At 68.2% G+C, this 56,137-nt stretch carries 52 protein-coding genes and 3 tRNA genes (1 of these 55 cut by a window edge); 17 read left to right on the forward strand and 38 right to left on the reverse strand.

Annotation, left to right across the window (positions count from 1 at the left end):
• Positions 1-123 precede the first annotated feature (123 nt).
• The 11 genes from JC881_RS23945 to trpE form a co-directional block, all read right to left on the reverse strand.
• Positions 124-198: transfer RNA gene (locus JC881_RS23945), tRNA-Thr, on the reverse strand.
• Between the two features lie 41 nt (positions 199-239).
• Positions 240-313, reverse strand: a tRNA-Gly gene (locus JC881_RS23950).
• Between the two features lie 65 nt (positions 314-378).
• A tRNA-Tyr gene (locus JC881_RS23955) sits at positions 379-464 on the reverse strand.
• Between the two features lie 107 nt (positions 465-571).
• On the reverse strand, positions 572-1,279 hold the full coding sequence (locus tag JC881_RS23960) for a uracil-DNA glycosylase (RefSeq protein ID WP_198788224.1): 708 nt from the start codon (positions 1,277-1,279) through the stop codon (positions 572-574).
• Positions 1,276-2,076, reverse strand: coding sequence for an indole-3-glycerol phosphate synthase TrpC (gene trpC / locus JC881_RS23965; protein WP_198788225.1), 801 nt, complete (start codon positions 2,074-2,076; stop codon positions 1,276-1,278). The genes JC881_RS23960 and trpC overlap by 4 nt, the downstream gene beginning before the upstream one ends.
• A gap of 33 nt (positions 2,077-2,109) precedes the next feature.
• Positions 2,110-3,132: an anthranilate phosphoribosyltransferase gene (trpD, locus tag JC881_RS23970; protein ID WP_093443922.1), complete on the reverse strand. Its 1,023-nt coding sequence runs from the start codon at positions 3,130-3,132 to the stop codon at positions 2,110-2,112.
• 28 nt (positions 3,133-3,160) lie between these two features.
• On the reverse strand, positions 3,161-3,823 hold the full coding sequence (locus JC881_RS23975) for a LysE family translocator (protein WP_198788226.1): 663 nt from the start codon (positions 3,821-3,823) through the stop codon (positions 3,161-3,163).
• Positions 3,824-3,839: 16 nt separating this feature from the next.
• Entirely contained in the window at positions 3,840-4,898 is a 1,059-nt protein-coding gene (gene ltaE / locus JC881_RS23980) for a low-specificity L-threonine aldolase (protein WP_198788227.1), read from the reverse strand.
• Between the two features lie 6 nt (positions 4,899-4,904).
• Complete coding sequence (locus tag JC881_RS23985) at positions 4,905-5,489, reverse strand: anthranilate synthase component II (RefSeq protein WP_198788228.1); 585 nt, start codon at positions 5,487-5,489, stop codon at positions 4,905-4,907.
• A complete protein-coding gene (locus JC881_RS23990; RefSeq protein WP_198788229.1) occupies positions 5,486-5,878 on the reverse strand; it encodes a GxxExxY protein in 393 nt (130 codons plus the stop codon). Before JC881_RS23990 ends, JC881_RS23985 begins: the two co-directional genes overlap by 4 nt.
• A complete protein-coding gene (gene trpE, locus JC881_RS23995) occupies positions 5,875-7,377 on the reverse strand; it encodes an anthranilate synthase component I (protein WP_198788230.1) in 1,503 nt (500 codons plus the stop codon). Before trpE ends, JC881_RS23990 begins: the two co-directional genes overlap by 4 nt.
• Before the next feature lie 333 nt (positions 7,378-7,710).
• Between trpE and JC881_RS24000 the strand changes: the two genes are divergently transcribed.
• Positions 7,711-8,313, forward strand: a complete 603-nt coding sequence (locus JC881_RS24000; RefSeq protein WP_198788231.1) for a chalcone isomerase family protein — start codon at positions 7,711-7,713, stop codon at positions 8,311-8,313.
• Between the two features lie 15 nt (positions 8,314-8,328).
• Here the strand turns inward: JC881_RS24000 and JC881_RS24005 are convergent, their stop codons facing one another.
• Positions 8,329-9,039, reverse strand: a complete 711-nt coding sequence (locus tag JC881_RS24005) for a phosphoglycolate phosphatase (protein ID WP_269823208.1) — start codon at positions 9,037-9,039, stop codon at positions 8,329-8,331.
• Between the two features lie 85 nt (positions 9,040-9,124).
• Between JC881_RS24005 and JC881_RS24010 the strand changes: the two genes are divergently transcribed.
• Positions 9,125-10,393: an NUDIX hydrolase gene (locus JC881_RS24010; RefSeq protein WP_198788233.1), complete on the forward strand. Its 1,269-nt coding sequence runs from the start codon at positions 9,125-9,127 to the stop codon at positions 10,391-10,393.
• Here JC881_RS24010 and JC881_RS24015 read toward each other — a convergent pair.
• Positions 10,329-11,732, reverse strand: a complete 1,404-nt coding sequence (locus JC881_RS24015; protein ID WP_198788234.1) for an aminotransferase-like domain-containing protein — start codon at positions 11,730-11,732, stop codon at positions 10,329-10,331. The genes JC881_RS24010 and JC881_RS24015 overlap by 65 nt on opposite strands.
• Before the next feature lie 345 nt (positions 11,733-12,077).
• On the opposite strand from JC881_RS24015, the gene JC881_RS24020 reads away from it, so the two are divergent.
• From JC881_RS24020 to JC881_RS24055, 8 genes are read left to right on the forward strand one after another with little or no spacing between them, the layout of a single operon-like run.
• On the forward strand, positions 12,078-12,560 hold the full coding sequence (locus JC881_RS24020) for an MSMEG_0572/Sll0783 family nitrogen starvation response protein (RefSeq protein ID WP_108142592.1): 483 nt from the start codon (positions 12,078-12,080) through the stop codon (positions 12,558-12,560).
• Between the two features lie 15 nt (positions 12,561-12,575).
• Complete coding sequence (locus JC881_RS24025) at positions 12,576-13,631, forward strand: Nit6803 family nitrilase (RefSeq protein ID WP_198788235.1); 1,056 nt, start codon at positions 12,576-12,578, stop codon at positions 13,629-13,631.
• Positions 13,594-14,676, forward strand: a complete 1,083-nt coding sequence (locus JC881_RS24030; RefSeq protein WP_233102014.1) for an MSMEG_0568 family radical SAM protein — start codon at positions 13,594-13,596, stop codon at positions 14,674-14,676. Before JC881_RS24025 ends, JC881_RS24030 begins: the two co-directional genes overlap by 38 nt.
• 2 nt (positions 14,677-14,678) lie before the next feature.
• Positions 14,679-15,248, forward strand: coding sequence for an MSMEG_0567/Sll0786 family nitrogen starvation N-acetyltransferase (locus JC881_RS24035; protein WP_198788237.1), 570 nt, complete (start codon positions 14,679-14,681; stop codon positions 15,246-15,248).
• On the forward strand, positions 15,245-16,261 hold the full coding sequence (locus JC881_RS24040; RefSeq protein WP_198788238.1) for a sll0787 family AIR synthase-like protein: 1,017 nt from the start codon (positions 15,245-15,247) through the stop codon (positions 16,259-16,261). The genes JC881_RS24035 and JC881_RS24040 overlap by 4 nt, the downstream gene beginning before the upstream one ends.
• The gene (locus JC881_RS24045; RefSeq protein ID WP_198788239.1) at positions 16,254-17,441 is read left to right on the forward strand and encodes an MSMEG_0565 family glycosyltransferase; all 1,188 of its coding nucleotides are present in this window, start codon (positions 16,254-16,256) and stop codon (positions 17,439-17,441) included. The genes JC881_RS24040 and JC881_RS24045 overlap by 8 nt, the downstream gene beginning before the upstream one ends.
• Positions 17,432-17,716, forward strand: a complete 285-nt coding sequence (locus JC881_RS24050) for an MSMEG_0570 family nitrogen starvation response protein (protein WP_198788240.1) — start codon at positions 17,432-17,434, stop codon at positions 17,714-17,716. The genes JC881_RS24045 and JC881_RS24050 overlap by 10 nt, the downstream gene beginning before the upstream one ends.
• 36 nt (positions 17,717-17,752) lie before the next feature.
• Positions 17,753-19,078, forward strand: coding sequence for an MSMEG_0569 family flavin-dependent oxidoreductase (locus JC881_RS24055; RefSeq protein ID WP_198788241.1), 1,326 nt, complete (start codon positions 17,753-17,755; stop codon positions 19,076-19,078).
• 171 nt (positions 19,079-19,249) lie between these two features.
• Here JC881_RS24055 and JC881_RS24060 read toward each other — a convergent pair whose 3' ends face one another.
• Positions 19,250-19,939 (reverse strand): response regulator, encoded by a 690-nt coding sequence (locus JC881_RS24060; RefSeq protein ID WP_198788242.1) that lies wholly within the window; start codon positions 19,937-19,939, stop codon positions 19,250-19,252.
• Positions 19,940-20,184: 245 nt separating this feature from the next.
• On the opposite strand from JC881_RS24060, the gene JC881_RS24065 reads away from it, so the two are divergent.
• Together JC881_RS24065 and JC881_RS24070 are read left to right on the forward strand one after the other, a co-directional pair.
• Positions 20,185-21,519: a DotU family type IV/VI secretion system protein gene (locus tag JC881_RS24065; RefSeq protein WP_198788243.1), complete on the forward strand. Its 1,335-nt coding sequence runs from the start codon at positions 20,185-20,187 to the stop codon at positions 21,517-21,519.
• The gene (locus JC881_RS24070; RefSeq protein WP_198788244.1) at positions 21,516-22,637 is read left to right on the forward strand and encodes a type VI secretion system protein; all 1,122 of its coding nucleotides are present in this window, start codon (positions 21,516-21,518) and stop codon (positions 22,635-22,637) included. Before JC881_RS24065 ends, JC881_RS24070 begins: the two co-directional genes overlap by 4 nt.
• Positions 22,638-22,654: 17 nt before the next feature.
• Here JC881_RS24070 and tssJ read toward each other — a convergent pair whose 3' ends face one another.
• On the reverse strand, positions 22,655-23,176 hold the full coding sequence (gene tssJ, locus JC881_RS24075; RefSeq protein ID WP_198788245.1) for a type VI secretion system lipoprotein TssJ: 522 nt from the start codon (positions 23,174-23,176) through the stop codon (positions 22,655-22,657).
• 71 nt (positions 23,177-23,247) lie between these two features.
• Here tssJ and tssA point away from each other — a divergent pair, with 71 nt between their 5' ends.
• From tssA to JC881_RS24100, 5 genes are all read left to right on the forward strand, one after another.
• Complete coding sequence (gene tssA / locus JC881_RS24080) at positions 23,248-24,276, forward strand: type VI secretion system protein TssA (RefSeq protein ID WP_198788246.1); 1,029 nt, start codon at positions 23,248-23,250, stop codon at positions 24,274-24,276.
• Between the two features lie 73 nt (positions 24,277-24,349).
• The gene (gene tssB / locus JC881_RS24085) at positions 24,350-24,868 is read left to right on the forward strand and encodes a type VI secretion system contractile sheath small subunit (protein WP_198788247.1); all 519 of its coding nucleotides are present in this window, start codon (positions 24,350-24,352) and stop codon (positions 24,866-24,868) included.
• A 51-nt stretch (positions 24,869-24,919) separates the two neighbouring features.
• A complete protein-coding gene (gene tssC, locus JC881_RS24090) occupies positions 24,920-26,413 on the forward strand; it encodes a type VI secretion system contractile sheath large subunit (protein WP_042579877.1) in 1,494 nt (497 codons plus the stop codon).
• Between the two features lie 137 nt (positions 26,414-26,550).
• Entirely contained in the window at positions 26,551-27,033 is a 483-nt protein-coding gene (locus JC881_RS24095) for an Hcp family type VI secretion system effector (RefSeq protein ID WP_198788248.1), read from the forward strand.
• A gap of 75 nt (positions 27,034-27,108) precedes the next feature.
• Positions 27,109-27,669: a hypothetical protein gene (locus tag JC881_RS24100; RefSeq protein ID WP_198788249.1), complete on the forward strand. Its 561-nt coding sequence runs from the start codon at positions 27,109-27,111 to the stop codon at positions 27,667-27,669.
• Positions 27,670-27,748: 79 nt separating this feature from the next.
• On the opposite strand, the gene JC881_RS24105 is transcribed toward JC881_RS24100, so the two are convergent.
• The 23 genes from JC881_RS24105 to JC881_RS24215 form a co-directional block, all read right to left on the reverse strand.
• Positions 27,749-28,588, reverse strand: a complete 840-nt coding sequence (locus JC881_RS24105) for a PP2C family protein-serine/threonine phosphatase (RefSeq protein WP_198788250.1) — start codon at positions 28,586-28,588, stop codon at positions 27,749-27,751.
• A 91-nt stretch (positions 28,589-28,679) separates the two neighbouring features.
• Positions 28,680-30,383, reverse strand: a complete 1,704-nt coding sequence (gene tagH / locus JC881_RS24110; protein WP_198788251.1) for a type VI secretion system-associated FHA domain protein TagH — start codon at positions 30,381-30,383, stop codon at positions 28,680-28,682.
• Between the two features lie 122 nt (positions 30,384-30,505).
• A complete protein-coding gene (locus JC881_RS24115) occupies positions 30,506-30,697 on the reverse strand; it encodes a hypothetical protein (protein ID WP_198788332.1) in 192 nt (63 codons plus the stop codon).
• Positions 30,681-33,044: a TIGR02270 family protein gene (locus tag JC881_RS24120; RefSeq protein ID WP_198788252.1), complete on the reverse strand. Its 2,364-nt coding sequence runs from the start codon at positions 33,042-33,044 to the stop codon at positions 30,681-30,683. Before JC881_RS24120 ends, JC881_RS24115 begins: the two co-directional genes overlap by 17 nt.
• Positions 33,045-33,069: 25 nt before the next feature.
• Positions 33,070-34,149, reverse strand: coding sequence for a DUF2169 family type VI secretion system accessory protein (locus tag JC881_RS24125; protein ID WP_198788253.1), 1,080 nt, complete (start codon positions 34,147-34,149; stop codon positions 33,070-33,072).
• A gap of 14 nt (positions 34,150-34,163) precedes the next feature.
• On the reverse strand, positions 34,164-34,658 hold the full coding sequence (locus JC881_RS24130; RefSeq protein ID WP_198788254.1) for a hypothetical protein: 495 nt from the start codon (positions 34,656-34,658) through the stop codon (positions 34,164-34,166).
• Between the two features lie 61 nt (positions 34,659-34,719).
• Positions 34,720-35,202: a hypothetical protein gene (locus tag JC881_RS24135; RefSeq protein WP_198788255.1), complete on the reverse strand. Its 483-nt coding sequence runs from the start codon at positions 35,200-35,202 to the stop codon at positions 34,720-34,722.
• A gap of 29 nt (positions 35,203-35,231) precedes the next feature.
• Positions 35,232-35,993, reverse strand: coding sequence for a DUF4150 domain-containing protein (locus tag JC881_RS24140; protein WP_198788256.1), 762 nt, complete (start codon positions 35,991-35,993; stop codon positions 35,232-35,234).
• A 29-nt stretch (positions 35,994-36,022) separates the two neighbouring features.
• Positions 36,023-36,514, reverse strand: coding sequence for a DUF6484 domain-containing protein (locus tag JC881_RS24145; protein WP_198788257.1), 492 nt, complete (start codon positions 36,512-36,514; stop codon positions 36,023-36,025).
• 10 nt (positions 36,515-36,524) lie between these two features.
• Positions 36,525-38,936: a type VI secretion system Vgr family protein gene (locus tag JC881_RS24150; protein ID WP_198788258.1), complete on the reverse strand. Its 2,412-nt coding sequence runs from the start codon at positions 38,934-38,936 to the stop codon at positions 36,525-36,527.
• A gap of 84 nt (positions 38,937-39,020) precedes the next feature.
• Positions 39,021-39,416 (reverse strand): DUF4150 domain-containing protein, encoded by a 396-nt coding sequence (locus tag JC881_RS24155; protein ID WP_198788259.1) that lies wholly within the window; start codon positions 39,414-39,416, stop codon positions 39,021-39,023.
• Between the two features lie 25 nt (positions 39,417-39,441).
• Complete coding sequence (locus JC881_RS24160) at positions 39,442-40,104, reverse strand: DUF3540 domain-containing protein (protein WP_198788260.1); 663 nt, start codon at positions 40,102-40,104, stop codon at positions 39,442-39,444.
• Position 40,105: 1 nt separating this feature from the next.
• Positions 40,106-41,176 (reverse strand): pentapeptide repeat-containing protein, encoded by a 1,071-nt coding sequence (locus JC881_RS24165; protein ID WP_198788261.1) that lies wholly within the window; start codon positions 41,174-41,176, stop codon positions 40,106-40,108.
• A complete protein-coding gene (locus JC881_RS24170) occupies positions 41,173-43,866 on the reverse strand; it encodes a DUF2169 family type VI secretion system accessory protein (protein ID WP_198788262.1) in 2,694 nt (897 codons plus the stop codon). Before JC881_RS24170 ends, JC881_RS24165 begins: the two co-directional genes overlap by 4 nt.
• A gap of 6 nt (positions 43,867-43,872) precedes the next feature.
• Entirely contained in the window at positions 43,873-46,242 is a 2,370-nt protein-coding gene (locus JC881_RS24175; RefSeq protein ID WP_233102004.1) for a type VI secretion system tip protein TssI/VgrG, read from the reverse strand.
• Between the two features lie 27 nt (positions 46,243-46,269).
• Complete coding sequence (gene tssH, locus JC881_RS24180; RefSeq protein ID WP_198788263.1) at positions 46,270-48,987, reverse strand: type VI secretion system ATPase TssH; 2,718 nt, start codon at positions 48,985-48,987, stop codon at positions 46,270-46,272.
• Positions 48,988-49,066: 79 nt separating this feature from the next.
• A complete protein-coding gene (locus JC881_RS24185) occupies positions 49,067-50,404 on the reverse strand; it encodes a tetratricopeptide repeat protein (RefSeq protein ID WP_198788264.1) in 1,338 nt (445 codons plus the stop codon).
• Positions 50,401-51,483 (reverse strand): type VI secretion system baseplate subunit TssG, encoded by a 1,083-nt coding sequence (tssG, locus tag JC881_RS24190; RefSeq protein WP_198788265.1) that lies wholly within the window; start codon positions 51,481-51,483, stop codon positions 50,401-50,403. The genes JC881_RS24185 and tssG overlap by 4 nt, the downstream gene beginning before the upstream one ends.
• Positions 51,447-53,339: a type VI secretion system baseplate subunit TssF gene (gene tssF, locus JC881_RS24195; protein ID WP_198788266.1), complete on the reverse strand. Its 1,893-nt coding sequence runs from the start codon at positions 53,337-53,339 to the stop codon at positions 51,447-51,449. Before tssF ends, tssG begins: the two co-directional genes overlap by 37 nt.
• Before the next feature lie 8 nt (positions 53,340-53,347).
• Positions 53,348-53,863: a type VI secretion system baseplate subunit TssE gene (gene tssE / locus JC881_RS24200; protein WP_042582249.1), complete on the reverse strand. Its 516-nt coding sequence runs from the start codon at positions 53,861-53,863 to the stop codon at positions 53,348-53,350.
• A gap of 1 nt (position 53,864) precedes the next feature.
• Positions 53,865-54,710, reverse strand: coding sequence for a type VI secretion system accessory protein TagJ (locus tag JC881_RS24205; protein ID WP_198788267.1), 846 nt, complete (start codon positions 54,708-54,710; stop codon positions 53,865-53,867).
• Position 54,711: 1 nt separating this feature from the next.
• Positions 54,712-55,269, reverse strand: a complete 558-nt coding sequence (locus JC881_RS24210; protein WP_198788268.1) for a hypothetical protein — start codon at positions 55,267-55,269, stop codon at positions 54,712-54,714.
• 48 nt (positions 55,270-55,317) lie between these two features.
• A protein-coding gene (locus JC881_RS24215; protein ID WP_233102005.1) for a caspase family protein crosses the window boundary here: on the reverse strand, positions 55,318-56,137 show its end. Its footprint extends 1,187 nt past the window's final position; only the last 820 of its 2,007 coding nucleotides appear in the window; its start codon lies off the right edge, out of view — the gene reads right to left on this strand; its stop codon occupies positions 55,318-55,320.

The following is a 56,137-nucleotide window of genomic DNA, read 5'->3' on the forward strand; positions in this document are numbered from 1 at the left end:
GTGCCCACGTTCACGTGCGGCTTGGTGCGGGTGAATTTACCTTTTGCCATTTTTCGACTCCGAAAAAAACGATTTCAACGTATGCATATGGGCTGCAAACCTGCCGTTGCAACCCCCAAAAACTGGTGCCCTTTGCGGGAATCGGACCCGCGACCTCCCCCTTACCAAGGGGGTGCTCTACCACTGAGCCAAAAGGGCTTTTTGTCTAACCAATCGCTTCCGGCGTCGAACCGGGTCTCTGGAGCGGGAGACGGGAATCGAACCCGCGTCATCAGCTTGGAAGGCTGGGGTTCTACCATTGAACTACTCCCGCATCGGGGGCACTTCAAGGCACCCAAAGCGCTAGATCCAATCGCTCTTAGAAACCAAATTCATCGCTGGTGGAGAGGGCTGGATTCGAACCAGCGTACTCGTAAGAGGGCAGATTTACAGTCTGCTGCCATTAACCACTCGGCCACCTCTCCGGCGAACCTCGAAATATAGCACGGTTTTGTGACTACACAGAACCCCCAGCACCAAGAAGAAGCGAGAGAACTGCATGAGGCGGGAACCGCCGGGATTATCCGCGAATTCAGCCGCCTCCCTGGTTCGCCTCCCGCCAGGCGCGTGCTTCGCCAAAATGTCCGCATCCGATGAACGGCACGGGCGGGCGCAGGGCCGAAAGCGGCGACGGATGATTCGACATCAGCACCTTGTGGCGCCCAACGTCGATCAACGCGCGCTTACTTTGCGCGTGCGAGCCCCAGAGCATAAAAACAACAGGTTTGGCGCCGTCCGATACATGTCGAATGACCGCATCGGTCAGTACCTCCCAGCCACGGCCCGAATGGCTCGCCGGCTGGGCTTCTTCGACGGTGAGGCAGGTATTGAGCAGCAGTACGCCATGCGTCGCCCACTTCACCAGGCTGCCACCCGGATTCGGAAACTGCGGCGGCAGCGTGCCCAGGTCGCGCTGAAGCTCCTTGAAGATGTTGCGCAGCGACGGCGGCAGCGCGACGCCGGGCGCCACCGAGAACGCGAGCCCTTCGGCCTGCCCGCGCCCGTGGTACGGGTCCTGGCCCAGGATGACCACGCGCACGTCTTCGGGCGGCGTCAGCTCCAGCGCGCGCAGCGGCTGGGGCGGAAAGATCACGGCCCCCGCATCGAGACGCTCCCGGAGAAAGCCACGCAGCTTCGTCCCCACGCCCCCCGCGAAGAATTCATCGATCAGCGGCTGCCAACCCGGCGCCACCGCCCAGTCGGCGGGATCGCTGCTCGACAGCTGATCCTGCGCGCTCATTGGAACAACGCAGCGAGAGCCTCGCCGGGTTCCTTGGCGCGCATGAACGCCTCGCCGACCAGGAATGCATTGACGCCCGCCGCGCGCAGCGTGGCGACGTCTTCGCGCGTGCCGATGCCCGATTCGGTCACCGCCAGGCGATCGGCCGGGAGCTTCGGCAACAAATCGATCGTGGCCTGGATCGACACCTCGAAGTTGCGCAGGTTGCGGTTGTTGACGCCGATGAGCGGCGTCTTGAGCTTGAGCGCGCGATCGAGTTCGGCCGCATCGTGCACCTCCACCAGCACCGCCATGCCGAGCCCGCGCGCGATGGCTTCGTAGTCCTTCATCTGCGCATCGTCCAGGCATGCGGCGATCAGCAAGATTGCATCCGCCCCCATCGCGCGCGACTCGTACACCTGATAGGCGTCGATGATGAAGTCCTTGCGCAGCACCGGCAGGTCGCACGAGGCGCGGGCCTGCTTCAGATAGTCCACGCCGCCCTGGAAGAACTGCTTGTCCGTCAGCACCGAGAGGCACGCCGCGCTGACAACGCCATCGCCCTCCGCGTAGCTCTGCGCGATATCGGCGGGAATGAAGTCTTCGCGCAGCACGCCCTTGCTCGGGCTGGCCTTTTTGACTTCGGCGATCACGGCGGCTTGGCCCGCCGCGATCTTGGCGCGCAGCGCGGCTTCGAAATCGCGCGTGAGCACGCGGCTTTCAGCGTCGAAGCGGACGGCTTCGAGCGGCGCGCGCTTCAGCGCCGCCGCCACTTCCTGGCGCTTGACGGCAACGATCTTGTCGAGGATGTCGGACATGGCTTGTGATGCTTTCGGTTGTCTCTGCAGGGCTCAGACGGTCGCGGAGGCCTTGACCAGCTCGGCGAGCTTGGCCTTCGCCGCGCCCGACGCAATCGCTTCGCGCGAGCGTTCGACGCCCGCCGCCACCGAGTCGACCACGTTGGCCGCGTACAGCGCCGCGCCGGCGTTCAGCAGCACGATGTCGAGCGCGGGGCCCGCCTGATTGTCGAGCACCCCCAGCAGCATCGTCTTCGACTGCTCGGGCGTTTCCACGCGCAGCGCGCGGTTGCTCGACATCGCGAAGCCGAAGTCCTCGGGGTGCAGTTCGTACTCGCGGATTTCGCCGTTCTTCAATTCGCCCACCAGCGTGGCGGCGCCCAGCGAGATCTCGTCCATGCCGTCGCGCCCGTAGACCACCAATGCGTGCTCGGTGCCCAGGCGCTGCAGCGCGCGCACCTGGATGCCCACGAGGTCGGCGTGGAACACGCCCATCAGGATGTTCGGCGCGCCCGCGGGGTTGGTCAGCGGGCCGAGGATGTTGAAGATGGTCTTGATGCCCAGCTCCTTCCTCACCGGGGCGACGTTCTTCATCGCCGGATGGTGGTTCGGCGCGAACATGAAGCCGATGCCGCACTGCTCGATGGAGCGTGCGATCTGCTCGGGCTTCAGGTTGATGTTGATGCCCAGCGACTCCAGCACGTCGGCGCTGCCCGACTTGCTCGACACGCTGCGCCCGCCATGCTTGCTCACCTTCGCGCCGCCCGCGGCCGCGACGAACATCGAGCAGGTCGAGATGTTGAAGGTGTGCGAGCCGTCGCCGCCGGTGCCCACGATGTCCACGAGGTTGGTGGTGTCGGCGACCGGCACCTTGGTCGAGACCTCGCGCATCACCTGCGCGGCGGCGGTGATTTCGCCGATGGTTTCCTTCTTCACGCGCAGGCCCGTGATCAGCGCGGCCATCATCACGGGCGAGCACTCGCCGCTCATGATGAGCCGCACGATGTGCAGCATCTCGTCGTGGAAGACCTCGCGGTGCTCGATGGTGCGCTGCAGCGCTTCCTGGGGAGTGATCATGAGAAGTCTCCTGAGTGTTTGTCTGTCGTCAGTGGCCGGCGCGAAGGGCCGGTGCGTCGGTGAACGCGAGCTTGAGGCCGAAGCCGATGAAGAGAACGCCGGCGGCGCGGTCGAGCCAGTGCATGCCCTTTTGCACCGCGCCGCGGCGCGCCATCCAGCCCGCCGCCACGGCCCATCCCACGTTGACGGGGATGGCGTTGAGGTTGAACAGCACGCCCAGCAGCACGAAGTACAGCGCCTTGTCGTCGGCACCGGGCGCGATGAACTGCGGCACGAAGGCCAGGAAGAACAACGCCACCTTCGGGTTGAGCACGTTCGTCCAGAAGCCGCCGAGGAAGATCGCCTTGAGACCGCGTTCCCCGCCCGCTGCGGCAGCGGCCGCGTCGAGATCGGTGGGCGGCGGCGCGCGCGACAGCACCATGCGCACGCCCAGGTACAGCAGGTAGGCCGCGCCGATGTACTTGAGCACCGTGAAGGCTGCCGCGGACGTGGCCATCAGCGTGCCGACGCCGACCGCCGCCGCGAAGATATGGACGAAGCAGCCCGCGGTAATGCCAAGCCCGGCGACGATGCCCGCGCGCGCACCGGCGCGCAGCGAGTTCGTCACGACATAGAGCACGTCGGGCCCCGGCGTGAGGTTCAGCAGCCAGCCGGCAGCGATGAAAGCGAGCAGATGGGGAAGATCAGGCATCGCGTCCTCGCTGGCCTCAGGGCTTGAAGAACGCGCGGATCGCGGCCACCGCTCGGTCCACACCAGCCGCGTCGACATCCAGGTGCGTCACGAAGCGCAAGCGGTAGAGGCCGGTCGCGAGGATGCCCTGGCTGTTGAGGCTCGCGACCAGTTCCGCCGAACGCGCCTGCGCCGCGCCCGTGAGGTCGACGAACACGATGTTCGTGTCCGGCGCCTCGACCACGAGGCCCTCGATACCCTCGAGCCCCTGCGCGAGGCGCTGGGCCAGCGCGTGGTCGTCGGCCAGACGATCGACGTGGTGATCGAGCGCATGCGACGCAGCCGCAGCCAGCAGGCCCGCCTGGCGCATGCCGCCGCCGGCCATCTTGCGAATGCGGTGGGCACGCGCAATGAACTCGCGCGAACCGACCAGCGCCGAGCCGATCGGCGCGCCCAAGCCCTTGCTGAAGCAGACCGACACGCTGTCGAAGCACTGCGCGATGCGGCGGGCTTCCGCGCGGACGTCGCTGCGCTTGTTCCGCGCGGCCTGCGCCGTCGCGGCATTGAAGAGGCGAGCCCCATCCAGATGCCGCTGCAGCCCCTTGCGCTGCGCCAGATCCGTCGCGGCCTGCACGTACTCGAACGGCAGCAGCTTGCCGCCCAGCGTGTTCTCGAGCGCAAGCAGCCTGGTGCGCGCGAAGTGCGCATCGTCGGGCTTGATCGCCGCCTCGATCTGCGCGAGCGGCAGCGTGCCGTCGGGCGCGTGGTCCAGCGGCTGCGGCTGCACGCTGCCGAACACCGCGGCGCCGCCACCTTCCCAGCGGTAGCAATGCGCCTGCTGGCCGACGATGTACTCGTCGCCGCGACCGCAGTGCGAGAGGATCGCGCAGAGGTTGCTCTGCGTGCCGGTCGGCACGAACATCGCCGCCTCGAAACCCAGCAGCGCGGCGATCTTTTCCTGCAGCGCGTTCACGCTCGGATCGGTGCCGAAGACGTCGTCGCCGAGCGGCGCGGCCATCATGGCCTCGCGCATCGCGGGCGTCGGTTGGGTGACGGTGTCGCTGCGCAGGTCGACGACGGAAGAGCGTTCGGTCATGGCGGGTCAGTCCAGGAAGTTCTTGAGCATGGCGTGGCCGTGCTCGGTGAGGATCGATTCAGGGTGGAACTGCACGCCTTCGATGCGCACGTCGTGCGCGTATCCGGTGTGCCGCACGCCCATGATCTCGCCGTCGTCGGTCCACGCGGTGACAGCCAGGGCCGAAGGGCAGCTCTCGCGCTCGATCGAGAGCGAGTGGTAGCGGTTGACGATGAACTTCTCGGGCAGTCCCGCGAACACGCCTTCGCGCGTGGTCGTGATCTCGCTGGTCTTGCCATGCATGAGCTGCTGCGCGCGCACGATCTTGCCGCCGAACGCCGCGCCGATGGCCTGGTGGCCGAGGCACACACCCAGGATGGGCAGCTTGCCCGCGAAGGCCTCGATGGCGGCCACCGACACGCCCGCCTCGGCGGGAGAACACGGCCCGGGCGACACCACGAGCCGCGTCACGCCCGAGGCGACCAGTTCGCCGATCTGCGCGACGGTGATCTCGTCGTTGCGGTGCACCTGCACATCGGCACCCAGCTCGCCGAAGTATTGGACGATGTTGTAGGTGAAGCTGTCGTAGTTGTCGATCATCAGCAGTTTCATGGCTTGCTCACAATCCGGTGCACGCCCTTCACGACGGGGAACACGTTGAAGTTGATCAAAAGGCCCAGCTTGAGGCCCGAGAGCCGCAGCGCCGCGAGCACCTGCGCGCGGTGCAGGTCGGTCAGCACATCGACCGCCTTGAGCTCGACGATGACCGACTGCTCGATCACGAAGCCCGCGCGGTACACCTCGCCGAGCGAGCGGCCCTTGTAGGTGGCCGCGAGCGCCACGTCGCGCGCAAAGCCGATCTCGCGCTCGGCCAGTTCGATGGCCAGCGCCGCGGCATAGGCGCCTTCATCGAGCCCCGTGCCGAGCACGCGCTGCACCTCGACGGCGGCGCCGATGATCTCGTGCGAAAAATCGTTCTGAATATCGGGTCCAGTGCTCATTCCAGGCCTTCCTCGACCAGTTCGGCCGCGCGCAGGAGTGCGCGCGCCTTGGCCTCTGTTTCTTTCCATTCCAGCTCGGGCACCGAGTCGGCGACCACGCCGGCCGCGGCCTGCACGTGCAGCATCTGGTCCTTCACGATGCCGGTGCGGATCGCAATCGCCACGTCCATGTCGCCCGCATAGCTGATGTAGCCGCAGGCGCCGCCGTAGAGGCCGCGCTTGGTGGGCTCGAGCTGGTCGATGAGCTCCATCGCATGCACCTTGGGCGCGCCGGTCAGCGTGCCGGCCGGGAAGGTGGCCTTGAGCACGTCGATGGCGGTCATGCCGTCTTTCAGCGTGCCCTCGACGTTGCTCACGATGTGCATCACGTGGCTGTAGCGCTCCACCGCGAAGGCCTCGGTCACCTTCACGGTGCCGGTCTTGGCGATGCGGCCGATGTCGTTGCGCGCGAGGTCGATCAGCATCACGTGCTCGGCGCGCTCCTTCGGGTCGCTGATGAGTTCTTCCTCGGCCGCCTTGTCCAGCTCGAGCGAGGCGCCGCGCGGGCGCGTGCCGGCCAGCGGGCGGATGGTGATCTTCTGCTCGCCCTCGCCCGTGTTCTCCTGGCGCACCAGGATCTCGGGCGACGCGCCCACCACATGGAAATCGCCCAGGTGGTAGTAGTACATGTAGGGGGAGGGGTTGAGCGAACGCAGCGCGCGGTACAGCGACAGCGGCGACTCGGTGTAGCGCTTGCTGATGCGCTGGCCCACCTGCACCTGCATGAAGTCGCCGGCGGCGATCATCTCCTTGGCGCGCTCCACGGCAGCCAGGTAATCGGCCTTGGCGAAGCTGCGCTCGGGCGGATGCGCCTGCGTGGGCTTCACGATCGGCGCGCTCACCGAATACTTGAGCTTTTCCTTCAGCTCGCGCAGGCGTCGCTTGGCGTTGGCATAGGCCTCGGGCTGCTTCGGGTCGGCGTAGACGATGAGATAGAGCTTGCCCGAGAGGTTGTCGATGACCGCGAGTTCCTCGCACTGCAAGAGCAGGATGTCGGGGCAGCCGAGCGTGTCGGGGGGGCAGCTCTTCTCGAGCTTGCGCTCGATGTGGCGCACGGTGTCGTAGCCGAAATAGCCCGCGAGGCCACCGCAGAAGCGCGGAAGACCAGGCCGCAGCGCCACCTTGAAGCGCTTCTGGTATTCGGCGATGAAGTCGAGCGGATTGCCGGGGGCGGTTTCGACGACCTGCCCGTCGGTCACCACCTCGGTCACCGCGTCGGCGCCGAAACCGCTCGCGCGCAGCAACGTGCGCGCCGGCAGGCCGATGAAGCTGTAGCGCCCGAAGCGCTCGCCGCCCACGACCGATTCGAGCAGGAAGCTGTGCTTGCCGCCGCCCTGCGAATGGGCGAGCTTCAGGTACAGGGAAAGGGGCGTCTCGAGGTCGGCGAAGGCCTCGGCCATCAGCGGGATGCGGTTGTAGCCCTGGGCGCTGAGGCTCTTGAATTCAAGTTCGGTGATCACGGATTCGTTCTCCAATTGCCGCCCGACGCTCCTTCGGTCGGTGGCAAGGTCATTCACTGGTGGCCCGGAGTCGAGAGGATCGATCCGGCGCCGCGGGCGCACGGCGTGCGCCGTGCAATCAAACAGTCAGCGAAGTATGGCTACGCCAGGGCCAGGCTCCCCGGCTGCCTTCACCTGTTTGAATGATGTGATGAACGAACATGGAAGCGCGAGTTTAGCCCACGAAAAACGCACTTCTGCACGGCAACGCGGGTTTCAGGGTTCCCCCGAAGGTCGAAACGTAAAACAAAAAGATACATTCGCACGACCGTTCGCAAATTCGAGGAGACCCCCTTGCCCGCACTTTCCATCCCGACCGCGCTCTCGCGTCTCGCCCTGCTGGCCTGCCTGACGACGACGGCGCTCGGCGCCTCCGCCGCGCAGGTCGATGTCGCGGGCGTCAAGCTGGAAGACCACCTCGACCTGCGCGGCACGCCGTTGCAGCTGAACGGCGCAGGCGTGCGCTTCAAGGCGATCTTCAAGGTCTACACGGCGGGCCTGTACGTCGGCAAGAAGGTCTCCACCCCCGAAGAGGCGCTGGCCGCCCCCGGTCCCAAGCGCGTGGCCATCACGATGCTGCGCGACATCGACGCCAACGAGTTGGGCAAGCTCTTCACCAAGGGCGTGGAAGAGAACTCGCCCAAGAGCGAAATGGTCAACCTCATCCCCGGCCTCTTGCGCATGGGCCAGATGTTCGCGGACCAGAAGCAGCTCAAGACCGGCGACACCTTCACCATCGACTGGCTGCCCGGCACCGGCACGGTGATCACCGTGCGCGGGGTGCCGCAGCCCGAACCGGTGAAGGAGCCGGCCTTCTTCAATGCGCTCCTGCGCATCTGGCTCGGCCCGAGCCCGGCCGACTGGAAGCTGAAGGACGCGCTGCTCGGCAAGTCCTAGCCGCCTGGCCGGCGTCTACAGGTCGGCCAGCGAATCCACGAACCCGTCCGCATCCACGCCGCGCACCGGCTCGCCGTGGTTGTAGCCGTAGGTCACGAGCACGACCGGGCAGCCGGCCGCCCGTGCAGCACGCGCGTCGTTGCTCGAATCGCCGATCATCAGCGTGCGCGCCGGCACGGTGCCCAGCGCCTCGCAGGTCTTCAGGAGCGGCAGCGGATCGGGCTTCTTGCGCTCGAAGGCATCGCCGCCGAACACCAGCTCGAAGAACCCATCCAACCCCTTCGCGGCCATCAGCGGCCTGGCGAATGAAGTCGGCTTGTTGGTCAGGCACGCCAGCCGCAGGCCCCGCGCGCGCAGCGCCTTCAGCCCCTCGATCACGCCCGGGTACAGCGCCGAGTGCTGCCCGTTGATCGCGAGGTAATGGTGCTGGTAGCGGTCCCAGGCGCGATCGAACAGCGCCTTCGCTTTTTCTTCCGCGCCCGCCGCATCGGCAGCGCCGCCGGAGGTCATCACATGCACGAGCGCCGAATGGATCAGGTGCTCGGAGCCCTTGCCCACCATCCGTTCGATGGCGGCCGCCGGCACCGGTGGCAGGTCCAGATCGCGCAGCATGCGGTTCAGGGATTCGGCGAAATCGCCGAGCGTGTCGACCATGGTGCCGTCGAGGTCGAGGATGGCGGCGTCGAAGCGGGAGAGGTCCGGGAGGTCCGAGCGAAGGGAGTTCAAAACAGGCAGCCTGACGATGTATGGAGCGGAAGCGATGCAGGAAGCCGCGCATTCTGCCTCGTGCGGCAGGACACAATACCGCCGCATGACCGCCTTGACGCCCGCCTCCGCCCCTGCCCCTCGCCCCATCCGCACCGCCGCCACGCTGGTCGTCCTGCGCGACGGCAGCGAAGGCCTCGAAGCCCTGATGCTGCGCCGCGCCGAGAAGGCCAATGACCAGAACAGCGGCGCCAGCGTCTTTCCGGGCGGCGTGCTCGATGCGCACGACCGCCACCTGCATCTGCTGTGCGCGGGCCTGGACGATGCGACGGCCAGCGCGCGCCTGGCGGTGCCCGAGGGCGGGCTCGACTTCTACGCGGCCGCGATCCGCGAGTGCTTCGAGGAAGCCGGCCTTCTCTTCGCGAACGACGCACAGGACCAGCCGGTGCGGCTCGTCGACCTCCCGTCCGGCGACCTCGCCGCGATGCGCGATGCCGCCGAGCAAGGCACCGATGCGCTGCTCGCGATGTGCGGCCAGCGCGGTTGGCGGCTGGCCGGCGACCGCGTCGTCTACTTCGGCCACTGGCTCACGCCGCCCGGCATGCCGCGCCGCTTCGACACGCGCTTCTTCGTCGCGCTGATGCCTGCCGGGCAGGAGGTGCGCCCGGACGGCCGCGAGACCGTCGAGCACATGTGGCTGCGCCCGGCCGATGCGCTGGACCCGGCGCGTGGGTTGAAGCTCATGAACGTGACGCGGCGGGTGCTGCAGCAACTCGATGCGTTCAACCGCGCCGACGAATTCATGGCGCATGCGCGGCAGCTGCGCGAGATTCCGCTGAACATGCCGAGGCTCGCAGACGGCCCCGAGGGCCGCCGCGCAGTGAACATCGAGGAGCCCGCATACGACGAGATCGGCCTTCTCGATCCCGAGGGCTGCGGCGATGCGCGCTATGCGCTCGAAGCGGGCCTCGTCACGCGGCTGTCCGACAGGGTGATTCGCGTGGTGGGCAGCGCCGGCGACAACAGCTACCTCGTCGGCGGATCGGAAGGCTGGGCATCGATCGGCTCCGCGCCGCTCGATGACGCGCTCCGCGCCGCCGCGCCCGGCTCCGTGCGCTGGACCGTCACGGCGCAATCCGACTGGCCCGGCGACGTGCTGGACCTCGGCGGCGCCACGCTTCGGATGCTGAAGCGCAGCGACGCCGCGCCGTCCTTCCTGCTGGTCGAAGAACGCATGCTTTTCACGGCCCCCGAGGTGACGACCACCGGCACGAACGACGCCATCGCATGGATCGCACCGTCACAAGGCTTCATCCACCGCCCGCGCGCAGCGTCGCATGCGGATGCAGCGGGTGCGCCAGCGTATCGGCGATGAGCCGCAACGCCTGATCGCACTGCTCCCGCGACATCGGCCCGCCCAGGCAGATGCGCACCGCGTCCGGCGGGTCGCCGTCCGTCGAAAACGCCGCGCTCGCCACCACGCCCACGTTCTGCGTGCGCAGGTACGAGGCGAACTCCACCGGGCTCCACCCCGGCGTGAGCGGCAGCCACGCATGAAAGCCTTCGGGATGCGCCTGCAGCCCGCTCTCGCCCAGGTGGCGCATCGCGAGCAGCTGCCGCGCGACCGATTCGGCGCGCACGGCCTGCAGCATCGCCTCGGTGGTGCCGTCTTCGACCCAGAGGGTCGTGAGCGCATTGGTGATCGGCGAGGCCATCACGGTGGTGGCGCGCATCGCGCCCGCCAGGCGCTGCGACTGCACCACCGTCGGTGAGCAAACGTAGGCGCTGCGCAGCCCCGCGCCGAAGCATTTGGAAAACCCGCTCACGTAGTAGGTGAGCGCGGGCGCGAGCGTGGCGATGGCGCCCGGTGTCTGGCGCGGCAGCATGCCGTAGGCGTCGTCCTCGATGATCGGAATCGCATAGCGCAGCGCCACGTCGGCGAGCGCTTCGCGCCGCGCGCGCGACACGGTGCCGGCGGTCGGGTTCAGCAGCGTCGGGTTGCAGTACAGCGCCTTGGGCTTGAGCGTCTTGCAGGCATGCTCGAAGGCATCGGCGATCGGGCCGTCGTCGTCCAGCTGCAGCGCATGCAGCTGCACGCCCAGTTGCGCGGCGATCGCTTTCACGCCCGGGTAGGTGAGCGACTCCACGCAGATGAGTTCGCCCGGCCGCGCGAGCTGCGAGAACAGCGCCGTGAGCACGCCGTGGATGCCGGGGCACACGAGGGTGCGGTCCACGCCCGCATGCGGCACGAACGGGCGCAGCCACTGCATCGCCACCTCGCGGTCGTGCGCGGTGCCACCGAAATCCTGGTAGCGCAGCAGGTCGTGGAAGTCGATCTCGGCGAAGGCGCGGCTCGCGCTCTCGTGCAGCCGCGCCATCAGGTGTTCGTCGTCGGGCTCGGGCGGCATGTTCATCGTCATCTCGGCGCCGCTGCCACCGCGCAGGCGCAGGCTCGGGCTGCCCGAGCGGATGAAGGTGCCGGTGCCCGCGCGCGAATCGATGAGCCCGCGCTTGCGCGCCTCGGCGTAGCCGCGCGCCACCGTCGTGTAGTTGAGGTCCAGGTCCGCCGCCAGCTCGCGCAGCGTGGGCAGCCGGTCGCGCACGCCCAGGCGGCCGGTCTTGATGTCGTCGGCGATCAGCTCGGCCAGCAGCAGGTAGGCGGGCCGGTCGCTGTTGCGCAGTTGTTTTCGCCAGTGGGCGGTGATGGTGGTCATCGTGCGGAGTTGATTGCATCCATTGATTGCATCGGGCCACCGATCAACATGCATGAATCGCGCCCGCCTCAGAGGAGCCGGATGCTTCGATCAGGTGCGATCAACCCTATTGATCGGGTGCATTGATCGCATGCCGGATGCGTCGTCCCGGTGCAGAAACCGGTCGCCGGACGCTCCCTGTCTCCGTGTTTGCGGCCGCCCGAAATTTTTTTATCCGCACGCGGCCCGCACCGCTGCGCATTGATCGCGCATTGATCGCACGCCCTGGTCCGCGCGCTGGCACATCGCCTGCAAAGGAAAAGGCACGCAAGACCTGCGTGCCCAACCACCCAACCGGAGTTCCCCATGCCCAAAGTCACCCGCCCCCGCAACGAGAAAGGCGAGTTCCTCGTCGACTACGAAGAGAAGGTGTTCGAAGACGTCAAGGCCGAGCCCGGCGAGAAGGCGCTCGTCACCTTCCACACCGTGGCCTTCGAAGGTTCCATCGGCTTCGTCAACCTGCTGCAGGCCACGCGCCTGAAGCGCAAGGGCTACGACACCTCGGTGCTGCTGTACGGCCCCGGCGTCACGCTGGGCGTGCAGCGCGGCTTTCCGACGCTGGGCGACGAGGCCTTTCCGGGCCACCAGAACTTCAACAAGCAGATCGTCAAGTTCATGGAAGAAGGCGGCAAGGTCTACGCCTGCCGCTTCGCGCTGCAGGCGCTGTACGGCCACGGCGAAGGCGCGCTGATCGAGGGCATCAAGCCGATCAATCCGCTGGACGTGCTGGACATCGTGCTGCTGCACAAGAAGGCCGGCGCAGTCATCCTCGACACCTGGACCCTGTAAGGCAGGACCCGAGCGATGGCTTCCCCACCCCGCATCGTGCGTGCCGCGGCGATCCAGATCGCGCCCGACTTCGAGCGCCCCGACGGCACGCTCGAGCGGGTGTGCAGCGCCATCGACGAGGCCGCGGCGAAGGGCGCGCAGCTGGCGGTCTTTCCCGAGACCTTCGTGCCCTACTACCCGTACTTCAGCTTCGTGCTGCCGCCGGTGCTGCAGGGCGCGCCGCACCTGCAGCTGGTGGAGCGCGCGGTGGTCGTGCCCGGCCCGGTCACGCAGGCCGTGGCCGAGCGGGCCCGCGCGCGCAACATGGTCGTGGTGCTCGGCGTGAACGAGCGCGACCACGGCAGCCTCTACAACACGCAGCTGGTGTTCGATGCCGACGGCACGCTCGCGCTCAAGCGCCGCAAGATCACGCCCACCTACCACGAGCGCATGGTCTGGGGCATGGGCGACGGCGCGGGCCTGAAGGTGGTGGACACCGCCATCGGCCGCGTCGGCGCGCTCGCCTGCTGGGAGCACTACAACCCGCTCGCGCGCTATGCGCTGATGGCGCAGCACGAGGAGATCCACTGCGCGCAGTTCCCCGGCTCGCTGGTCGGGCCGATCTTCGCGGAGCAGATGGAAGTGACCATCCGCCACCACGCGCTCGAATCGGGCTGCTTCGTGGTCAACGCGACCGGCTGGCTCACCGACGAACAGATCCGCGCCGTCACGCCCGACGCCGGCCTGCAGAAGGCGCTGCGCGGCGGCTGCCACACGGCCATCGTCTCGCCCGAGGGCAAGCACCTCGCGCCGCCGCTCACCGAGGGCGAAGGCATGGTCGTCGCCGACATGGACATGGCGCTCATCGCCAAGCGCAAGCGAATGATGGATTCGGTCGGCCACTACGCGCGGCCCGAGTTGCTGTCGCTCGCCATCAACGACCGGCCGGCAGAGACCATGGTGCCGATGCACCTCACGCAACCCCAACACCTTCAACGGAGCCCGGAACATGACCACCACCACGACGACGCAGCAGCAAGACAGCCGGCAGCTGATGACCGAGCTCCAGTCCTTCGGGTTGCGGCTGGTTGACCCGTCGGCGGGCGTCGCGAGCCGCCGCGGCGGCGCGGGCCCTTCGGACCACAAGGCCGTGACGGTCGATGGCCACACGATCATGGTGCCGGTCCACACCTCCACCGCGTGGCACTCGCCCTTCACCGCTGAAGCGCCTGACGCGCAGGGCTTGAGCCGCGTGATGCGCGGCGCCATTCCCATCGCCAGCATCAGCTTTCCGAAGCAGCCGCGCTTCTACGCGATGCAGACCTTCGACGGCGTGCCCTACTCGCACATCGCCACGCTGCACGGCAGCGACGTGCTCGCCACCACGGTGCTGCAGACCTGCATCCGCTACGAGAGCCGCAAGAAGAGCTGCAAGTTCTGCGCGATCGGCCAGTCGCTCGCGGCCGGCCGCACCATCGCGCGCAAGACGCCCGAGCAGCTGGCCGAAGTGGCGCGCGCCGCCGTGCTGCTCGATGGCGTCAAGCACATGGTGATGACCACCGGCACGCCCAACGCGACCGACCGCGGCGCGGCCATCCTCTGCGAGAGCGCCTTCGCGATCAAGGCCGCGGTCGACATCCCGATCCAGGGCCAGTGCGAGCCGCCCGACGACGACCAGTGGTTCCACCGCATGAAGGCCGCAGGCATCGACACGCTGGGCATGCACCTGGAAGTGGTGACGCCCGAAGTGCGCGAGCGCCTCATGCCGGGCAAGGCGAGCGTGCCGGTCTCGCGCTACATGAGCGCATTCGAGGCGGCGGTCGGCGTGTTCGGGCGCGGGCAGGTCAGCACCTACATCCTGGCGGGCCTGGGCGACACGCGCGAGGCGATCCTCGATGTCTGCGACCAATTGCTCCTGCGCGGCGTGTACCCCTTCGTCGTGCCGTTCGTGCCGATCAGCGGTACGCCGCTCGAAGACCACCCCGCGCCCACGCCCGAGTTCATGAAGTCGCTGCTCGCGCCGCTGGGCGAGCGCGTGGTGGCCGCGGGCCTGCGCTCGGCCGACATCAAGGCCGGCTGCGGCAAGTGCGGCGCGTGCTCGTCGCTTTCAATCTACGAAAAAGAAAGCGAAAGCTGACCATGCTGTGCATCGACGACCTGAGCGAACTCGACCTGCACTACGCGCCCGTCGAATACCTGGTGCGCGAGGCCGCGCAGCAGTGGGAGCGCGACGAGGCGATGGCGCTGCGCCGCGCGGTGTTCTGCATCGAGCAGGGCATCTTCGCGCGCGACGACCGCGATGCGACGGACGACCGCGCGCAGCTGCTGGTCGCGATGTCGTGCAACGGCGGCATGCCCGAGCAGGTGGTGGGCACGGTGCGCATCCATCGCGGCGAAGCCGGCGGGAAGGCCGGCGAATGGTGGGGCTCGCGCCTTGCGGTGCACCCGGCGTTCCGCAGCCAGGGCCACCTGGGCGTGACGCTGATCCGCCTGGCTGTCTCGCGCGCCAACGCGCTCGGCTGCACCGCCTTCTTCGCGCAGGTGCAGATGCAGAACGTGCCGCTGTTCCGCAAGATCGGCTGGCGGCTGCTCGAAGAGATCACCGTGCACGGCCGCCCGCATGCGCGCATGCAGGCCGACCTGGACTGGTACCCGCCCTGCCACGACCCGGTGAGCGGTTTCGTCACCCGCGCCAAGGTGATGGCATGACCAGCAGCAACGTGCACGAGATCGCCGAAGCCCTGCGCGCCACGCGCGGCTTCGCCCACAAGCGCGACATCAGCGATGTGGTGTCGGCCCTCGGCCGCTCGTTGCCCGGCGGCCATGCCGCGCTCGCGCAGGCGGTGCCCATCGGCGACGACTGCGCCGCCATTCCCGATGGCCATGGCGGCTACCTGCTGTTCGCCATCGAAGGGCTGGTCGAAGACTTCATCGTGCGCATGCCCTGGTTCGCGGGCTACTGCGGCGTGATGGTCAACGTGAGCGACATCTACGCCATGGGCGGGCGCCCGACGGCCGTGGTCGATGCGCTGTGGAGCACCGGCATGAACCCGGCCGACGACGTGCTGCGCGGGCTCGCGGAAGCGGCCGTGCGCTATGGCGTGCCCATCGTCGGCGGGCACAGCAATAACCGCAGCGAGCGTCCGCAACTCGCGGTCGCGATCCTCGGCCACGCGCGCAAGCTGCTCACGAGCTTCGATGCGAAGCCCGGCGACCTGCTGGTGATGGCGGCCGACCTGCGCGGCGCCTACGAGGAGCCCTTCCCGTACTGGAACGCATCGACCACCGCGCCGGCCGCGCGGCTGCGCGCCGACCTCGAAGTGCTGCCTTCGCTGGCCGAGGAGGGTCTCTGCCGCGCAGGGAAAGACATCAGCATGGCCGGCGCAGTCGGCACCGCGATGATGCTGCTGGAGTGCTCGGGCGTCGGCGCGCGCATCGACCTGGACGCGCTGCCCCGGCCCGACGGTGTGCCGCTGCTGCGCTGGCTCACGTCGTTTCCGAGCTACGGCTTCGTGCTCAGCGTGCCGCCTTCGCAGGTCGCGCCGGTGCTCGGCCGCTTCGCCGCGCGCGACATCGCCTGCGCGGTCGTCGGCGAAGTCGATGAGACGCGGCAGGTGCGGCTGCAGGCAGGCGGCGAAGAAGCGCTGCTGTGGGACTTCGGCAGCGACGCCTTCATCCAGCCGCACACGTCCGCCGAGCGCGCGGAGGCGGTGTATGTCTGAGTTCGATCGCCCCTTGCGCATCGGCCTGCTCACGCACTCGGTCAACCCGCGCGGCGGCGTGGTGCACACGCTCGAACTGGCCACCGCGCTGCACGCCGCGGGCCACGCGGTGACGGTGATGGCGCCCGCCGCGCCAGGACAGGCGATGTTCCGCACGCCGCCTTGCAAGGTCGAACTGGCGCCGGTGAACGACAGGCCGCGCGACACCGTCGGCATGGTGCGTTCGCGCATCGACGCCTTCGTCGGTCATCTGCACGGCCTGCTGCAACGCGAGACCTTCGACGTGCTGCACACGCAGGATTCCATCGGCGGCAACGCGCTCGCACAGCTGCAGGACGAAGGCCGCATCGACGGCTTCGTGCGCACCGTGCACCACCTGGACACCTTCGACGATCCGCAACTCACGCACTGGCAACGCAACGCCTTCGAGCGCGCGAGCCTCGTGCTGAGCGGCAGCCGCCTGTGGTGCGATCACTTGCGCGACGCGTACGGCATCGAGGCCCACGAAATCAACAACGGTGTCGATACCCAACGCTTCTCTCCGGTCGCACAAGCGGGCGATGCGGCACTCGCACAGCGCCTGGGCATCGCCACCAGCGCACCCGTGGTACTGGCCATCGGCGGCATCGAAGAGCGCAAGAACACCACACGCCTCTTGGCCGGCTTCGCGCTGCTGCGCGCCGCGCATCCGCGCGCGCAACTCGTGATCGCGGGCGGCGCGAGCCTGCTCGACCATGCCGGCTACACCCAGGCCTTCCGCGCACAAATGCAGGCGTTCGGCTTCGATGAAGGCCCGTGGCAGCCGCTGCGCGTGACCGGTCCGCTGCCCGATGCCGACATCGCCGCGCTCTACCGCCTGGCCGACGTTGTCGCCATGCCCTCGCTGCGCGAAGGCTTCGGCCTCGTGGTGCTCGAAGGGCTTGCGAGCGGCGTGCCAGTGGTCGCTTCGCGCATCGCGCCGTTCACCGATTACCTGGCCGAGACGGATGTGAGCTGGGCCGATCCGGAAAGCGCGGCGTCGATTGCCCAAGCGCTGGCCCACGCACTCGCAACCCGCGATGCGCAGCGCATCGCCGCATCGTCCGCGCGCCTTTCGCAGCGCTTCAGCTGGACCGCCAGCGCCGAGCGCCACATCGCGCTCTACCGCGCACACCTGAAAGAAACCTGCCCATGCCCGTGATGCACTTCCACGTGCGCTGGCCCGACGCCAGCGAAACGCGCTGCTATTCGCCCTCGCTCGTGGTGCAGGACTTCCTCGCGCCCGGCGAACGCTACGCGCTCGAAGACTTCCTGCTGCGCACCCGCGAAGCCCTGGGCATCGCCTCCGAACGCGTGCGCGCCAAGTACGGCTTCGCGTGCTCGCAGGCCATGGACCAGCTCGCCGAAATCGAGCGCATCGCCACCCGATTCACCGGCACGACCGATGCCGAAGTCACCGTCGTCGCCTTCGACTGACGCCCCTGTATCCAGAGAGAAAGAAAGAAGACCTCCATGTCCTATCCCTACGGCGGACGCAGCCACTACAGCGTCGTCATCGTCGGCGGCGGCCAGGCCGGCCTGTCGCTGAGCCACTGCCTGCAGCAGCGCGGCATCGACCACCTGGTGATCGAGAAGCGCAGCCTCGTGCACAGCTGGCGCACCCAGCGCTGGGATTCGTTCTGCCTCGTCACACCCAACTGGCAGTGCCAGCTGCCGGGCTGGGGGTACCTGGGCGACGATCCGCACGGCTTCATGATCAAGGACCAGATCAACGACTGGCTCGCCGGCTTCGTCGCGCAGGTGAAGGCGCCGGCCATCGAGGGCGTCACCGTCGAGCGCGTGTCGCGCGTGCCGGGCACCGGCGCCAGTGCAGGTGAGCGCGACCGCTTCATCGTGCAGACCGACGCCGGCCTCTACACCGCCGACCAGGTGGTGGTCGCCTCGGGCGGTTACCACCGCCCCATCGTGCCGCGCCTGGCCGAGAAGCTGCCGGCCACCGTCGCGCAGTACCACTCGGCGCAATACCGCAACCCGGCGCAGCTGCCCGAGGGCGCGGTGCTGGTGGTGGGCTGCGGCCAGTCGGGCGCGCAGATCGCCGAAGACCTGCACCTGGCCGGCCGCAAGGTCCACCTGGCCACCGGCAACGCGCCGCGCTGCGCGCGCTTCTACCGCGGCCGCGAGGTGGTCGACTGGCTCGCCGACATGAAGTACTACGACATGCCCGTCACCGAGCACCCGCTGCGCGAAGGCGTGCGCGACAACACCAACCACTACGTGACCGGCCGCGACGGCGGGCGCGACATCGACCTGCGCCGCTTCGCGCGCGAAGGCATGGAGCTCTACGGCCTCCTGAGCGGCTTCGACGGCGGCAGCTTCGAGCTGCAACCCAACCTGCGCGAGAACCTGGACAGCGCCGACGACACCTACAACCGCATCAACGCATCGATCGACAGGTTCATCGCATCGCAAGGCCTCGAAGCGCCGCCGCCCTCGGTCTACACGCCCGTGTGGGAGCCGGCCGAAGAACGCACCCGGCTCGACCTCGCGGCGGCGGGCATCACGAGCGTGGTCTGGTGCATCGGCTTCTCGCCCGACTTCGCCTGGGTGGACGCGCCGGTCTTCAACGGCCGCGGCGCGCCGGTGCACCGGCGCGGCGTGACGAACGAGCCCGGCCTGTATTTCCTCGGCCTGCCGTGGCTGCACACCTGGGGCTCGGGCCGCTTCTCGGGCGTGGCACGCGACGCGGAGTTTCTCGCCGAAGCGATCGAAGAGAGAAAGGCAGGATTGCGTGGGAGCGAAATGGAGGCACCCTCGGCGCCCGCACTGCGAGCAGCCTAGGCGCCTCGCTCAGAGCAATCGTTGATCAGCGGTTCACCCAGAGCGTGCCCCAGTGCGCAGGGCATCGGGTGCTCCCCGCAGCGAAATCAAGGAGGAGGCCGAAGGCCGGGGGACATTCGCGGAGGGGAGCACCCGGTGGCCTGTGCACGCCGCCCCGAAAGGTCCGCGAATTCAGGCCTGCTGCGCCTCGGTCAACGCCTGCGCAGCCACCACCGCCTCGGTCCGGTTGCGCACATTCAGCGCCCGGAAGATCGCAGCCAGGTGGATCTTCACCGTCCCCTCGCTGATCCCCAGGCTGCGCCCGATCAGCTTGTTCGGCTTGCCCTGCGAGAGCAGTTGCAGCACCTCGACCTGCCGCTCCGTCAGCACGCTGCGCAGGTGCTCCAGCGTCTGGCCGGCGCCGCCGCCGCGCGTGAGCGCCTCGGTGCCGCGCGCCTCCGGTGCCACGCCCGCCACGATGCCGGGCGGCAGCGCCGTGAGCATCATCGGCGGCACGTACACGCCGCCCGCCAGCACCAGCCGCACGGCCGAAAGCATGACTTCTGGTGAGTAAGCTTTTGGAATGAATCCAAGAACGCCGCGTTCGAGCGCGCTGCGCATGATGGCCGGGTCTTCGTAGCCCGACAGCACGATCACCGGCACGGCCGGATGCCGGCGCCGGATTTCGTCGATGTGCGCCTGGCCGTCCGCGCCAGGCATGTTGAGATCGATCACGGCCAGGTCGAGGTCGTCGTTCGCGCCTGCGAGCAATTCGTCCACGCTCATCGCCAGGACGAATTCGATGCCAGGCTCGAGCTCCGACAACTTGGCTTTGACCGCCTCGATGACGAGCCGGTGGTCGTCGGCGATCAGGATTTTCATGGCTTGGTTTTCCGTAGTCCCAGCTGCGTTGAAGTCAGCGATTGCTGACGATAACGGCGATTGCCCCGCGCAGCAAGGCCGCCCGGCCCCACCAACGGCATAGACCCCAAGCGGTATGGCGCCCGCCGGGACCCCTTTGGAAGAATGAACTTCCACTCGAAGGAACCGGGGACATGGGCATGTGCCATCGACGCAGACGCCGGTGCAAGGCATCCTTCGCAATGCACGATTGAACGGGCACCTCCATGGCCCGGCTGCTCGACTGCTTTTCGTCCTTCCTCTCGTTCGGCCTCGCGCTGGACGCCTCCATCGCGACCGGCCGGCCTGCCCTCTCGCATGACGCGGCGCAGCAGCAGGCGCGCCGGCTGCTCGACGCGGCGCGCGCCCAGGCCGAGGCCTCGGGCGCCCCCGCGGCGCAGGTCGAATCGGCGGTGTTCGCGATGGTGGCCTGGATCGACGAGGTCCTCGCGCGCCACCCCGGCGCGGAGGCCGGCGCGGCGCCGCTGCAGGTGCAGCTCTTCAACTCCAACAACGCGCACAGCGAGTTCTTCCATCACCTCTCGGCGCTGGGCGCGCAGGACGACCATGACGACCAACTGCGCGAGGTCTACTGGCACGCGCTCGCGCACGGCTTCAAGGGCCAGTACTACTTCGAGGACGGCGACCAGGGCGAGCTGGGCAAGCTCAAGGACCTGCACGGCCGCCAGCTTCGGCTGCGGCCGCTCGCGCTCGGCAGCCTCGTGCAGGACCACATCACGCCCCAGCCCTACGGCGTGGCCGATCCGCGCGGCCCCAACGACACGCAGCGGCGCGACCGGGCGCTGCTGCGTGCGAGCGCGGCGCTGGCCCTGCTGCTGCCGCTCCTCTACCTGCTGTGGTTCATGACCTCCGGGCCCGCGACCACCCAGACCGCGCTCGCCCAGCGCATCGACCAGCACCTGCAGACCTACGCCTGCGCCGACCTCTCGGTCTCCGTCGGCAAGGACGGTCACACGCAGGTGAGCGGCTTCGTCTCGCTGCCCGAGGACCTGCCGCGCGTGGCGCGCGAGGTGAGCGCCATGCCGGGCGTGGCTGCGCCGCGCTTCGACGTGGGCCTTCGCGTGTGGCCGCACTGCGAGGTGTTCGCCATCCTCAAGCCCTACCAGGCGCGCAACCAGGAGAAGCACTACGGGCTGGACATCGACGCCCCCACGGCCCGCAACCGCCAGCTGCGCGAAGGCGACAACGTGCGCGTGCAGGTGGTGGCGCCGCGGCACGACAGCTACATCTGGGTCGACTACTACACCGCCGACGGCTCGGTCATGCACCTCAACGCCGGGCAGACGCCCACGCCGCTGCAGGCGGGCGCCACGCTGGAGCTGGGCCGCGACATTCCATCGAGCTGGCTCGTGAGCCCGCCGTTCGGCAGCGTCCTGATCACCGTGCTCTCGGCGCCGATGCCGTTCACCGAGACCTCGGACCGCCCGCCGTTCGAGCTCGCCTCGGCCTACCTGCTGCGGCTGCGCGAGGCGCTCGCGGCCAGCAAGAACAGCGAGCGGCTGATCGCCGATTTCGTGTTCCTGGAGACGGTGTCGCGATGACCGCCCTGCTCTCGCCCACCCACTTCTTCTGGGCGCTGCTCGCGCTGTGCCTGCTGGGCTTCGTGCTGCTGTACGCGATGGTGCATGACGCGGGCCGCGGCGCGCGGCGGCGTGCCTTGCTGCGGCGCATCGAGACGCTCGATGCGCCGGCGGACGACGCGGCCGTCGGTGCGCTGCGCGAATCGATGGCGCAGGCACGCCAGGCGCTGCGGCCACCACGGATTTCCCGCCGACCGGCCGCGCCCGTGCCGTGGTTCCTGTTCCTCGGCGATGCGGCGGCCGACCTGCCCGGGCTCTTGTCCACCGCGCAAGGCGAGCGCCCGGCCCCGCCCGAGGGAGACGCCACCGTCCAGACCTGCTGGCGCTGGTGGCTGACCGGCGCGCTGGCGGCCATCCAGATCCATCCCGTCGCGATCGGTGACGCGGCCCTCGCGCCGCGCACGCGCGGCCTGTGGCTGCAGGCGCTGCTGGCGCTCGCCGAGCGGCGCGACCGGCTGCCGCTCAACGGGGTGGTGATGTGCTTTTCCGCGAGCGAATTGCTGCAGGCCGATGCCGAGGAGCTGCGGCCTCTTGCCGCGCGCATGCGCCGGCTGCTCGACGAGACGGGCGACACCTTGCGCCTGCAACTGCCCGTGTACCTCGTCGTCACCGGCCTGGAGCACCTCACGGGCTACGCCACGCTGCGCGGCGCGCTGCCGCCGGAGGTGTTGGCACAGGCGCTGGGCCATCGCGTGCCGGACCCGTTCGCCGCGCCCAACGCACCGGCCGGCGATCGGCTCGATGCCCTGTTCGGCCCTATCGCCACGCAGTTGCAGAGCCTGCGCATGGCGCTGCTGCGCGAGCAACAAGGGGCCGCGGCGCGGCTCGCGATCCATGGGTTCGTAGAGGCGCTGCAGGGGCTGCAGCCCGCGTTGCGCGAGGTGGCCGAGGTTTTGTTCGAGGGCCACGGCAAGGGCGCGCGCGCGCCGCGCTGGCGCGGCCTCTATTTCACGGCGGCCGCTTCGGATGCGAGCGGCGGGGCGTTCGTGACGGATCTCTTCGAGCGCTTCCTGCCCGCCGATCAACCGCTGGTGCGGCCGGGGCGTCCGTCGCCCAACAACGCGACGGGTGCGCCATGAAACATGGCGCGCCCGCCTTACTTGCCTTCGATGCGGATCTGGCGCGCGCCGAAGTTGACTGTCAGCACCTGCGCCTGGCCCGGCGTGACCGGGCGCACTTCGCGCCAGCGTGCGCGGTCGAGGTCGCGAAACGCCGCCATCACGGCGATGGCCTTCGCATCGGCCGGCAGCGTGAGGTCCAGCTTCTTGCTCTCGCCAGGTCGCAGCAGCATTTCTTCGCGCTGCACAAGCTCGGCGCCGAGCGTGGCCTGGTCCTTCTCGAACAGCGAGAAGAAGTCGGCGCCCTCGAAGGGTCCGGGCGACTTGAGCGCATACACGCGCACCGTGAGCGGCGATGCGCGGCCGCGCGCATCGGGGTTGGCATCGGCGCCGGCCACCAGCGTGATGCTCACCGGCGTGACCACCGGTTTGCTCGCGCAGCCGGCGAGGGTCAACCCTGCCAGAGCCGCAATGGCGAGCCCGAGACCCGCCACGCGGCGCCGCGATGCCGCAGCGAAGAAGCCTTCATAGGACGAATGGTGTGTACCCAGCGTGCGCATGCTATTCCCTTCGTTGCATTGACCGGTCCTGACGCATCTTTGATTATCACCAGCGAACTCGAACAGGCAACATGCTGACTCACGAACTTGTAGAAGCACTGCTCACGCCGATAGGCGAGGCATCGCCGTGCGGGGACGATCTGGAGTACGACGCGGACTTCACCGCGCTCACCACGTCCGCGCTGGGCAAGCCCGAGCAACAGTTCGGCGACACCGTCATCCCGGCGGTGGAGCCGGAGTGGCGCCAGGTGGCCGAGCAGTCCGATGCGCTCCTGCGCCGCAGCAAGGACGTGCGTCCCGCGGTGCTGCTGCTGCGCGCATCGACGCGCCTGCAGGGCATCACCGGCTTCGTCGCCGGGCTCGAGTTGCTCACCGGCCTGCTCGACCGGTTCTGGGAAGGCATACATCCAAAGCTCGATGCCGACGACGACAACGACCCGACCATGCGCCTGAACGCGCTGGCACCGCTGGGCGACGAGGCGATGGTGCTGAAGGACCTGTACGACGCGCAGGTGGGCGTGGCGCCGGGCGTGGGCGCGATCCGCGTGCGCGACATCGCGGTGGCCAACAACGCATTGAACGCGGTGGGCGGCGACGCCACCTATTCGCCCGCGCAGATCCAGGGGGGCCTGGAGGCGCTGCATGCCGAGCGGCCCGAGCTGATCCAGGCCGCGATCGGCGTGCCCGGCCTCGTCGAAAAGCTGCAGGCCCTGTTGGTGGAGCGAACCGGCCGCGCCGACGTGATCGACCTGGCCCCGCTGCGCACCATCGGCCGCATGCTGCAGAAGGCCTGCAGCGCCGCCATCGGCGCGCCCGATGAAGCGCAAGTCGAAGGCGCCGAAGGCGACGGCGCACCGGCCGGCGGCGCACCGCGCGCTGCTGCCGCACGCGGCGAAATCCAGAGCCGCCAGGACGCACTGCAGACGCTGGACCGCGTGATCCGCTTTCTCGAACAGACCGAGCCCGGCAACCCCGCGCCGCTCCTGATCGACCGCGCCAAGAAGCTCATCGGCGTGAGCTTTCTCGAAATCATGGCCAACCTCGCGCCCGGCGCGCTGGACACGATCGAGACCGTGACCGGCAAGCGCTCGTCCGAATAACCGCCGCGTCTCTTTCCTTCTTTTTTCCTCTGTTGATCGAACCGCCCCATCTACCCCCGCAAGGAGCATCGCCATGGCCAAGAGCAGTCAGAAATTCATCGCCCGCAACCGGGCGCCCCGCGTGCAGATCGAATACGACGTCGAACTCTACGGCGCCGAGAAAAAGATCCAGCTGCCCTTCGTGATGGGCGTGCTGGCCGACCTGTCGGGCAAGCCCACCGACCCGCTCGCGCCCGTGGCCGACCGCAAGTTCCTGGAGATCGATGTCGACAACTTCGACTCGCGCATGAAGGCCATGAAGCCGCGCGCCGCGTTCGCGGTGGAGAACTCGCTCACCGGCGAGGGCGAGCTCAAGGTGGAGCTCACCTTCGAGAACATGGAAGACTTTTCGCCCGCCGCCGTCGCCAGGAAGGTGGGCGCGCTCAACAAGCTCCTGGAAGCGCGCACGCAGCTGTCCAACCTGGTGACCTACATGGACGGCAAGAACGGCGCCGAGGAACTGCTGGCCAAGGTGCTGGAAGACCCGGCCCTGCTGCAATCGCTGGCCTCCACCGCCAAGCCCGACGACGCCGCCACGCCGCCGGCCGCCTGAGCCGATCGAAACCCCAACGCCTGACACACCGGTACACGAGGAGAAACCACCATGGCCGAAGCACTCGAGCAGAGCGCACTCAAGGACGTTGCCTATGCGGGCAGCGACTTTTCGTCGCTCCTTCAAAAGGAATTCAAGCCGCGCAGCGACGAAGCCAAGAGCGCCGTCGAAGCCGCCGTGCTCACGCTCGCGCAGCAGGCGCTGAGCAACAGCACCGTCATCGGCAAGGACGTGACCAAGTCGATCCAGGCCATGATTGCCGCGATCGACGCGAAGCTCACGGACCAGGTCAACAAGATCATCCACCACCCCGACTACCAGAAGCTGGAGAGTGCGTGGCGCGGCCTGCACTACATGGTGAACAACACCGAGACCGACGAGCACCTGAAGATCCGGGTGATGGACATCTCCAAGGTGGACCTGGCCAAGAGCCTGAAGAAGTTCAAGGGCGCGGCCTGGGACCAGAGCCCGATGTTCAAGAAGATCTACGAGCAGGAATACGGCCAGTTCGGCGGCGAGCCCTTCGGCGCGCTGGTGGGCGACTACCACTTCGACCAGAGCCCGCCGGACATCGAGCTGCTCGGCGAGATGTCCAAGATCGCGGCCTCGGCGCACGCCCCCTTCATCACCGGCGCGAGCCCCAACCTGATGCAGATGGAGTCGTGGCAGGAACTGGCGAACCCGCGCGACCTGACCAAGATCTTCCTCACGCCCGAGTACGCGGGCTGGCGGTCGCTGCGCGATTCGGACGACGCCAAGTACCTGGGCCTGTGCATGCCGCGCTTCCTTGCGCGCACGCCCTACGGCGCCAACACCAACCCGGTGGAGGAGTTCGACTTCGAGGAAGACACCGCCGGCGCCGACCACAGCAAGTACGCCTGGGCCAATGCCGCGTACGCGATGGCGACCAACATCAACCGCTCGTACAAGCTCTACGGCTGGGGCTCGCGCATCCGCGGCATCGAGTCGGGTGGCGCGGTGGAGAACCTGCCGCTGCACACCTTCCCGAGCGACGACGGCGGCGTGGACCAGAAGTGCCCGACCGAAATCGCCATCAGCGACCGGCGCGAGGCCGAGCTCTCCAAGGCGGGCCTGCTCTCGCTCATCCACCGCAAGAACTCTGATTTTGCGGCCTTCATCGGCGCGCAGTCGCTGCACAAGCCGGCCGAGTACGACGACCCGGACGCCACGGCCAACGCCAACCTCGCGGCGCGCCTGCCCTACCTCTTTGCCTGCAACCGCTTTGCGCACTACCTGAAGTGCATCGTGCGCGACAAGGTCGGCAGCTTCAAGGAGCGCGACGACATGCAGCGCTGGCTCAACAAATGGATCATGAACTACGTGGACGGGGACCCCGTCAACTCGTCCGAGGAAACCAAGGCGCGCAAGCCCCTGGCCGCGGCCGAGGTGGTGGTCGAAGAGGTCGAGGGCAACCCCGGCTACTACACCTCCAAGTTCTTCCTGCGCCCGCACTACCAGCTGGAAGGCCTCACGGTGTCGCTGCGGCTGGTGTCCAAGCTGCCCTCGGCCAAGGGCGGCAAGTAACGAAGGCATATGCCTTCGGTGGGCCTTTGAAAAAACGGCCCTCCGCTCGTTCTCCTGATAGCTCCCGGGCACCAACGCTTAGGCACCGCACGGAAGCCCTTTTTTCCTGACTCACACACAACTGAAAGGTAAGCATCATGGCTGCAGACATGTTTTTGAAGCTCGAAGGCGTCGACGGCGAATCCAAGGACGATTCGCACAAGAAGGAGATCGACATCCTGGCCTGGAGCTGGGGCGCCAGCCAGTCGGGCACTGGCCACGTGGGCGGCGGCTCGGGCGCCGGCAAGGTGAGCGTGCAGGACGTCTCGATCACCAAGTACGTGGACTCCGCCTCGCACCTGCTGCTCCTGGATTGCTGCAACGGCCAGCACATCAAGAAGGGCACGCTGGTGGTGCGCAAGGCCGGCGCCACGCCGCTGGAGTACATCAAGCTCACGATGGAAGACATCCTGGTGAGCAGCATCCAGACCGGCGGCAGCGGCGGCGAAGACCGCCTGACCGAGAACATCCAGCTGAACTTCTCCAAGTTCAAGTACGAGTACACGCCCCAGAAGGCCGACGGTTCCGGCGACGGCACCAAGGAAACCGGCTGGGACATCGCGGCCAACAAGAAGGTCTGACGCGCTTCTCCGGCTGCCGCCAGCGGCCGGGGGGCCGCTTCATCCGCTCTCGATCGCCTTCAGCCGGAGACACGCATGGCAACACTCAACCCCAAGGTCCTGCAATGGGCCAGCGCCCAGGTGGGCAAGCACATCGGCGCGCGCGAATGCTGGGACCTGGCCAACAAGGCCCTGCTGCAGGCCGGCGCCGGCACCTCGTCGGACTTCGGTCCGATGGGCGACGACGACGACTACATCTGGGGCGACGAAGTCGCGCTCAAGGATGCGCTGCCCGGCGACATCCTGCAGTACCGCGACTACGAGATGACCACGACCACCACCACCGACGTCACCTTCGCGGACGACTCCGGCTGGGTCGAAGACCCCTCGGTGATGGTGGGCCACCCGCACCACACGTCGATCCTTTCCAGGAACCCGGGCAACGGCGCCATCACGGTGCTGGAGCAGAACTACAAGGGCAACAAGGAAGCGGTGCGTTCCAGCACGATCCAGTGGAAGGGCAGCTCCACCTCGACCACCACCCGCAAGCAGATGAAGCGGCAGGACAACGGCAAGATGGAATCGGCCCTCGTGGTGGTCACGGTGGACGTGACGGTGAGCGGCACGCTCAAGGCCTATCGGCCGAAGAAGTCCTGACCTCCCGACCCTGCGAACGAACCGAGATAGAGAGAGGAGTCCGGGCCCGCAAGGGCCCGGCTTCTTTTCCGATTCGCCGCTAGTCCGCCGGCTTGTCGGGCGCGGCGGCCGGCTCGTCGATCGGCGCCGGCATCGTCACCTCCTCGAGCGCCGGCATCAGCCGCGTCGCATCGTCGATGTCATCGGCAATCACCCACAGCGTGAGCGCGGTGTAGTTGTCGTGGCCCGGCTTGGCGCGCGCCTTGATCTGCGTATCGAGCTGCTCGGTCCACTGGCTGGGCGTGCGCGAGGCATGCAGCGTGTCGACCAGGCATTCGTCGCCCAACGGCTCCCACACGCCGTCGCTGCACAGGAGCAGCACGTCGCCCGACACGAGGCGCATGCGGTCGGACACGGCGATGTCGGGCGCCTCCTCGATCGAGCCGAGCGCCGACAGCAGCATGTTGCGCTGCGGATGCAGGCGCGCGCCCTCCTCGTCGAGCATGCCGCCCGCCACCATCTGCTGCACCAGGCTGTGGTCGGTGGTGCGCGCCACGATGGCGCCGCCCCGAAAAAGGTACGCGCGGCTGTCGCCGCTGTGCACCCAGGCGAGCGCCTGGTTCTCCAGGTCGATGGCTGCGAACACCACCGTGGAGCGCATGCCCGCGAGCTTGCCGCCCTCGGCCTGGCGCGCGACCACGTCGCGGTTGGCCTGCTCGACCAGCGTGCGCAGCGTGAATTCGTCCAGCCCCGGCGCCGCCGAGAAGCCGCCCAACATGCTCGTGCGCGCCGTGGCCGCGGCCACGTCGCCGCCGCCATGGCCGCCCGCGCCGTCGGCCACCAGGCAGGCGACATAGCGCTCGTCGTGCCAGTGGCCGTGGACGTCCTCGTTGTAGGTGCGGCCGCCCTGTCGGGACAACGTGACGATTTCGATTTCCAAGCGGGGTGCCTCGCGTGTGCTGGTGTTGTTGTGGTGGCTTCGACCGAGGCCGTCGTTCTGCTTTTTTTGCTTTTGCTTTTGTTCTTCTGCGTCACTGACCGTCGGACTTCAGGCGCGCCATCTGCTCTTCGTAGGCCTGGAGAAAGGCCTTGCCGAAGAGGTTGTGGAAATCGTCTTCCGCCTCGCTCGCGATGCCGCCGTAGAGCGCCACGAACTGGTCCCAGAGCTTGGCCTTGCGGTTGGCCGCGAAGATGGCGTCGAGCGCCGACTTCGCGCTGATCTTCTTCTCGAGCTCCTCGGGCTCGAAGCGCCCGATGACATGCGCGAGCGCCGCTCGCATGCCCACCATCACGCCGAACTGATGCGCGCGCAGGTCGTTGAAGGCATCGCGCATCGCCGCCTCCGGCGGCATGAAGCCGCGCACGCCCGGCCCGAGCAGGTGCGCGAGCGCCACCTCCACCGTGGGCGAGAACTTCAGCGGGTTGTTGGCCTGCGCCGCGATCATCGTCACCTCGGCGCGCACCTCGCGCTTGAACTCCTGGCGCGTGAGCAGGAGCTGCAGCGTGCCTTCGGTGGCGCTGCGAAGCATCGAGCCGATGCGCTCCATGAGGCCGGGCGTGAGCATCTCGGGCGGCTGGTGCGTGCTGGCCAGGCCGCGCAGGAACGCGGCGAGCAGCTCGTCGTCGGAGGCCGTGCGTTCGGCACGCGGCGCGGCCGCGCGCTGCACGGGTGGCGCAGGAGGTGGCGCAGGTGGGGGCGGCAATGGAGGCAGCGACTCCAGCGGCCTGCTCCCCAGCTCGGGGCCGCTGATGCGGATCGGCTGGCCCGTGATGTCGTCGAACTGCGGCAGCACCTCCGCGGGTGCCGCGGCCACCGGTGCGGGTGCTGGAGGAGGTGGTGGCGGCGGTGTCACCGCCTTCGGCGGCGTGAAGCCGAACTGGTCGATCGGCAGGTGGTCGGAGCGCGGCGTCGGCGTGGGCGGTGCCGCGCTCTGCAGCGCAGCCAGCGGATCTGCGGAAGAAGCCGTGTTCGGCTGCAGCAGCGGATCGGCCAGCGGCGACAGCGCGAGCGGATCGCCGCCGATGCCGCCACCGCCGCCCATGCCGCCGAACAGCTCGTCGATGCCCGAGGCCTTGCCATGCGCGGGCGGCGCGCCGAGGTCGGAGAAATCGTCGAGCGCCCCCATGCCCGCGGACGGCGCGGAACTCGGCGTGGGCCCGAGCAGGTTGGCGAACGGATCGACCTGCGCGGCCTGCGCATTGCGCGAGCCCGTCTCCATCGGGTCGGGAAAGAGCAGCGACTCGGCGCTGGCGGGTGCGGGTGCCCTTGCGGCACCGGACGAAGCGGGCGCGGGTGCAGGCGGCGAGCCGAGCCCCGCGAGCAGGTCCGCGAACGGATCGTCGCTCGTGCTCGCGGCAGCAGCAGCACCGGCCGGTGCCGACATGATGGTGTTGGGAATCGCCAGCGACGGCGGCGCCGCCGCGGCCGTCATGCGCACGCTGAGCTCGAAGCTGCCGACGACCAGCCGCGCGCCATCGGTGAGCGGCGCCTCCTTGCCAGAGCCCAGCGACACGCCGTTGCACTGCATCGGATTGCTGCCCCGGTCGATCACGAAATACTGGCCGTCGCGGCACAGCACCTGCGCATGCACGCGCGAGACGGTGCGGTCCGGATCGTCCAGCACCAGCGTGTTGGTGTCGGCCCGGCCGATGGTGCCCCCGTTGGGCCCGAAATCGGCGGCGATGGGCTGCCCCGCCGGAGCGCCTTGCCGGGTGATGACAGCGATATGGATCATGAATCGGCCCCCGAGGCTCTAGGCCTTTCTATGCCCGTACACAGCCCGTGCGCGCACGGCGTGCAAGGGCGAAAAAACTCAGAAGGAGTATTCATTCCGTGGGGCACGTTGGCAATCTCGCCTTAAGAGGTATGCCATTGCAGCCAAGCGGCAATGGTGGTGAAGATGAATGCGATGAGGAGCCAGGTGCGCACGGCGGCATCGATGCGCCGTGGCGCATGCCGCGCCCATCGCGCCGTGGCCGCGATCAGGAAGACAACAGCCAGCGCAGCGAGGATGTGCCGGGCTTGCATCTCTTCAAGCCGCCAGCGCATCGAGCCAGCGCTGCTGCCGCCAGGCCGGGGCACCAACGGGAAACAACGCGGTTCCGGGTTGCAGGAGACCCAGGTGCTGGGCTGCCGCCGCGCGCTGGCGCTGATGGCCATGGCGCAGCACCCGCACGCAGTGCGCCAGCCCGGGCGGCTGGCCCAGGAAGTAGCGAACGCCGGGCGTGAAGACATGGCCGTCGGCCTGCCACCAGCGGTCGATCGCCGGGGCGTCGGGCCACGGCAGATCGGCGTCTTCGTCCTCGGCGACGTTGTCGTCGTCCGGATCGTCCGTGAGCCCGCGGCTGCCGCGTCCGGCCGATGCGCCTCTGAGCGAGGATGCCCGCACGGAAAGTCCGGTGATCGTGCGCAGCGACTCGGCCGCGATCCGCGCCGACTCGGGATGGTCCAGTTGCTTGATCAGCCACGGCACGAGCTGCGCATCGCCCGCGGCGCCGCAGGCCTCGATGAGCCGGCGCAGCGCCGGGCGTCCCTCGGCGCCCTGTATGGCCTGTGCCATCTGCCCGAGCACGTGGCGCGCCCGCGGCAGCTCCGCGGCGCGCACGAACAGCGCCAGCGCCTCGGGCGCCTCGGCCGTGCCGCCCTCGGCGATCTGCTGGAGCACCTCGATGGCGGGATGCGCATCCCCCAGCAACAACGCCGCGCCCGCGGCGCGCAGGCGCACCCGCGCGCTCCCGTGCGCGAGGTTCTCGCGCACCCGATCGATGCTGCCCATGACGCCGACCTCGCCCGCCAGTTGCAGCGCCCGGGCGCGAACCGCGTCGTCGCCGTCGTCCAGCAGCGCCCACAGCAAGTCGCCGGGCGGCGTGCGGTGCAGGTGCATCGCGGCAGTGGCCAGGTAGCGCGCCAGCGGCGCGTCCGCGGCGGCCATCTTCACCACAAGCCCCTGCAGGGCCTTGCTGGAAACCCAGCCGAACGCGCCCACCAGGCTCTCGTTGCAGACCTCGTCTTCGACCTGGACGCCCGCTGCCGCTGCCAGGACCTCCCGCACATGCATCGTGTCGCCCGACTCCACCGCCAGCACCGTGGGCGCGAACAGCCCGCCGGGTCCGGCATCTTCGGCGCACGCGATGCAGGCCTTCCAGCCTTCGGCCTCGGTGGTGCGAAGCAACGCGATGTGCGCGTCGATGCGCTCGTCGAAACCGGCGAGCCGCTTGAGCGTGTCCCGCCCGCCGACCAGTCTCGCGCGATGCTGGACCAGCCATGCGAGTTCGTGCGGGAGCCGCTCGATCTGCCGCGCGACCACGGCCCGCGCCGACGGCGCCGCACCGCCCGCACGAGCGAAAGCGCGAAAGGGTGGCGTTCGCGCGCCGTCGGCCGGCGCGATCAGGCAGGCGCCGCGCATCTCCCCTTCGGAGGACGACTCGCACACCGCGACGGCGCCTGGCGCGTAGCCCCAGTACATCGCGTGCGCCCCGACGATCACCTGCAAGGGCAAGGTGGCGCACCCCACGTCGCCCGTGAATGCCGGCAGGTGGATGCACGGCAGGCCGTCGCGCCAGGCGCGGTACTGCCGCGCGAGCAGGGCCGTCGACTCCCATGCGCGGTAGCGCTCGCCGTTGATGTCGGTGATGCGCCATTCGATCTGTTCCTCGGCCGCCCCGGCCCGGCGCAGCGCCGCATCGATCGCGCGCTGCAGCCCGCTGCCCACCGAATAGCGGTCGGTGCGCAGGCTGTCGGCCTCCTGCGCCTGGGCCGCGCCCAGCACGCAGGCCATCGCGGGCTCCGAGAAAGGCCCCGAGGCACGGCCCGTCAGAAAGAAGGCGGCCGCCTCGCCGGGGATCAGGCCGAACGGGTTGGCGGCTTCGTGCAGCCTCCCGCTGTCGTGCAGGCGTTCGCGATCCTCGTCGTTGAGCATCGAATCGACGCCGCCGATCAGCGCCGCATCGATCTCGTTGCGCGCGAGCAGCGCATCGGCAAGTTGCATGGCGCCCGCGGCCGATGCGTGGCCTTCCAGCAGCACGCGCGAGTGCGGCGAGGGCCGCAGGCCCAGGCTGCGCATCGCCCGCGCGATGAAGGCGTGGCCCGTGCCGTCCAGCGTGATCGCTTGGCGGCGAAACGGCTCGGGCAGGGCCACGAACAGCGCGCAGCGCGCGATGTCGCCGGCATAGGCGGCCAGGCATTCGCGCACCGCGCGCAGCAGCATCTTGCGCAGCCAGGCCTCCTGCGAGGGCTTCAACTTGCCGGCCGCGGGCACGGGCGCCGCCAGCAGCGGATCGCCCGTGTCGGGCAGCACCGCCTCGACGCCGCTCAGCCCGGCGCGGATGGCCGCGCAGGTCTGCGCGGCATCCATGCCGACGGCCGTGACGCATCCGGTGGCGTAGATCAGTTGCATGCCGCAGCGCCCGGCTTCGGCCGGCTCATTGAGCGAGCGCCGGCGCGTCGCGCCCGACATAGCGCTTGCCGCGCTCTTGCGCGCGCAGCCAGGCCGGCGAGACATCGCCGATGACGATTTCGCGCACCAGGCCCAGCGTGCGCAGCCCGGTGAGGCAATGCCGCGCCAGCACGGACACGGTGCGCGCCTCGGCATCCACGTACACCGTGTCCGTGCGCAGGCGATGCCTCGCCATGCCCGTGGAGTGCAGCACGGTGACGCCGATGTCGGGGGCCGGCATGCGAAAGCGCCAGAGGCCCTCGGGCGTGAGGTTGGCCAGTTGCACTTCTTCGTCCGGCATCGCGTGCGGCCACTGCTGATCGAGCGGGGCGCATTGCGCGAAGCGCGGATCGAGATCGACCGGCGGCAGCGGCCAGCGCGAATCCGTCCAGGCCTTGTCGTAGGTTCCGGCATGGTTCAGGCGCGGCGTCCAGTTGGGCGCGACAGCACCGAAGCCGGCCACCGGAAACGCGGTGTCGGACGCGCCCATCGTGTGTCCGAAAGGCCCGATGTTGGGCAGATCGCTGGCGACCGACGGGTCCGACGAGGCTGCACCGCGCCAGCCCACACCCACGGGGTTTTCCAGATGGCATGCGCTCACCGCGGCCGCGGGGTCGCGCACGCTGCCGCCGAACGCGCGCTCGTAGCGCAGCGGCATGGCGACGAAGGGTTGCGGCGATGAGAAGCGGGTGCCGGTGAGTCCGGCCCGCTGCCTGTCGCCAGTGAGGGTCAGCACCTTGCGCCAGCCGCCGACGCGCACGCCCACGGCCATCTCCGTCACCGCCTTGCCATGCGGCGCGTGGGCGGTGGCGTTGAGGATGAAATCGACCGCGGGCTTGGCCGCGGTCGCCGCGCTCGCCCGCCGCAGCGACGACCGGCCCGGCACGCCGCCCGGCTCGTCGCCCAGCGGCGGCGGCACCTGCTCGGGCAGGGCAAAGGGCTCGCCCGCGTCATCGAAGCCGTAGGTCGCGCACACGAGGATGCAGAAGAACAGCTGCCCGTCCCGGTCCATCAGCAGCATGCACTGCTGCGCGAAGGGCGTGGTGTTGAAGATCGCGGGCGTCATGCGCGGGCACCGTGTCAGGTCCAGTGGCCGGCGCCGTCCAGCCCGACGGGCCAGTACGGCATGGCCGAGAGCAGCTCGGCGGTTTCCATGTCGCCTTCGTCCACCACCCATTGCAGCAGGAAGGACTCGGGGGCGACCGGCGGCGCCTCCTTGGCATTGAGCGCGCTGCAGGCGAGCCAGTATTTGCGGATGACCGCGACCGTGTTCGGGTCCGACGCCGGCCCCGCCGGAAACTCGGCCCAGTTCGCGACCCGCGCCTGCTTGGCCGAGCCCAGTTCCTCTTCCAGCGACTGCGTGCGATAGGCCCACCATTCGACCGCCTCGTCCAGCACTTTCTTCAGGTCCTTGCGGTATTTGGTGAAGAGCGCGCGGTGCGCGGCCGAGGCCTCGCCGCGTGCGGGCGAAACATGGACGACGGCCGCGCCGCTGAGCGCCAGATCGCGCGGCGCGACGAGCAGCCTGGCGATTCCGTCGTTCATGCCCTCTTCTGTCATGTACTTCGGCTTCATGGGAGTTCCTTCATTCGGTGTGCATCGATGTGCATCGGTGTGCAGGGCGCGAGCGGACCCTTCAGATCCAGCGCTCGTTCTTGTCGAGGCCCAGCGGCGTGAAGACGAAGTCCGCCATGAATTCCGCGAGGTCTTCCACGCGGTTGGGCAGCATCTCGATCAGCAGCTCGCGCGGCTCGACCGGCGCCTCCAGCGTCTCCAGGTCGGCCTGCTCGTCCTCTTCGTCGATGTCCTCGCTGCCCCAATCGGCTTCGTCGGATTCGTCAAGGTCGGCTTCATCGCCATCGTCCTCGCCCTCGCCCTCCTCCGCCGCATCGTTGAGCCGCTGGCATTCCAGCGCGTACTTGCGAAAGACCGCGATCACGAACGGGTGCGACACCGGCCCCAGCGGCCAGCGCCTGTCGATGGCCTCCTGCGCGGCCGACGCATCGGCACCGGCCTGCGTCTCGCCCAGCAACAGGGCCTGCCACCAGGCCAGCGCAACGGCCCTGGCCTGGCGCATCTCGACGACGTAGTCGTCGAACAATTCCTTGTAGTCGCTCATCGGCTTCTCCTTCGGTCTCGGGTTGGTGGCTACTTGATCTTGTTCAGGAAGGCGTTCACGCGCGCCGTCCCGTGTCTTCTGGACACCGTGCCGCCCTGCTTGCTCGAACACGGCCTGCAGTGGCCCTTGGACGTGGCCGCCGTGGACTTGGCCCATTCCTTGAACTTGGCCACGGCGTTGCAACCGCCCCGGTACCAGGCGACGATCAGCGGCGGCTGGTGGTCGGGCACGGTGGCGTTGCGCCACTTGCACTTCCAGCACTTCTTGCCCGCGATCTTCTTGCGCTGCGCGGCATTGGGCTTGCCCTCCTTGGGGCGCTTGTAGCGGTTCTTGCAGGGCTCGGTTCCATTCCAGCCATGGGCGTTCGCCACGCGCACCAGCGCGGCCGGCTCGATGATCCCCACCGGGGGCGTGGCGCAGTTCTGGCCCATGGGATCGCCGTGCCGGCACACGCCCTTGCCCTCGACCTTGACCGTGTGCGACCAGTTCGAGAACACCGCCTTGCCCTTGGTCTTGTGCGTGACCACGTTGCCGCCCTGCGTGCCCGCTTCGTTGCCGGTGCTGGTGCTGACCTCCGAGGCATCCTCCAGCGCGGTCGGCTCGCCGTCGATCAGCACCGAGCTGCTTCCCTTGGACAGGTCCGACGCGCTGCACACGTTCACGTAGGGCACAGGCAGCGGGCCGCCCGGCGGCGGCGGCGGCGTCAGGCACACATCGCCCGGCGCAACGCCCTTGCCGCCGCTTCCCTTGTGAAAGAGGCCCATGCCTTCGGCGTAGACGGTCAGCGACATCGGGGCATCCCGGGTGGTTGGCGCCGCGCTCAGTTGAGCTCGATGGACCCGCCCTTGAGCGAGTTCACACCGGTGGCGCGGGTCTGCACGAAATGGCCGTTGATCAGGACCTTGCCCGCACGCGTGAGCGTGATGCTGGAGCCGCCGCACTGCAGCACGATGCGCTCGCGCGCCGACAGCACCAGGCGGTCGCCGTCCGCCTGCGCATGCACGACGCCCTCCTGTGCCTCCTGCCCCGACAACACGCGCCCCAGGATCAAGGGCCGCTGCGGATCGCCTCGGTCGAAGGCCACCACGACATCGCCGCCCACGTCTTCATCGCCCAGATGCACGGTGGTGCGTGCGCACAGCGGCGATGCGCCTTCTTCTTCTTCCTCTTCCTCTTCCTTTTCCATGCGCACCCAGGGTCCCGCGCCGGTCAGCGCGACGAGCCGCGCCACCCGCACGCCCAGCTGTATCGCGCCGGGGTTGTCGCCGGTGGCCGGCATCAGCCGCGCCAGTGCTTCATCGCGTCCGCTCATGTCGGCTCCTTCAGTTGTGGGTGATCTTCGAACCCTTGACCACCACGTTGCCCGAGGCCTTGACGTTCACCGCGCCGGAGCCCTCGATCAGGATGTCCTTGCCCTTGATCGTGATGGAGCCGTCCTTCTTCATCACGATGCTCGCGCTGCCCGTGGTCAGCGAGATCTCGTCGCCGGCATCGACCACGAACTTCTTGCCCACGCTGACCGTGTCGTCCTTGTCGATGCTCGACGAACGGCCCCCGCCCACCGTCATCGCCGCATCGCTTCCCACGTTGATCGCGAGCTTGGCGCCGACCTTGATCGCGCGGTTGGCGCCGATGGACTCGGTCTGGTCGGCGCCGATGGTCACGTTCTGCGTGGCCCCCACATTGATCGTCTGGCTCGCCCCCACCGTCACCGCCTGCATCGCGCCCACGGTGATCTCCTGCGCCGCGCCGACGGTGATGGTCTCGTTGATGCCCACCGTGTGCGTGCGCTGCAGCGCCACCGTGGCCGTCTCGCTCGCGCCCACGGTGATCGAGCGGTTCTGGCCGATGGAGATCGTCTCGTTCAGGTCCACCGTCTCCGTGCGGTTCATGTGGACCGTGATGGTCTCGTTCTTGTCGACCGTCTCGGTGCGCTGGCCGTGCACGGTGATCGTCTCGTTGTTGTCCACCGTCTCGGTGCGGTCGTGCTTGACGTGCGTGGTCTCGTCGTGGTCGATGGTCTTGGTGCGGTCGTGGCCCACCCAGTGGGTCTCGTCGTTCTCCACCTCGATGTCCTGGTTCTTCTCGGCGTGCAGGTACACCTGCTCCGAGCCCTTCTTGTCCTCGAAGCGGAACTCGTTGCAGTTCGAGGCGCTGCCCTTGGGCGTGGAGCGCGTGCGAAAGCCGCTCTGCGTGTGCGAGCCGAACGGGATCGGCTGGTCGTCGTTGTAGACGCGGCCCACGATGATCGGCCGGTCGGGGTCGCCGTTCAAAAAGTCGACGATCACCTCCTGACCGATGCGCGGAATGAAGTACCCGCCCCAGCCCTTGCCCGCCCACGGTTGCGACACGCGCACCCAGCAGGTCGATTTCTCGTCGCTCTTGTCGTAGCGGTCCCAGTGGAAGTGCACCTTCACGCGGCCGAAGTCGTCGGCATGGATCTCCTCGCCCGCCGGCCCCACCACGATGGCCGACTGCGGCCCCGGCATCACCACGCGCGGCGTGAGCCGCGGCGGGCGGAACGGCACGTCGATGGGCAGCGCGGTGATGAGGAAGGCGCTCGTGCCCTGCGGGTCGGTGCGCAGCGCGGGTGCGCTGGCGATCAGCGCCTCGAGCGCGGGCCGCGCCTCGGCGTTCACCGGGTTCACGGCGTCATCGGCGAGCGCCTCGCGCAGCGCGCGCTCGATCGGCATGCGCGGCGCGCTGTGCGGAATGCTCTCGTAGCCCGGGTGGCTCGCCGCGAAGGTGCAGGCCGCGATGATGTAGTCGCCATCGCGCGCGCCGTCGGGGTCGCCCTCGAAGGTGAAGCTGCGCCCGGCCGCGACGTCGGGCCAGGTGGTGAGCGCCCAGTGGCGCTGGCGGCGCGCGACGATCTCCTCGCCGCGCAGCTTGCCCTTGTCGTCCGCGTCGCCGCCCGAGAAATAGCCGCCCGCGAATTCGAAGGCCTCGAACTCCGCGAGCTCGTGCTTGTCGGGCGCGCCGCCCGCGGCTTCGAGCTTCTTCTTGATCGACTTGAAGTTGCTGTCCTGCGAAGCGTAGGTGCCGGTGTCGAACTGCCGCGCGCTCACCCAGCGCGAGATCTCGTTGTGACGCGCCTCGGTGGTGTCGCTCGCCACGTGGCGCAGCGTGCCTTCCACGGGCAGCTTGTCGTGCGCCATGTCGCTCGCATCCGACAGGTGCATGGTGCCCGGTGCGTCGTGCGCGTCGAACCAGTAGTAGATGCCTTCGTCTTCCAATAACCGCGATAAAAACTGGTAGTCGCTCTCCTGGTGCTGCACGCAGTAGCGGCGCGGGTTGTGCGTGCCGATGACGTTGCTGGTCTCGGTCTTCTTGAAGCGCTTGATGGGGCTGTCCTCGAACACCGCGTCGAGCACGTCGAGCACCTTCTTGTCCTGCAGGATGCGCGAGTTGATGCGCTTGGTGAGCAGCCAGAACCACGAGCGCAGGCCGATGCGGTATTCGAAGTGGCGCCCCACGTGGCCGGTGCGCTCGAAGCGCACAGCATGCCCCTGGCAGTGGCGCTCGTGCGCGCCGCCGTCCTTGTCCTGGAATTCGATGACCACGTCGAACGCGCGGCCCAGGATGTCCTTGGCGTCGAGCGCGCGGTTCTTCGAGAGCACGGTGAGCTCGTAGGTCGAGGGGCGCGCGAGCGCCTCGTGGCCCACGATGCGCCAGAACATCAGCTCGCCGTTGACGGGCGAATCGCTTTTGATACGGAACTCGTGATCAGCCATATGTCTCGGCTCGAGGCCCCTTCCGTTTTCTCCCCATCCCCCTCTTTTGCAGCAGGCCTTGCGGCATGCTGTGGTGGCGGCGCCTCAGGGTGCCAGCAACAGCACCTTCACCTGGCTGGGAACCACGCGACAGCCGGGGATGTTGGTGCTGTTCTGCAACGACACGCTGGTGAGCCGCGTTGCAGGCATGCCCTTGACGATGACAGTGAACGCCGCGGTCAAGTGGCGGCAGGGGCCCATCACCATGCCCGAGGCGACGCCCGTGGCCAATCCGGCGTTGTCGCCGTTGGACATCGGAATGGTCGTTGCCATGTTGTGGGCCGGCGTACCGCCAAAAAGCACCGTGGGCACATTGGGGATCGCCGTCGGGCCCATCGCGATGTTCGGGTACGGGATGGGCACCGGGCCGGCCGGGGTCGGGGTCAGGCACACATCCGGGAATGCGAAGTCCATCCCCATCATCTGGGTGTTGGCGAACATGTTGTTTCTTCCTTCCTTGGACCGTTTAGCCGAAATGGATCTGCTTGCCGTCGGACTTGACGAGCTCGTCGGCGGTCACGATGACGTTCTCGCCGTGCATCCTCATCAGGCTCGCCGCGCGGTAATCGGCGGTGCCGCAGCTCAGCAGGTCCGCCCCCTCGACATGACGCACGGTGGTCTGGGTGGTCTGCGTGAGCCGCTCGAAGCAAGATTCCATGCGGTTGCCCGCAACCGAGACGCTGGAGACCGCCGCCGTGAAGGCCCGTCCGAACACGGAAGCCACCTGGAGGAAAAAGCGCGCCTTCGATGCCTTCACCGTGAGACCCTGGGCGTCGACGCTGAACTCCTGCGGTGTGCGAAACGCCATGCCTTCCGCGGCCAACACCGTGAGCTTGCCCTCGGCGCGGATCGTCGCGTCGCGGCCGAGCAGCAACTGCAGCGGCTGCGTGCCCGGCCGGTCGAGAACGGCCATGACATAGGTGCCTTCTTCGCCAAGGCTCGCGAGCCACACACGGTCCGCAGCCGCAGGCCGGATCAGGCAACTCGTGGCACAGCGCGCGCGCACCAGGCCCTGGTCGGTACGCACGTGGATGCTGTCGTCGCTGTCGTGCACGCTTTCGACGACGCCGACCTGCTGGAACGGCATGATCGCCAGGCGTGCCGTGAGATCGCTCGGGTAGGTTTGCATGTCAGGACTCCTGTGATTCGAATTCGGGCACATCGACGGGGCGCCATTGCTGCGCCTCCGCCAGTTCGGGATCGTTCTCGAGCGCGCGCAGCCTGTCGGTGAACTGGCAGCGCTCTTCGTCCATGCCGTGCAGGCTCGCGCGGAACATCGAGGCGCCGCGAAAGTCGCAGTCGCTCAGCTTCGCGTACGAGAAATCCGCGTAGGTCAGCACGGTGCGCGAGAAGTCGGACTTCGCGCATTGCGCATTGCCGAACGCGCTCTGGTAGAGGTCCGCGCCCGCCATGTTCGTTTCCGAAATCTCGGCCTTCGCGAAGATGGCCTGCGGGGCTTTCGCCGCGGCGAAGTTCGCGCTGGCGATCACGGCTTCCAGAAAGATCGCGTTGGCAAGCAGCGCGCCGGAGAAATCCGTGCGCACGAGCCTGGCGCCCGAGAAATTGCACTGCGCGAGGTTGGCGCCGGCGAAGTTGCAGTCCGTCAGATCGGCCTGCATGAAGTTGGTGAGCCGCAGGTCCATTCCGTTCAGCTGGCAGCCCGCGAGATTGGCCTCGATGAGCATCACGTTCTCGAACGATGTGCCGGCCATCAGCGCGCGGCGCATGTCCGCTTTCATCATGACCACCTTGATGAGGCGAGCGCCCGAGAAATCGGGTGCGTCGATGCGGCACTCCACGAACATCGTGCGGTCCAGCGCCGTCGCGCTGAAGTCGGCCTGGACGATCGCGCATTGCGCAAAGGCCGCCGTCGTGAGATTGGCGCCGACGAAGACGGCTTGCGTGAAGTCGCTGCTGGCCAGCTTGGTCCCGAGCATCTCGGTCTGGCGCAGATCCGTTTTCCGGAACCTGCTGTCGTGGGCGCCGGTCAGCTGCAGGTTCGCATGGGCGAGACACGCTTCGTCGAAGAGGCAGCGAATGAAGGTGCATTCGCCGAGGTCCGCGCCCGTCAAGTCGGTGCCGCGAAAATCGACGTCCTCGAACAGCCCGCCCGAGAGGTCCGCATCGCGCAGCGCGAGGCCCGCGAAGCTCTGCTTGCGGATGGCCTGGCCGTCCTGCACCCGCGCGGCGAGGTCGGTCATGGCGCAACCTCGGCCGCTTCGGACGGTGCGCGCGCTCCGGTCCACTTGGGCAGCGTGCGCACGCGCTTGACATGCGCGCCGTCGAAGCGCGTGGCGGCGTCGATGCGGATGCGTGCGATGTCGGCCCGAAAGAGATTGGCAAACCTGAAATCCGACGCCATCGCGCTCGCATTCTGGAACACCGCGCCCATGAGATTCGCGGATGCGAACACCGATTGGTCCAGGTTCGACCTGACGAAGCGCGCCCCTGGCATGTCGGCCTTGTAGAAGTTGGCCGCGCGCAGCTGTGCGAGCGAGAAGTCGGCACCCTGCGCCTTTGCCAGCCGGAAGTCGGCCTCGGCAAGGTCTGCCGAGCGGAAGCTGGCCGAACTCACATCCGCATGGCTGAAATCCGCACCACGCAGATTGCACGATTCGACGAAGCAGCATTTGGACATGAGGGCGTGCCTGAAGCGGGCACCGACAGCCCGAACGCTCACGAAGCCGGTGCCTTCCAGGCGCGCGCCCGAAAAATCGGCTTCGCTCATGTCGCACTCGAGAAACGTGCAACGGGTGAATTCGACGTTCGCGGCGACCACGCCGTGCAGGTTGAGCTTCAGGAAATGCGTCTGCGCGGCCTTCGCGCCGGAGATGTCGACCTTGTCCAGCACCGTTTCGAGCAGCAGGATGCCGTCCATGCCGACACCCCGCAGCGTGCACGAATGCAGTTGGGTCTTCTCCAGCGTCGCGCGGGCCATCGCGGCCTGGTCGAAGCTGGCGCCGACGGCAACGGCCAGGCTCAGGTTGGCCCCCGTCAGGCTGGCGCCGTCGAGCCGCGTGCCCTTGAGGCTGGCGCGCACCAGCACCGCGTTGTCCATCGCGCAACCTTGCAGGTTGGCGCCGTCGAGGTTCGCGCTCTCGAGAAAGGCCGAAGAGAAATCGACGCCGCGCAGGTCAAGGCCCGACAGGTCGGCGCCCGTGAGATTCACATGGGCGAAGCTCTTTCCGGCCGCATGGTGCGCCTGGACGCGTTCGCGCAGGCGCCGCGCGATGTCCCCGACCATCGCCGGCGCCGGACTCTGGTGCTGCGCCATCTTGCGATAGCCGTCCCTGCCGCCCGTCTCCGCGTTCTTGAGCATGCCCCGGAATGCCGGGTCCTGCAGGTAGACGTCCACGTCCTTGTAACTTGCATCGCCGGGCGCAAAGCCATCGCGGATGCGCGTCAGGTCCGCGAGCTCGGCCTTGGCGGAGAATTTCGGCGGCCCCACCGGCGTCTGCTTGCGCTCGTCCAGGATGGTCTGGAAATCCATGCCCAGGTCCTTGAAGAGCGCTGCGCTCTGCCTGTCGCGCTCCTCGGACTCCGCCATGGCCTTGGCCTGGTCGGCCTTCATCTTCGCCTGGATCTTCTTGAGATAGGCCGGGATCTCCGACAGGCTGGGCATCGGCTCTTCGGGTTCCGGCACCAGGGGGCCGTGCTCGTCCGGATCGAGGCCGTAGCCCGCGACTTCGGCACGCGCCAGCGCGATCTGCCTGGACATTCCGCGCCGCGCGTTGCGCATGCTCCGGTTGCGCGGCTGCAACTGCGCGGTTGCCGCGGCGATGCCCCCGTCGTCCAGCACGAGTCCTGCGGGCAGCAGGTCATCCTCGTTGAGGGCCTCGACGCTGGCCTGCTGATGGTCGCGCCGCTTGTCCAGCACCTGGCGGTAATGCGACAACGGCTTGAGGGCGCCCGGCCGGTCGATGCCGGCCAGCACATTGAGCACGTCGGACGCGTCGTCCTCGCTCACCTCGGCCATGCCGTGAAACAGGAGGATGACGCGCTCCGCATGGGGAAAGAACCATGCGGTGGTCAGGCGCATCGGCACCTCTTCGAACCGTTCTCCTGCGCCCGCGCCGGCGGTGCGGTTGATGAAGGTGCGCGTCGCCACCCCCGGCAGGTTTCCCGACAACACGCGCCTGGAAGGATGGAGGTTCTCGAACTCGTAGGCCTCGTCACCGGTCATGCGCTCGGCGAACCACTGGTCTTCGGGCGCGATGTTGAAGAACCGCCAGTCGAAATCGGCGGGCATGCCGGGATACCGCGTCTTGAGCCAGGCGTCGTCGTAGGTTCCGGCCCGGCGCGCGCGCTGCGGCCAGGTCTGGTCCAGCGGAAGGAACGACGCGGGGGCCACGCGCTGATCGGGCGCGGCCATCAGGCGGTCGAGGTATTCGATGTTGGGCAGCCGATGCACGCCGGCCCCTGGGGCATTTCTGTCGTCGGTCTTTGCCGGGCGCAAACCGATGCCGAGCGGGTTGTTGGCATCGCCCTCGCCCCCGAAGGCACGCTCCCAGACCAGCGGCATGCGATCGAAGGGCTGCGGCTGCGTCGGGCGCCCATCGACCCACGCGCGGTCGCCGAACACCGCCAGCCGCTTCTCGGTCGCGCCGACACGGGCCCGCACGGCGCTTGCGCCGGTCGCCACGCCGTCCGCCGGATAGCAGATTCCGGTCAGCAGCCATTCGGCCTGGCTCTTGGGCATCGCCGCATCCAGCGCGCTGCCCGCACCCGCCTCTTCGGCGAAGAAGGGCCACATCGCAAGCTCCGAGATGAGGCAAGGCTGCGCATCGCCCAGGCTGGCGAAGACCATGTTCGTCACCCCGAGGTAGAACCGGCCCGCCTGCTCGAACGGGCGGGTCAATACGCCGCAATAGCTTGATTTGGCGACACGCATGGCAGGTCAGGTGATCATGGTGATGGCGGCAGCCTTGATGTCGGGCCCGAGCGTCTTGAGCGAGATGCCGCCGGTGCGCAGGTCGGTGCCCTTGGACTGGATGAACAGCGCCCGATGCTCGATCTTGCACAGCGAGGCATCGAACTTGGTCGCGTAGTTGCCCTGGCTGCACGCCCCCTGCTCGGTCTTGATGCCGACCACGCCGAAGACCACCCCGTACTTGTACGAATAGGTGGCGCCGGTCTTCTCGAAGAACTGGTCGATGAACTTGTTGCCGCCGGGGGCGATCACGGTGAAGCCCGCGGGCGCCGTGATCGTCATCGGCCCGGTCGAGGTGATGTTGGTCGCCCCGGTGATCGTCTGGGTCAAGGCGCCGTTGACCGTCTCGGTCATCCCGCCGTTCACGGTCCGGGTCTCGCCGCCCGAGATCGTTTCGGTCAGGCCGCCGTTGACCACGCGTTTCTCGCCGCCGTTGATCGTCTGGTCCATGCCGCCGTTCACGGTCTCGTTCATGCCGCCGTCGACCTTGCGCTTTTCTCCGCCGTCGATCTTCTCGTCGAAGCCCGCATGGACGGTGCGGTCCTCGCCGCTGTCGACGGTTTCCGAGAAATGCCCTTTCACGTGCGTCTTGCGGTCCGCATCGACTTCCAGGGTCTCGTTGTTGTGCACCTTGGTGATGCGGTCGTGGCCCACATCGCGGGTCTCGTCGGCCTCCACTTCGCTGTCGAGATTTTTCTCGGCATGCAGGTAGACCTGCTCGGAGCCCTTCTTGTCGTCGAAGCGGAACTCGTTGAAATTGGCCGTGCCGCCCTTGGGCGTGGAGCGGGTGCGAAAGCCGCTTTGCGTGTGCGAATCGAACGGAATGGGCTGGTCGTCGTTGTAGACCCGGCCCACGATCACCGGACGGTCGGGGTCGCCGTTCAAAAAGTCGACGATCACTTCCTGTCCGATGCGCGGAATGAAATAGCCGCCCCAGCCCTTGCCGGCCCAGGGCTGCGAAACGCGCACCCAACAGGTCGAGTTCTCGTCCCCTTCGTTGTAGCGGTCCCAATGGAAATGCACTTTCACACGCCCGAACTTGTCGGCATGGATCTCCTCCCCCGCGGGGCCCACCACGATCGCGATCTGCGGGCCAGGCATGGTCACGCGCGGCGTCAGGCGCGGTGCGCGGTAAGGGCGGTCCAGGGGGATCGCGGTCAGCAAGAAAGCGCTGGTCCCGGGCTGCGCCCTCTGCAGCGTGGGCGTGCCGGCGATCAGCTCCTCCAGCACTTGCAGCGTGTCGGCATTCACCGCATCGTCGTGCAGCACCTCGGACAGCGCCTTGTAGACCGGCTGCTCGACGGCGCTGGCCGTCACGCTCTCATAGCCGGGGTGGCTGGCCATGAAGGTACAGGCGGCGATGATGTATTCACCATCGCGCACGCCATCGGGGTCGCCTTCGAACTTGAAGCTGCGGCCCGCCGCCACATCGGGCCAGCTGGTCAAGGCCCAATGGCGGTCGCGGCGCGCGTTGAGCTCATCGCCGCGCAGCTTGGCACGGCCCTCGGCCTCGTCTCCGGTGAAATAGCCACCGGGAAACTCGAACACCTCCAGCCCGGCCAGCTCGTGCCCCCCGGGCACGTCGATCACCGCGCTCAGCTTTTTCTTGATGGCCTTGAAATCGCTGTCGCGGGAGTCGTGCTTGCCGGTGTCGAACTGGCGCGAACTCACCCAGCGCGAGATCTCGTTGTAGCGTGCCTCGCTCGCATCGCTGCCCGCATGGCGCAACGTGTCGACCACCGGCAGCTTCTCGTGCGCCATGTCGCTCGCGTCCGACAGGTGCATGGTGCCGGGCGCGTCGTGCGCGTCGAACCAGTAGTAGATGCCCTCGTCCTCGAGCAGGCGCGAGAGAAACTGGTAATCGCTTTCCTGGTGCTGCACGCAGTAGCGCCGCGCGTTGTGCGTGCCGATGACGTTGCCGGTCTTGGTCTTTTTCAGGCCCTTGATCGGGCTGTCCTCGAACACCGCATCGAGCACCTCCAGCACCTTCTTGTCCTGCAGGATGCGCGAATTGGCGCGCTTGGTGAGCAGCCAGAACCACGAGCGCAGCGTGATGCGGTATTCGAAGTGGCGGCCCACATGCCCCGCGCGCACGAAGCGCACCGCATGGCCCTGGCAGTGCCGCTCGTGCTTGCCGCCGTCCTTGTCCTGGAACTCGATGACCACGTCGAACGCACGGCCCAGGATGTCCTTGGCGTCGAGCGCCTTGTTCCTGGAGAGCACCGTGAGCTCGTAGGCCGACGGCCGCGCCAGCGCCTCGTGACCCACGATGCGCCAGAACATCAGATCGTCCTTGGCGGGTGAATCGGTCTTGATGCGGAATTCGTGGTCGGCCATGTCTTGGTCTCTTGCGTAAGTGCGGTGTCAGTCGAACGCGTAGGTGAAGTCGGCGTCCTTCACGTCCAGCGCGACGCGGCGGATTTCTCCACCGGACGCGAGACGTTGCAGGTACTCGACAGAAATCGTGGGCAGCACCGTGTTGGTCAGGATCGCGTCGATCACGCGCCCCCCCGACTCAGGGTCCTGGCAGCGCGCGACCACCTGCTCGATCACCGCCTCGGTGTATTCGAAGGGCACGCCGTGGTTGGTCTCCACGCGCTTCTTGATGCGGCCCAGCTGCAGCCGCACGATCTTCTTCATCATGTCCGGAGACAGCGGGTAATAGGGAATGGTGACGATGCGGCCCAGGAGCGCGGGCGGGAACACCTTCATGAGCGGCGCCTTCAGCGCATCGGCCAGCGCGTTCGAATCGGGCAGCAACTCGGGGTCGCGGCACATGCTCATCACGAGCTCGCTGCCGGCGTTGGTGGTCAAGAGAATGATCGTGTTCTTGAAGTCGATCATGCGGCCCTCGCCGTCTTCCATCCAGCCCTTGTCGAAGACCTGGAAGAAGATCTCGTGCACGTCGGGGTGGGCCTTCTCCACTTCGTCCAGCAGCACCACGCTGTAGGGGCGGCGGCGCACGGCCTCGGTCAGGATGCCGCCCTCGCCGTAACCGACATAGCCGGGCGGCGCGCCCTTGAGCGTGGAGACGGTGTGCGCCTCCTGGAACTCGCTCATGTTGATGGTGATGATGTTCTGCTCGCCGCCGTAGAGCGCTTCCGCAAGTGCCAGCGCGGTCTCGGTCTTGCCGACGCCCGAGGTGCCGCACAGCATGAACACGCCGATGGGCTTTTGCGGGTTATCGAGGCGCGCACGCGAGGTCTGGATGCGGCGCGCGATCATCTCCAGGCCGTGCTTCTGGCCGATGACGCGCTGGTTGAGCGTGTCCGCGAGCTTGAGCACCGCTTCGACTTCGTTCTTGACCATGCGGCCGACCGGAATGCCGGTCCAGTCCGCGACCACCGAGGCCACGGCCTGTTCGTCGACCGACGGCAGGATGAGTGGCGATTCGCCCTGCACCGCGTGGATCTTGGCCTGCAGCTCGTGCAACTCGGCGAGCAGTGCGGCGCGGTCGTGCGCCGGTGCGGCGGCAGCGGCAGCGGCAGCGGCGGCGTCCGCGGCCGCATCCGCGGGCGCATCCACCGGCTTGTTGCCCGCACGCAATTTGCTGCGCAATTCGAGCAGCCGGTCGACCAGCCCTTTTTCTTCCTGCCAGCGTGCATTCAGCGCTTCGAGCTGCAGCTTCGATTCGACCAGCAGCGCCTCCACCTGCGTCGAGCGCTTGGTCACGTCGATGCCGATGGTGGCCTCGCGGCCGATGATTTCCTGCTCGACCGTCAGGCCCTCGATGCGGCGCATGCAGTCTTCCACCTCGGGCGGCGTCGCATGCTGCGACACGGCCACGCGAGCACACGCCGTGTCGAGCAGGCTCACCGCCTTGTCGGGCAACTGGCGCGCGGGAATGTAGCGGTGCGAGAGCTTCACGGCCGCCTCGATCGCTTCGTCCAGCAGTTGCACCCGGTGGTGCTTCTCCAGCACACTGGCCACGCCGCGCAGCATCAATATCGCCTTCACCTCGTCGGGCTCGGGCACCTGCACGACCTGGAAGCGGCGGGTGAGCGCCGGGTCTTTCTCGATGTACTTCTTGTACTCGGCCCAGGTGGTCGCGCCGATGGTGCGCAGGTTGCCGCGCGCGAGCGCGGGCTTCAGAAGGTTGGCCGCATCGCCGGTGCCGGCCGCGCCGCCCGCGCCCACGAGCGTGTGGATCTCGTCGATGAAAAGGATGATCGGCGTCGGCGAGCTCTGCACCTCGTCGATCACCTGGCGCAGGCGCTGTTCGAACTCGCCCTTCATGCTCGCGCCGGCCTGAAGCAAGCCGATGTCCAGCGTGAGCAGCTTCACGTCTTTCAGTTGCGGCGGCACGTCGCCGCGCGCCAGGCGCTGCGCGAAGCCTTCGACCACCGCAGTCTTGCCGACGCCGGCCTCGCCGGTCAACAGCGGGTTGTTCTGGCGGCGGCGCATGAGGATGTCCACGATCTGGCGTATCTCCTCGTCGCGTCCGGTCACCGGGTCCATCTCGCCCTTCTTGGCTTTCTCGGTGAGATCGACCGCGAACTTCTTGAGCGCATCGCCCTTGCCCATGGCGGCCGGCGCCATCGCGCCCGAGTCTTCGCCCGGAGCGCCGCTGCCCATGCCGGTGCCGTCCTGCGCGCGCATCTGCGATTCGGGCGAGGCGTCGCACACCTTGGGGAAGTTGTCGGCCAGGTCCTCGACCTTGATCTTCTCGAACTGCTTGGACAGATTGAACAGAGGGTTGCGCAGGCTCTGCGTCTTGAGCATGCCCACCAGGATGTAGCCGGTGCGCACCTGCGCCTCGCCGAACTGCAGCGTGGCGTAGGTCCATGCGCGCTCGATGGCGTTCTCGATGTGCGGCGAGAAGTCGCTGATCGCGGTGGCGCCGCGCGGCAGGCGGTCGAGCGCGGCGGTCATGTCCTTCGCGATCACCGATACATCGAGGCCGTAGTGCTGGATCACGCGGTGCAGGTCTGAGTCCTGCGCCTGCAGAAGCTGGGCGAACCAGTGCTCCAGTTCCACGTACGGATTGCCCCGCATCTTGCAGAACACCGTGGCGCCTTCGATGGCCTTGTAGGCCAGCGAGTTGAGTTTGCCGAAAAGGGCGGTGCGACTGATTTCACTCATGGAAGACTCCGTATCTCTGTTGAAGACGATTCATGCCGGGAAATTTGAATGAAGGACGTTCGGCGATGTGTGGGCGAATTCAGGGTGGGGCCGCGAGCCTTGCGCTGGCCAGCCAGCCCTGCACGTTCCGCCCCGCCTCGCGGCGCGGAACGATCGGCGCGATGCGAACGCCGCCGAAACCGGCGGCCGCAAGACAGGCCTCGACATGCGCCGCCGCATGGCGGTAGCGGCCGCTGCCCTCGATCTTGAAATCGTCCCGCCCCCCGTCCATGGCCTCGACCGTGAACACCACGCCGCCCTCGGGACGCAGTGCCCGTGCGGCGGCCGCCAGCACTTCGTGCAGATCGCCGAAATAGCACAGCGTGTCGGCCGATGCCACCAGGTCGAACCGGGCGGGCTGTGTGTGCAGGTAGTGGGTGAGTTCGGCCTTGTGCAGCACGTCGTAGCCGCCGCGCTGCTCCGCGCGCTGCAGCATGCCGACCGACAGGTCGCAGCCGGCCAGGTGCGAGGCCCAGGGCCGCAGCAGCGGGGCGCACAGGCCGGTGCCGCAGCCGGCATCGACCACCGCCAGATGCGCGGCGGGCGGGCCATACATGTCCTGCACCGCGCGCGCCACCAGTTCGGGGGCGCGGTAGTGCAGCTTCTCCAGGCTCGCGTCGAAGCTTCCTGCGTAGCTGTCGAACAACGTCTCCACATAGCCGTCGCTGGCGCGCTCGGGCGCATGCCCCTCGCAGGCGGCCAGCAGATGCGCGACCACGGGATTGCCTGGTTCTTCGGCCAGCCACTCCCGGTACATGCGGGTGGCCTGCTCGTTCTCGCGGAGCAGCTCCAGCGCGCGAATCACCTTCGAGCGCGCGCTCAGGTTGCGCGGCTGCAGCAGCACCGCACGGCTGTTGGCGATGACGCTCTCCTGGATGCGCCCCTGCTCCATCAACGCGATCGACAGGTTGTACCAGGCCTCGCTGGACGTCGGCCGCAGTTCGATCGCACGGCGGCTGACGCGCTCGGCCGCCTGCCAGTGGCCTTTGCCGCATTCGAGCGTCGCGATGTTGCTCAGCGCGTCGGCGCCTTCGTCGCCCTTGGCAAAGGACACGCTGTTTTCATAGGCACGCATCGCATCGTCGACGCGGCCGGCATCGACCAGCAGATTGCCCAGGTTGTTCCAAGCGCCGCTTTGCGCGGGTTGCAGCGTGAGCGACCGCCCGATCAACGCGATGCTCTCGGCGTCGCGCCCCTGCGCATGGCGCAGCACGCCCTGGTAGTGCAGGGCATCGGGGTCGCCGGGCGCGGCTTCCAGAATGCGGGCGAGCAGTTCGTCGGTCGCCTCGAGATTCCCCGCCTTCATCAGGTCCGCCGCTTGCACCAGTGCGGCCGCGTGCGCCGCCGTGCCTGCACACCCGAGCGTCGTCGTCGTCATGCCGCAGCTCCCGCAGCAGTCCGGACCGTCATCGAGCTGTTGCCGATGCGCACGTCCGCCGCGTCCTTCGCGCGCTTGCGCTCGCCGAGCCACGAGACCCAGCCCAGGCGCGGCGCGTTGCCTGTTTTCTGTCCGAGGCGCGTGACCGGCACCTCGGCCTTCTCGAGCATCAGTTCGGCATCCCATTCGAGTTCGTCGCCCAGCAGCTGCTGCATCCAGCGCTGCAGCACCGGGCGCGCATTGCCGGTCGGCAGGAACATGCGGTACTGCTCGACCGTGAGCGGCCCCATGTGCAGGCGAACGCGGTGCTGCCGGTCCCACGCGCGGGTGCCGAGCATCGCGCCCATGCCCATCGAGCGCGAGCTCTCGCCGCGCCCGAGCCGCGTGACCTCGTCCGCGGGCACGCGCATCCAGTGGCCGACCCAGCGCTCCAGCGTCACCGGCACGCCGAAGTAGCTGCACAGCACCGACTCCACGCTCTCGGCGTTGTGCACGCGGCGCGCGAGCCAGCCCGAGAAATGCAGCCGCGCATCGTCGTGCACCTCGTCGCGCCCGATGCGCCCCGGCGTGCCCGTGCCGATGAACGCGCCCACCTGCAGCCTGAAGCGGTCTTCGCCCGGCCGGTCGAGCGCCACCGCGGGCCGCGCCTGCGCCCATGCGCGGTAGAAGTGCAGCGAGAAGCGATGCAGAAAGCTGTCCAGGAACGCGAGCCACGTCGGATCGCCATGGTTCAGGCTGCGCTCACGGATGAAGTCGCTCAGGTGAACCGGCAGCGGGCCGTTGGGACCGACATAGCTGAAGAAATGCTGGCGCAGGCGCGGCGGCGAGTACGCGGTCGCGGGCTCGAAGCGGCTGAAGCTCGCGGGCGCGAACGAGAGCGAAGGCTCCTGCCCCACGCGCACGGGCTCCGCGCTCGGCAGCAGCGCGCGGCCCCAGCGTGGCGTGGTGCCTGCCACCGATTCCAGCCGGCGCATGACCGCAAAGTAATCGAACGACCACGGCTCCGCTGACCATCCGCGCAGCGCGTTGTCGACGCGCGTGCCTACAGAATCTGCCGGGTCCCGCACAGCGGCCTCCATCGCATGGTCTCGCCCTTGCCCGCCACGCGCAGCACGGTCTCCACGAAGTGATTGACCTCCACATGGCGCGCGAGAAAGCGCGACATCACGGCACCGAAGAGGAACACGCTGTGGCCGTGGAACGCATCCTTGTCGACTTCCAGCGTCACCTCCAGGCCGCGCCCGAAAGCGATCGGTCCCTTCAGTGGCAGGCGGCGCGCCACGGGCTTGCTCTTCACGGACAGGAGCCCGCGCACCTGGCCCTGGCGCATCTCGTCGGCATGCGTGGCGTAGAGCATCAGCGTCTCGCGCAGCGCGGCGGCGCCCTGCTCCGGCGTGCTGTCGGAAATCGAGAGGTAGTTCAGCGCGAGGTGATCGACCACGCGCCAGCCCAGCCCCTGGCTCACCACCGGCGACACCGGCCGCGAAGGGCCGCGCACCATGCGCACGCGCTGCACGGGGAAGGAGTCGACGCAATCGAAATCGTTGTCGCGGCCCAGCGGCATCAGGAGCGGCAGGTCGCGGTTCGTGCACAGCGCGCTCACCGCGAGCTGCCGCAGCATCGCCGCATACGGCGCCTGCTGCGGATCGACGATCTGCATGTAGACCTCGGAGCCGATGTGGCTGCTGCGATGGCCTTCGGTGCGCTGCCTCACCGACAGCATGCGCGGCTCGCGCGTGGTCGTGAAGTACGCGGGGTGGCTGTGGCGCGTGCCGTGGAAGGCCGAGTAGAACGGGCGGAACGGCTGCTCGGCCGCCTCGGCGTCCTTGCCGGGCGCGCCGTGGCCGATGACCTCGGTGACGGTGTGCACCTCGAAGTCCTGCGGCCGCGTGCGGTCGGGCACCAGGTGGAACTGGCTCACGCCTTCGGTGAGCGGCACGCGATCGAGCCGCTTGTTGAACAGGTTGACGATGGGCACGCAGTGCAGCTGCACGTTCTCGGCGCTCACCAGTTTCTCCAGCGCCGCATCGCCGCGCGAGAACAGCAGCACGAGTTCGATCTCGGTGACCGGCATCGTCGCGAGCAGTGCCTGCAGCCCCGCGATGCGCAGGAACTGGAAGCGCTGCGGAAACGCGAAGTACTCCTGCAACAGACGAAAGCCCGAGAAGCCCGTGGCCGTGACCGGCAGCAGCGCCTCGTCGTCCTCGAAGCCGACGGGCTGGATCGCGCTCGCGGGCAGGCTCTGCGCCGCGCCCTGCAGCGCGCCGGTCGGCGACAGCGGCCGCACCATCACGCCGATGGGCTGGCCCAGCGCGCATTCCTGCAGCTGCCACGCCACGTCTTCGGCGCCGCCCAGATGCAGCACCAGGTCGTCGAGCGCGATCTGGTTGAACTTGAGTCCGGCCGTCGCGCGCAGCGCGATGCGCAAACCACCGCGGATCGCGCGCGACTGCGGGTGCGTGGCCAGCGGCAGGTCGGGCGCATAAGTGAAGTACTGCGCGCGCTGCACTTCCATCGGCCAGATGCGCAGCGCGCTCGATGTGCGGAATTCGCAGTGCGTGTTCTGCCCCACGGCCTGGCGTGCGCGCAGGCCCGCGCCGCGCGGCAGCTTCGGGCCGGTTGCGAGATTGGCGTCGTCGAGATCGGGCGCGAAGGACACCACCGCCATCGCGGGCGTCGGCGCCAGGAAATTCGGATAGACGATGTCGAGCAGGTGCCCCGTGAAGCGCGGGTACTCGGCATCGAGCTTGAGATTGACGCGCGCCGAGAGGAACGCCGTGGCCTCGATCAAGCGCTCGACGTACGGGTCAGCAACTTCCTGGCCTTCGATGCCAAGCCGATGCGCAATCTTCGGAAAGGCGCGTGCGAACTCCGAAGAGCTCTCGCGGAAATAGCGCAGTTCCTGTTCATACAGGTTCAGCAGCCGAGGGTCCATGTCAGGACTTACCTTGGGTTTTGCGCCATGTCCACGATCTCGATGCGTCCTTCTTCCAGGTCTACACGGCTTCGCATCAGGAACTCCAGCGGCACGGGTTGCGCCCACAGCATGCCGCGGATCTGCAGGCCGATGCTGTTGTGCGAGTCCAGTGCCGAGCCTTCCATGACGAGTTCCACTTCGAGAGTGCGGGACAAAATGCGCGGCTCGAACTGCAGGATTGCGTTCTTCAAAGCCTGTTCCATGCTGACACGCTGCACCGACGAGGTGAACTGGCCAGACAGCATAGGCAATCCGTAGTTGATGACCGAGCGCGCCGCATTCGGGTACTGCTTGTCGTCCATCGCGAGGCCGAAACCCGTGGCGTTGAAGAGCCAGCTCAGGTCGCGCAGCACGGCCGCGCGCAGCGCCTGCTTGGTGAGCGTGCGCTTCTCGTCGCTCTCGCGTTTCTCGGTCGGCGCGTTGTCCACCAGGCGGTCGAGCAGCGAGGGCTGCAGGCGCTCCTGGGCAGTGAGCTCGGCCACGTCAGCCGCCTCCGCTTTCGGTGCCTTCCTCCGGTGCTGCTTCTTCGGCGGAAGCCACCGGGTTGAAGAGGATCTCGCGCACGTCCATCAGCGCGTACTCGCCGGCATCGCTGCCGAGCACGCGCTGGCCGGTGCCGGCCCACACCTCGGGGCGCAGCTCGCGCCACTCGGTCTTGCGTGCCAGGCGCAGCTCGCCGTCTTCGCTCTTCTCGGTGCCTTCGTAGCGCGTGGGAATGAGCGCGAGGGTTTCGCCGCCGTTCTCGAACTGCAGGTGCGCGGGCATCCAGACGCAGTCGCGCAGGTCCTCGGGCGGCTCGATCTTCACGTGCGCGAGCCGCGCGTAGGGAATCCAGTAGTACTTGCCGTTGACGAAGGCTTCCAGCACGGGGCCCAGGCGCATGTCGGCATCGGCGAGCCACTCGAAGGGCACGCCGTCGATGGTGCCCGCGATGGCGGGCGCGCCGTCGAACGCGCGCTGGCGCAGGTCCTCGGCCAGCTCGCTCTCGCCGCGCCCTTGCCGCAGCAGCGACTCGATGAGAAGCGCCAGCCACTCGTCGGGCTGGCCGAAGATCATGGGCGTGCGCGTGCCGGCGAACACCTCGGCGCGCAGGCCCTCGCAGCGCACGGCGTCGCCGTACACCTGCTTCATCGGAACGGCCAGCGCATCGAGTTCGGCCGCGACGGTGAGCTGGTTGAGCGCACGCTCCCACTGGCCCATGACGCAGAGCAGTTGCGCCATGAAGACGCGGTGCTTGCTGTCCGAGGGCTTGGCGCGCACCTCGTCGCTCAGCGCCTTGAGCGCGGCCACGGGGTCGGCGGACTTCAAAAGTTCGGCGGACGTGGTCATATCAGTTGCCCGTGAAGGTGCAGGTGCGCACGGCCCCGCGCGCGCCGGTCTTTTGCTGCGGCGCCGAGCGGATCTCCAGCTTCGTGTAGTCGAAGAAGATGAGGTCGCACGGCCGCTTGGGCGTGCCGCCGGTCACGATGGCGTGGCAGTTCACGCGCGCGCCCTCGAGCACGAATTCAAGATGCGACTGCAGGTCTTTCGAGCTGTCGCCGCCGGCCTTGAAGACCGACACCGTCACCTTCAGGTCCGCGTCCTGGCTCTTGAGCAGGCTCGCGATGGAGGCCGTGGCCGCATCGCAGTCGCGGATCACGATGAAGGAGTAGTTGCGCAGCTTGCCCTTGCTGGAGCCGGGCGGGATGACCACGTCGGACTTGTACGAGTAGCCGCCGATGTCCATGCGCTGCTTGCCGTCTTCGTAGGTGCGCACCGACTCGCCCTCGATCGGCGTTCCCTTGCTCTCGATCATCATCGAGAAGTCGTTGCCCGATTCGCCCGACAGGTAGTCCAGCAGGCGCAGGGCCTCGTCGGGGTCCAGTTTTCCATCGTAGGTCCAGCTCATGTCGATCTCCTGAGAAAAATTCGGTGACGAACGGGTGATGCGTCGTCGCTACTTGGCGGCCGAGACTTCGCCCGCCCAATGAACCATCGCGGCGAAGGTCTGCCGCTCGCCCTCGGGTTGCAGCGCGCCGCGCACGCGCACTTCCGCGATCCCAGCGCCCCCCGCGCCCCCCGCGACCGCATCGCCCGCGCCCGTGCCGAACAGGCGCGGCGCGCTGTACGGCGCCGCGGGCGTGGCCAGCACCAGCAGCCGGCCGCCCTCGGCGTTGAACCACGGCAGCTCGAAGCGCTTGACGGCCGGCGCCTCGCGCGTGCCGCGCTTGAAGCGGTTGGTCTCGCCTGGGTCCTCGGGGAAGACCTGGCGCGCGCCGCCCTGCGGGTCGATGCCGACAATGACCAGGTCCACCGAGCGCGCGCTGGTGTTGCGCACGTTGAGCACTGCGCGCTCGCCGCTGCGCAGCGGCAGCAGCTTCGCGTCGACCTGCTGCGCGGAGCCGCTGCGCACGAGGCGGTCGCCGCTCCAGACTTCGAACACCGCATCGAAGCCGTCGAACTGCGCGTCCTTGGCGATCGTGTAGAGCTGGTTGAGCCACTTGAGGCGGGCCAGCGTTTCGAGGCGGCGGCGCGCCGTGGCCGCGTCGGTGGGCGCTGGCTTCGCGCCCGCGCCGAGCGATGGCGACAGCACTTCGAGCCGTGCGCCGCTCCATCGCACGTCGGCGCCATCGGCATCGTTCACCGCGATGACGGAAGCGGGGTACTCGAGGCTCAGGCCCGGCGGCAGCCCCTGCTCCGCGCGCACGCGCAGCGCGACCGCGGCCGGCTCGCCCAGCGGCGTGATGTTCCAGAGCGCGGCGCCGGGCAGTTCGCGC

The sequence above is a fragment of the Variovorax sp. IB41 genome (genome assembly GCF_016405905.1).
Lineage (GTDB): Bacteria > Pseudomonadota > Gammaproteobacteria > Burkholderiales > Burkholderiaceae_C > Variovorax.

What these genes read in the sequence shown, in the direction of transcription:
- JC881_RS23985 (WP_198788228.1), bottom strand. Translation starts at nt 5,489, where the DNA reads ATGAAACTGCTGATGATCGACAACTACGACAGCTTCACCTACAACATC.
- JC881_RS23975 (WP_198788226.1), bottom strand. Translation starts at nt 3,823, where the DNA reads ATGCCTGATCTTCCCCATCTGCTCGCTTTCATCGCTGCCGGCTGGCTG.
- tssF (WP_198788266.1), bottom strand. Translation starts at nt 53,339, where the DNA reads ATGGACCCTCGGCTGCTGAACCTGTATGAACAGGAACTGCGCTATTTC.
- JC881_RS24025 (WP_198788235.1), top strand. Translation starts at nt 12,576, where the DNA reads ATGGCTTCCCCACCCCGCATCGTGCGTGCCGCGGCGATCCAGATCGCG.
- JC881_RS24205 (WP_198788267.1), bottom strand. Translation starts at nt 54,710, where the DNA reads ATGACCACGTCCGCCGAACTTTTGAAGTCCGCCGACCCCGTGGCCGCG.
- JC881_RS24050 (WP_198788240.1), top strand. Translation starts at nt 17,432, where the DNA reads ATGCCCGTGATGCACTTCCACGTGCGCTGGCCCGACGCCAGCGAAACG.
- JC881_RS24065 (WP_198788243.1), top strand. Translation starts at nt 20,185, where the DNA reads ATGGCCCGGCTGCTCGACTGCTTTTCGTCCTTCCTCTCGTTCGGCCTC.
- JC881_RS24100 (WP_198788249.1), top strand. Translation starts at nt 27,109, where the DNA reads ATGGCAACACTCAACCCCAAGGTCCTGCAATGGGCCAGCGCCCAGGTG.
- JC881_RS24115 (WP_198788332.1), bottom strand. Translation starts at nt 30,697, where the DNA reads ATGCGCTGGCGGCTTGAAGAGATGCAAGCCCGGCACATCCTCGCTGCG.
- JC881_RS24060 (WP_198788242.1), bottom strand. Translation starts at nt 19,939, where the DNA reads ATGAAAATCCTGATCGCCGACGACCACCGGCTCGTCATCGAGGCGGTC.
- JC881_RS24160 (WP_198788260.1), bottom strand. Translation starts at nt 40,104, where the DNA reads ATGCAAACCTACCCGAGCGATCTCACGGCACGCCTGGCGATCATGCCG.
- JC881_RS24130 (WP_198788254.1), bottom strand. Translation starts at nt 34,658, where the DNA reads ATGAAGCCGAAGTACATGACAGAAGAGGGCATGAACGACGGAATCGCC.
- JC881_RS24040 (WP_198788238.1), top strand. Translation starts at nt 15,245, where the DNA reads ATGACCAGCAGCAACGTGCACGAGATCGCCGAAGCCCTGCGCGCCACG.
- tssH (WP_198788263.1), bottom strand. Translation starts at nt 48,987, where the DNA reads ATGAGTGAAATCAGTCGCACCGCCCTTTTCGGCAAACTCAACTCGCTG.
- tagH (WP_198788251.1), bottom strand. Translation starts at nt 30,383, where the DNA reads ATGATCCATATCGCTGTCATCACCCGGCAAGGCGCTCCGGCGGGGCAG.
- JC881_RS24155 (WP_198788259.1), bottom strand. Translation starts at nt 39,416, where the DNA reads ATGTTCGCCAACACCCAGATGATGGGGATGGACTTCGCATTCCCGGAT.
- tssJ (WP_198788245.1), bottom strand. Translation starts at nt 23,176, where the DNA reads ATGCGCACGCTGGGTACACACCATTCGTCCTATGAAGGCTTCTTCGCT.
- JC881_RS24140 (WP_198788256.1), bottom strand. Translation starts at nt 35,993, where the DNA reads ATGTCGCTGACCGTCTACGCCGAAGGCATGGGCCTCTTTCACAAGGGA.
- JC881_RS24055 (WP_198788241.1), top strand. Translation starts at nt 17,753, where the DNA reads ATGTCCTATCCCTACGGCGGACGCAGCCACTACAGCGTCGTCATCGTC.
- JC881_RS24125 (WP_198788253.1), bottom strand. Translation starts at nt 34,149, where the DNA reads ATGACGCCCGCGATCTTCAACACCACGCCCTTCGCGCAGCAGTGCATG.
- JC881_RS24010 (WP_198788233.1), top strand. Translation starts at nt 9,125, where the DNA reads ATGACCGCCTTGACGCCCGCCTCCGCCCCTGCCCCTCGCCCCATCCGC.
- JC881_RS24170 (WP_198788262.1), bottom strand. Translation starts at nt 43,866, where the DNA reads ATGCGTGTCGCCAAATCAAGCTATTGCGGCGTATTGACCCGCCCGTTC.
- ltaE (WP_198788227.1), bottom strand. Translation starts at nt 4,898, where the DNA reads ATGACCGAACGCTCTTCCGTCGTCGACCTGCGCAGCGACACCGTCACC.
- tssG (WP_198788265.1), bottom strand. Translation starts at nt 51,483, where the DNA reads ATGGAGGCCGCTGTGCGGGACCCGGCAGATTCTGTAGGCACGCGCGTC.
- JC881_RS24120 (WP_198788252.1), bottom strand. Translation starts at nt 33,044, where the DNA reads ATGCAACTGATCTACGCCACCGGATGCGTCACGGCCGTCGGCATGGAT.
- tssC (WP_042579877.1), top strand. Translation starts at nt 24,920, where the DNA reads ATGGCCGAAGCACTCGAGCAGAGCGCACTCAAGGACGTTGCCTATGCG.
- JC881_RS24070 (WP_198788244.1), top strand. Translation starts at nt 21,516, where the DNA reads ATGACCGCCCTGCTCTCGCCCACCCACTTCTTCTGGGCGCTGCTCGCG.
- JC881_RS24015 (WP_198788234.1), bottom strand. Translation starts at nt 11,732, where the DNA reads ATGACCACCATCACCGCCCACTGGCGAAAACAACTGCGCAACAGCGAC.
- JC881_RS23990 (WP_198788229.1), bottom strand. Translation starts at nt 5,878, where the DNA reads ATGAGCACTGGACCCGATATTCAGAACGATTTTTCGCACGAGATCATC.
- trpC (WP_198788225.1), bottom strand. Translation starts at nt 2,076, where the DNA reads ATGTCCGACATCCTCGACAAGATCGTTGCCGTCAAGCGCCAGGAAGTG.
- tssA (WP_198788246.1), top strand. Translation starts at nt 23,248, where the DNA reads ATGCTGACTCACGAACTTGTAGAAGCACTGCTCACGCCGATAGGCGAG.
- JC881_RS24135 (WP_198788255.1), bottom strand. Translation starts at nt 35,202, where the DNA reads ATGAGCGACTACAAGGAATTGTTCGACGACTACGTCGTCGAGATGCGC.
- trpD (WP_093443922.1), bottom strand. Translation starts at nt 3,132, where the DNA reads ATGATCACTCCCCAGGAAGCGCTGCAGCGCACCATCGAGCACCGCGAG.
- JC881_RS24165 (WP_198788261.1), bottom strand. Translation starts at nt 41,176, where the DNA reads ATGACCGACCTCGCCGCGCGGGTGCAGGACGGCCAGGCCATCCGCAAG.
- JC881_RS24020 (WP_108142592.1), top strand. Translation starts at nt 12,078, where the DNA reads ATGCCCAAAGTCACCCGCCCCCGCAACGAGAAAGGCGAGTTCCTCGTC.
- JC881_RS24210 (WP_198788268.1), bottom strand. Translation starts at nt 55,269, where the DNA reads ATGAGCTGGACCTACGATGGAAAACTGGACCCCGACGAGGCCCTGCGC.
- JC881_RS24150 (WP_198788258.1), bottom strand. Translation starts at nt 38,936, where the DNA reads ATGGCTGATCACGAGTTCCGTATCAAAAGCGATTCGCCCGTCAACGGC.
- JC881_RS24175 (WP_233102004.1), bottom strand. Translation starts at nt 46,242, where the DNA reads ATGGCCGACCACGAATTCCGCATCAAGACCGATTCACCCGCCAAGGAC.
- JC881_RS24030 (WP_233102014.1), top strand. Translation starts at nt 13,594, where the DNA reads ATGACCGAGCTCCAGTCCTTCGGGTTGCGGCTGGTTGACCCGTCGGCG.
- JC881_RS24185 (WP_198788264.1), bottom strand. Translation starts at nt 50,404, where the DNA reads ATGACGACGACGACGCTCGGGTGTGCAGGCACGGCGGCGCACGCGGCC.
- JC881_RS24035 (WP_198788237.1), top strand. Translation starts at nt 14,679, where the DNA reads ATGCTGTGCATCGACGACCTGAGCGAACTCGACCTGCACTACGCGCCC.
- tssB (WP_198788247.1), top strand. Translation starts at nt 24,350, where the DNA reads ATGGCCAAGAGCAGTCAGAAATTCATCGCCCGCAACCGGGCGCCCCGC.
- JC881_RS24095 (WP_198788248.1), top strand. Translation starts at nt 26,551, where the DNA reads ATGGCTGCAGACATGTTTTTGAAGCTCGAAGGCGTCGACGGCGAATCC.
- JC881_RS24145 (WP_198788257.1), bottom strand. Translation starts at nt 36,514, where the DNA reads ATGAGCGGACGCGATGAAGCACTGGCGCGGCTGATGCCGGCCACCGGC.
- JC881_RS24045 (WP_198788239.1), top strand. Translation starts at nt 16,254, where the DNA reads ATGTCTGAGTTCGATCGCCCCTTGCGCATCGGCCTGCTCACGCACTCG.
- JC881_RS23960 (WP_198788224.1), bottom strand. Translation starts at nt 1,279, where the DNA reads ATGAGCGCGCAGGATCAGCTGTCGAGCAGCGATCCCGCCGACTGGGCG.